The organism is Paenibacillus sp. ALJ109b, from assembly GCF_010747435.1.
GTDB lineage: Bacteria > Bacillota > Bacilli > Paenibacillales > Paenibacillaceae > Paenibacillus > Paenibacillus taichungensis.
On the sequence record NZ_JAAIFP010000014.1, the window covers coordinates 1 to 57,671 of the forward strand.

53 protein-coding genes and 1 riboswitch (1 of these 54 running past the window's edge) are annotated in these 57,671 nt (G+C 44.6%); of the genes, 41 read left to right on the forward strand and 12 right to left on the reverse strand.

Annotated features, from left to right (window positions below; all coding sequences use genetic code 11):
* Window positions 1-655 precede the first annotated feature (655 nt).
* The 3 genes from G3352_RS15820 to G3352_RS15830 all read left to right on the forward strand — a co-directional run bounded on the left by G3352_RS15820 (window position 656) and on the right by G3352_RS15830 (window position 5,390).
* Window positions 656-2,143 (forward strand): glutamate synthase subunit beta, encoded by a 1,488-nt coding sequence (locus G3352_RS15820; protein ID WP_024633996.1) that lies wholly within the window; start codon window positions 656-658, stop codon window positions 2,141-2,143.
* A gap of 281 nt (window positions 2,144-2,424) precedes the next feature.
* A complete protein-coding gene (gene fur / locus G3352_RS15825; RefSeq protein ID WP_205524893.1) occupies window positions 2,425-2,916 on the forward strand; it encodes a ferric iron uptake transcriptional regulator in 492 nt (163 codons plus the stop codon).
* A 125-nt stretch (window positions 2,917-3,041) separates the two neighbouring features.
* On the forward strand, window positions 3,042-5,390 hold the full coding sequence (locus G3352_RS15830; RefSeq protein WP_163757883.1) for a type IA DNA topoisomerase: 2,349 nt from the start codon (window positions 3,042-3,044) through the stop codon (window positions 5,388-5,390).
* Window positions 5,391-5,478: 88 nt separating this feature from the next.
* On the opposite strand, the gene G3352_RS15835 is transcribed toward G3352_RS15830, so the two are convergent.
* Window positions 5,479-6,243 (reverse strand): HAD family hydrolase, encoded by a 765-nt coding sequence (locus tag G3352_RS15835; protein ID WP_163757885.1) that lies wholly within the window; start codon window positions 6,241-6,243, stop codon window positions 5,479-5,481.
* A gap of 42 nt (window positions 6,244-6,285) precedes the next feature.
* Window positions 6,286-7,206, reverse strand: a complete 921-nt coding sequence (locus G3352_RS15840) for an ArsR/SmtB family transcription factor (RefSeq protein WP_163757887.1) — start codon at window positions 7,204-7,206, stop codon at window positions 6,286-6,288.
* Between the two features lie 201 nt (window positions 7,207-7,407).
* Between G3352_RS15840 and G3352_RS15845 the strand changes: the two genes are divergently transcribed.
* From G3352_RS15845 to G3352_RS15865, 5 genes are all read left to right on the forward strand, one after another.
* The gene (locus G3352_RS15845; RefSeq protein WP_163757889.1) at window positions 7,408-8,607 is read left to right on the forward strand and encodes an MFS transporter; all 1,200 of its coding nucleotides are present in this window, start codon (window positions 7,408-7,410) and stop codon (window positions 8,605-8,607) included.
* Between the two features lie 83 nt (window positions 8,608-8,690).
* Complete coding sequence (locus G3352_RS15850; RefSeq protein WP_024634002.1) at window positions 8,691-9,416, forward strand: phosphonate ABC transporter ATP-binding protein; 726 nt, start codon at window positions 8,691-8,693, stop codon at window positions 9,414-9,416.
* Window positions 9,417-9,543: 127 nt separating this feature from the next.
* The gene (locus tag G3352_RS15855) at window positions 9,544-10,758 is read left to right on the forward strand and encodes a hypothetical protein (protein WP_205524894.1); all 1,215 of its coding nucleotides are present in this window, start codon (window positions 9,544-9,546) and stop codon (window positions 10,756-10,758) included.
* Window positions 10,751-11,449, forward strand: coding sequence for a response regulator transcription factor (locus G3352_RS15860; RefSeq protein WP_063562821.1), 699 nt, complete (start codon window positions 10,751-10,753; stop codon window positions 11,447-11,449). The genes G3352_RS15855 and G3352_RS15860 overlap by 8 nt, the downstream gene beginning before the upstream one ends.
* Entirely contained in the window at window positions 11,446-12,945 is a 1,500-nt protein-coding gene (locus G3352_RS15865) for a sensor histidine kinase (protein ID WP_163757893.1), read from the forward strand. Before G3352_RS15860 ends, G3352_RS15865 begins: the two co-directional genes overlap by 4 nt.
* 66 nt (window positions 12,946-13,011) lie before the next feature.
* Here G3352_RS15865 and G3352_RS15870 read toward each other — a convergent pair whose 3' ends face one another.
* The gene (locus G3352_RS15870; protein ID WP_163757895.1) at window positions 13,012-14,238 is read right to left on the reverse strand and encodes a glucose-1-phosphate adenylyltransferase; all 1,227 of its coding nucleotides are present in this window, start codon (window positions 14,236-14,238) and stop codon (window positions 13,012-13,014) included.
* A 159-nt stretch (window positions 14,239-14,397) separates the two neighbouring features.
* Here G3352_RS15870 and glgB point away from each other — a divergent pair, with 159 nt between their 5' ends.
* The 4 genes from glgB (at window position 14,398) to G3352_RS15890 (ending at window position 19,678) form a co-directional block, all read left to right on the forward strand.
* A complete protein-coding gene (glgB, locus tag G3352_RS15875; RefSeq protein WP_275898432.1) occupies window positions 14,398-16,455 on the forward strand; it encodes a 1,4-alpha-glucan branching protein GlgB in 2,058 nt (685 codons plus the stop codon).
* Window positions 16,452-17,894, forward strand: a complete 1,443-nt coding sequence (gene glgA / locus G3352_RS15880; protein ID WP_163757897.1) for a glycogen synthase GlgA — start codon at window positions 16,452-16,454, stop codon at window positions 17,892-17,894. Before glgB ends, glgA begins: the two co-directional genes overlap by 4 nt.
* Before the next feature lie 73 nt (window positions 17,895-17,967).
* A complete protein-coding gene (locus G3352_RS15885) occupies window positions 17,968-18,993 on the forward strand; it encodes a right-handed parallel beta-helix repeat-containing protein (protein ID WP_163757899.1) in 1,026 nt (341 codons plus the stop codon).
* Window positions 18,994-18,997: 4 nt separating this feature from the next.
* Window positions 18,998-19,678: a NosD domain-containing protein gene (locus tag G3352_RS15890; RefSeq protein ID WP_163757901.1), complete on the forward strand. Its 681-nt coding sequence runs from the start codon at window positions 18,998-19,000 to the stop codon at window positions 19,676-19,678.
* A 92-nt stretch (window positions 19,679-19,770) separates the two neighbouring features.
* Here the strand turns inward: G3352_RS15890 and G3352_RS15895 are convergent, their stop codons facing one another.
* Window positions 19,771-21,522 carry an alpha-glycosidase gene (locus G3352_RS15895; protein WP_163757967.1) on the reverse strand — a complete coding sequence of 584 codons (1,752 nt, stop codon included), beginning with the start codon at window positions 21,520-21,522 and terminating at the stop codon, window positions 19,771-19,773.
* A 246-nt stretch (window positions 21,523-21,768) separates the two neighbouring features.
* Window positions 21,769-22,944, reverse strand: coding sequence for a M20 family metallopeptidase (locus G3352_RS15900; protein WP_163757903.1), 1,176 nt, complete (start codon window positions 22,942-22,944; stop codon window positions 21,769-21,771).
* A 182-nt stretch (window positions 22,945-23,126) separates the two neighbouring features.
* Here G3352_RS15900 and G3352_RS15905 point away from each other — a divergent pair, with 182 nt between their 5' ends.
* The 3 genes from G3352_RS15905 (at window position 23,127) to G3352_RS15915 (ending at window position 26,446) form a co-directional block, all read left to right on the forward strand.
* Window positions 23,127-24,584 (forward strand): ABC transporter substrate-binding protein/permease, encoded by a 1,458-nt coding sequence (locus G3352_RS15905; RefSeq protein ID WP_163757905.1) that lies wholly within the window; start codon window positions 23,127-23,129, stop codon window positions 24,582-24,584.
* Entirely contained in the window at window positions 24,571-25,293 is a 723-nt protein-coding gene (locus G3352_RS15910; protein WP_099856261.1) for an amino acid ABC transporter ATP-binding protein, read from the forward strand. The genes G3352_RS15905 and G3352_RS15910 overlap by 14 nt, the downstream gene beginning before the upstream one ends.
* Window positions 25,294-25,577: 284 nt before the next feature.
* Window positions 25,578-25,775, forward strand: a riboswitch (cyclic di-AMP (ydaO/yuaA leader).
* A gap of 2 nt (window positions 25,776-25,777) precedes the next feature.
* Entirely contained in the window at window positions 25,778-26,446 is a 669-nt protein-coding gene (locus G3352_RS15915; protein ID WP_063562812.1) for a 3D domain-containing protein, read from the forward strand.
* A 131-nt stretch (window positions 26,447-26,577) separates the two neighbouring features.
* Here G3352_RS15915 and G3352_RS15920 read toward each other — a convergent pair whose 3' ends face one another.
* A complete protein-coding gene (locus tag G3352_RS15920) occupies window positions 26,578-27,366 on the reverse strand; it encodes a polysaccharide deacetylase family protein (protein ID WP_163757907.1) in 789 nt (262 codons plus the stop codon).
* A 153-nt stretch (window positions 27,367-27,519) separates the two neighbouring features.
* Here G3352_RS15920 and lpdD point away from each other — a divergent pair, with 153 nt between their 5' ends.
* From lpdD to G3352_RS15945, 5 genes are all read left to right on the forward strand, one after another.
* Window positions 27,520-27,864, forward strand: coding sequence for a prenylated flavin chaperone LpdD (gene lpdD, locus G3352_RS15925; RefSeq protein WP_163757909.1), 345 nt, complete (start codon window positions 27,520-27,522; stop codon window positions 27,862-27,864).
* Window positions 27,865-27,993: 129 nt separating this feature from the next.
* A complete protein-coding gene (locus G3352_RS15930; protein ID WP_090899779.1) occupies window positions 27,994-28,665 on the forward strand; it encodes a PspA/IM30 family protein in 672 nt (223 codons plus the stop codon).
* Between the two features lie 96 nt (window positions 28,666-28,761).
* Window positions 28,762-29,163, forward strand: a complete 402-nt coding sequence (locus G3352_RS15935) for a DUF350 domain-containing protein (protein WP_063562809.1) — start codon at window positions 28,762-28,764, stop codon at window positions 29,161-29,163.
* Window positions 29,164-29,186: 23 nt separating this feature from the next.
* The gene (locus G3352_RS15940; protein ID WP_163757911.1) at window positions 29,187-29,693 is read left to right on the forward strand and encodes a DUF4178 domain-containing protein; all 507 of its coding nucleotides are present in this window, start codon (window positions 29,187-29,189) and stop codon (window positions 29,691-29,693) included.
* An 11-nt stretch (window positions 29,694-29,704) separates the two neighbouring features.
* Window positions 29,705-30,451, forward strand: coding sequence for a DUF4247 domain-containing protein (locus G3352_RS15945; RefSeq protein ID WP_163757913.1), 747 nt, complete (start codon window positions 29,705-29,707; stop codon window positions 30,449-30,451).
* A gap of 113 nt (window positions 30,452-30,564) precedes the next feature.
* Here the strand turns inward: G3352_RS15945 and G3352_RS15950 are convergent, their stop codons facing one another.
* Window positions 30,565-30,855 carry a restriction endonuclease gene (locus tag G3352_RS15950; protein WP_076289148.1) on the reverse strand — a complete coding sequence of 97 codons (291 nt, stop codon included), beginning with the start codon at window positions 30,853-30,855 and terminating at the stop codon, window positions 30,565-30,567.
* Between the two features lie 173 nt (window positions 30,856-31,028).
* On the opposite strand from G3352_RS15950, the gene G3352_RS15955 reads away from it, so the two are divergent.
* Together G3352_RS15955 and mobB are read left to right on the forward strand one after the other, a co-directional pair.
* A complete protein-coding gene (locus tag G3352_RS15955; protein WP_163757969.1) occupies window positions 31,029-32,297 on the forward strand; it encodes a molybdopterin molybdotransferase MoeA in 1,269 nt (422 codons plus the stop codon).
* 7 nt (window positions 32,298-32,304) lie between these two features.
* Entirely contained in the window at window positions 32,305-32,856 is a 552-nt protein-coding gene (gene mobB / locus G3352_RS15960) for a molybdopterin-guanine dinucleotide biosynthesis protein B (RefSeq protein WP_163757915.1), read from the forward strand.
* A 196-nt stretch (window positions 32,857-33,052) separates the two neighbouring features.
* Here mobB and xerS read toward each other — a convergent pair whose 3' ends face one another.
* Window positions 33,053-34,144, reverse strand: a complete 1,092-nt coding sequence (xerS, locus tag G3352_RS15965; RefSeq protein ID WP_257018525.1) for a tyrosine recombinase XerS — start codon at window positions 34,142-34,144, stop codon at window positions 33,053-33,055.
* Between the two features lie 175 nt (window positions 34,145-34,319).
* Here xerS and G3352_RS15970 point away from each other — a divergent pair, with 175 nt between their 5' ends.
* Window positions 34,320-34,808: a GNAT family N-acetyltransferase gene (locus G3352_RS15970; RefSeq protein ID WP_163757917.1), complete on the forward strand. Its 489-nt coding sequence runs from the start codon at window positions 34,320-34,322 to the stop codon at window positions 34,806-34,808.
* A gap of 153 nt (window positions 34,809-34,961) precedes the next feature.
* Entirely contained in the window at window positions 34,962-35,855 is an 894-nt protein-coding gene (locus tag G3352_RS15975) for an aldo/keto reductase (RefSeq protein ID WP_163757919.1), read from the forward strand.
* 503 nt (window positions 35,856-36,358) lie between these two features.
* Here G3352_RS15975 and G3352_RS15980 read toward each other — a convergent pair.
* Window positions 36,359-37,237 (reverse strand): aminoglycoside phosphotransferase family protein, encoded by an 879-nt coding sequence (locus G3352_RS15980; RefSeq protein WP_163757921.1) that lies wholly within the window; start codon window positions 37,235-37,237, stop codon window positions 36,359-36,361.
* Window positions 37,238-37,585: 348 nt separating this feature from the next.
* Between G3352_RS15980 and G3352_RS15985 the strand changes: the two genes are divergently transcribed.
* The 8 genes from G3352_RS15985 (at window position 37,586) to G3352_RS16020 (ending at window position 45,289) form a co-directional block, all read left to right on the forward strand.
* Window positions 37,586-37,861: an acyl carrier protein gene (locus G3352_RS15985; protein ID WP_064637210.1), complete on the forward strand. Its 276-nt coding sequence runs from the start codon at window positions 37,586-37,588 to the stop codon at window positions 37,859-37,861.
* On the forward strand, window positions 37,848-39,239 hold the full coding sequence (locus tag G3352_RS15990; RefSeq protein ID WP_163757923.1) for a hypothetical protein: 1,392 nt from the start codon (window positions 37,848-37,850) through the stop codon (window positions 39,237-39,239). The genes G3352_RS15985 and G3352_RS15990 overlap by 14 nt, the downstream gene beginning before the upstream one ends.
* Before the next feature lie 22 nt (window positions 39,240-39,261).
* Window positions 39,262-40,368, forward strand: coding sequence for a glycosyltransferase family protein (locus tag G3352_RS15995; protein WP_163757925.1), 1,107 nt, complete (start codon window positions 39,262-39,264; stop codon window positions 40,366-40,368).
* Window positions 40,340-41,515: a radical SAM protein gene (locus G3352_RS16000; protein WP_163757928.1), complete on the forward strand. Its 1,176-nt coding sequence runs from the start codon at window positions 40,340-40,342 to the stop codon at window positions 41,513-41,515. Before G3352_RS15995 ends, G3352_RS16000 begins: the two co-directional genes overlap by 29 nt.
* A gap of 59 nt (window positions 41,516-41,574) precedes the next feature.
* Window positions 41,575-42,558: an ABC transporter ATP-binding protein gene (locus G3352_RS16005; RefSeq protein ID WP_163757930.1), complete on the forward strand. Its 984-nt coding sequence runs from the start codon at window positions 41,575-41,577 to the stop codon at window positions 42,556-42,558.
* Window positions 42,555-43,364 (forward strand): ABC transporter permease, encoded by an 810-nt coding sequence (locus tag G3352_RS16010; RefSeq protein ID WP_163757932.1) that lies wholly within the window; start codon window positions 42,555-42,557, stop codon window positions 43,362-43,364. Before G3352_RS16005 ends, G3352_RS16010 begins: the two co-directional genes overlap by 4 nt.
* Window positions 43,365-43,466: 102 nt before the next feature.
* Window positions 43,467-44,180, forward strand: coding sequence for an ABC transporter permease (locus tag G3352_RS16015; protein WP_240343100.1), 714 nt, complete (start codon window positions 43,467-43,469; stop codon window positions 44,178-44,180).
* 65 nt (window positions 44,181-44,245) lie between these two features.
* Window positions 44,246-45,289 (forward strand): hypothetical protein, encoded by a 1,044-nt coding sequence (locus G3352_RS16020; protein ID WP_163757936.1) that lies wholly within the window; start codon window positions 44,246-44,248, stop codon window positions 45,287-45,289.
* Between the two features lie 88 nt (window positions 45,290-45,377).
* Here G3352_RS16020 and nrdF read toward each other — a convergent pair whose 3' ends face one another.
* From nrdF to nrdI, 3 genes are read right to left on the reverse strand one after another with little or no spacing between them, the layout of a single operon-like run.
* Window positions 45,378-46,340, reverse strand: coding sequence for a class 1b ribonucleoside-diphosphate reductase subunit beta (gene nrdF, locus G3352_RS16025; RefSeq protein ID WP_163757938.1), 963 nt, complete (start codon window positions 46,338-46,340; stop codon window positions 45,378-45,380).
* A gap of 42 nt (window positions 46,341-46,382) precedes the next feature.
* Window positions 46,383-48,467, reverse strand: a complete 2,085-nt coding sequence (gene nrdE, locus G3352_RS16030) for a class 1b ribonucleoside-diphosphate reductase subunit alpha (RefSeq protein ID WP_163757940.1) — start codon at window positions 48,465-48,467, stop codon at window positions 46,383-46,385.
* Window positions 48,454-48,813, reverse strand: coding sequence for a class Ib ribonucleoside-diphosphate reductase assembly flavoprotein NrdI (nrdI, locus tag G3352_RS16035; RefSeq protein WP_076289163.1), 360 nt, complete (start codon window positions 48,811-48,813; stop codon window positions 48,454-48,456). The genes nrdE and nrdI overlap by 14 nt, the downstream gene beginning before the upstream one ends.
* Before the next feature lie 437 nt (window positions 48,814-49,250).
* Between nrdI and G3352_RS16040 the strand changes: the two genes are divergently transcribed.
* The 9 genes from G3352_RS16040 to G3352_RS16080 form a co-directional block, all read left to right on the forward strand.
* The gene (locus G3352_RS16040; RefSeq protein WP_163757942.1) at window positions 49,251-49,979 is read left to right on the forward strand and encodes a response regulator transcription factor; all 729 of its coding nucleotides are present in this window, start codon (window positions 49,251-49,253) and stop codon (window positions 49,977-49,979) included.
* A gap of 28 nt (window positions 49,980-50,007) precedes the next feature.
* Window positions 50,008-50,853 (forward strand): sensor histidine kinase, encoded by an 846-nt coding sequence (locus G3352_RS16045; protein ID WP_163757944.1) that lies wholly within the window; start codon window positions 50,008-50,010, stop codon window positions 50,851-50,853.
* Window positions 50,850-51,503 (forward strand): response regulator, encoded by a 654-nt coding sequence (locus G3352_RS16050; RefSeq protein ID WP_076289167.1) that lies wholly within the window; start codon window positions 50,850-50,852, stop codon window positions 51,501-51,503. The genes G3352_RS16045 and G3352_RS16050 overlap by 4 nt, the downstream gene beginning before the upstream one ends.
* A gap of 189 nt (window positions 51,504-51,692) precedes the next feature.
* Window positions 51,693-53,051 carry a right-handed parallel beta-helix repeat-containing protein gene (locus G3352_RS16055; protein ID WP_163757971.1) on the forward strand — a complete coding sequence of 453 codons (1,359 nt, stop codon included), beginning with the start codon at window positions 51,693-51,695 and terminating at the stop codon, window positions 53,049-53,051.
* Window positions 53,048-53,623 carry a nitrous oxide reductase accessory protein NosL gene (locus tag G3352_RS16060; RefSeq protein ID WP_163757946.1) on the forward strand — a complete coding sequence of 192 codons (576 nt, stop codon included), beginning with the start codon at window positions 53,048-53,050 and terminating at the stop codon, window positions 53,621-53,623. Before G3352_RS16055 ends, G3352_RS16060 begins: the two co-directional genes overlap by 4 nt.
* Window positions 53,624-53,649: 26 nt before the next feature.
* The gene (locus G3352_RS16065) at window positions 53,650-54,471 is read left to right on the forward strand and encodes an ABC transporter permease (RefSeq protein ID WP_163757948.1); all 822 of its coding nucleotides are present in this window, start codon (window positions 53,650-53,652) and stop codon (window positions 54,469-54,471) included.
* Window positions 54,464-55,177, forward strand: coding sequence for a heme ABC exporter ATP-binding protein CcmA (ccmA, locus tag G3352_RS16070; protein WP_163757950.1), 714 nt, complete (start codon window positions 54,464-54,466; stop codon window positions 55,175-55,177). Before G3352_RS16065 ends, ccmA begins: the two co-directional genes overlap by 8 nt.
* Before the next feature lie 32 nt (window positions 55,178-55,209).
* The gene (locus G3352_RS16075) at window positions 55,210-55,755 is read left to right on the forward strand and encodes a TlpA family protein disulfide reductase (RefSeq protein WP_163757952.1); all 546 of its coding nucleotides are present in this window, start codon (window positions 55,210-55,212) and stop codon (window positions 55,753-55,755) included.
* A gap of 605 nt (window positions 55,756-56,360) precedes the next feature.
* A protein-coding gene (locus tag G3352_RS16080) for a cytochrome ubiquinol oxidase subunit I (protein WP_163757954.1) crosses the window boundary here: on the forward strand, window positions 56,361-57,671 show its 5' portion. Its footprint extends 54 nt past the window's final position; the window shows 1,311 of its 1,365 coding nt (coding positions 1-1,311); its start codon is at window positions 56,361-56,363; its stop codon lies off the right edge, out of view.

Here is a 57,671-nt window from a genome sequence, read left to right on the forward strand (position 1 = left end):
CGTTTGAGTTCTACGAACGAAAACGGTAAGAGGGACATAAGATGAAGTAGAAGAGCCCAAACTTACGCTATAAACGAAATATAAGGGCGCTGATTTACGAAATATTCGTGAACAGCGTCTTTTCTTTTAAAAATAAAATGAAATAAATACGAAATCGCATATATATGACATAAATATAACGTTTAATTAACGAAGAAAATGATTGTAATACATAGCCTCTAATCTCTCTTTAGTAAAAAAAGTATAAAAATTGTGGGGTTTCACCGTTGTAAAGCCCTAAAATCAGATATTGTTCGGATTTGGTAGCCTCAAACAACAAAAAATGTTGTTTCTAATGATAAATTACCTTACATTTAAATTACGTTACTGTCGTTTTTTCATTAATTAAACGCCTGGTTTCCTATCGTCAGACATTAAGAATAACCATTTTAAGGGTATTGACCATGGGTAGACTTGGACGATATGATGTATAAAATACAAATAATTATTCGGATAATCCATTTAATATTCAGCATGCAAAGTGCTACTATAATTGAAATATCTTCGAGAAGATTTTGTGATACAATATACAAAAACTCAAACATGAGTAATCCATTTCATATAGAACCATGCAGATGAAGGGATTAAGACAAGAACGGATGGGGGAAAACGTAAGATGTCTACACCTACTGGATTTATGGAATACAAACGGCAGCTACCTGCGGACCGCCAACCAGCGGAGCGGGTTAAGGATTGGGAAGAGTTTCATAAACATATGGCTGAAGAAGAGCTCAGAACACAAGGTGCACGATGCATGGATTGTGGTACCCCGTATTGCCATACAGGTATAGATATGACTGGCGGAACGTCGGGCTGTCCTGTGCATAACCTGATTCCAGAATGGAATAATCTGGTGTATCGTGGTTTGTGGAGAGAAGCACTTGATCGTCTGCACAAAACGAATAATTTCCCTGAGTTTACAGGTCGTGTCTGTCCTGCTCCTTGTGAAGGATCATGTACAGTGGGACTGATTGGTGAACCTGTAACCATCAAAACGATTGAAGAAGCGATTATTGAAAAGGGTTTTGAAGAAGGATGGGTGGTTCCCCAACCTCCGGAGAAACGTACGGGTAAACGTGTAGCAGTTGTAGGTTCAGGTCCAGCAGGACTGGCTACGGCAGCTCAGTTGAACAAAGCAGGTCACTCGGTAACGGTATATGAGCGCTCCGACCGTGTCGGCGGTTTGCTGATGTATGGTATCCCTACGATGAAATTGGACAAAAACGTTGTTCAGCGCCGTGTTGATTTGTTGGAAGCAGAAGGCATTCAATTTGTAACTAACACGGAGATCGGCAAAGATATTGCTGCACAGCAACTGGTGGATGATTATGATGCTGTTGTCCTGTGCGGCGGCGCCACCAAACCACGTGAGTTCAACATTGAAGGCAGTGACTTGAAAGGCGTACATTACGCCATGGATTTCCTGAATGGCAGCATCAAAAGTTACCTGGACTCCAATCTGGAGGATGGTAATTACCTGTCAGCACAGGACAAGGATGTTATCGTCATCGGTGGCGGGGATACAGGTTCCGACTGTGTAGCTACATCACTTCGTCATGGTTGTCGGAGCATTACACAATTTGGTACACATACTCAGGCTCCTATGGAACGGGATCGTATTAACAACCCTTGGCCGCAATTCCCGAACGTATATACTCTTGATTATGCACAGGAAGAAGCGAAAGCATTGTTCGGTGACGACCCGCGTGAGTTCTCCATCATGACGACCAAATTTGTGGGTGACGATGAGGGGAATCTCAAAGAACTTCACACCGTTCAAATCGAGCGTATTGTAGATGAGACGGGACGTAAGATCTATCAGCCGATTCCGGGTACAGAGCGTGTCTTCCCAGCTCAAATGGCCATGATTGCTATCGGTTTTGACGGACCGGAACAGACTTTGGTGGAACAACTGGGACTTGCAACAGACCGTCGTACCAATGTTAAGGCGCGTTACGGCAAATACAATACCAATGTGGATAAAGTATTTGCAGCAGGTGACATGCGTCGTGGTCAAAGTCTGGTTGTATGGGCAATTAATGAAGGCCGTGAAGCTGCCCGTGAAGTGGACAAATACTTGATGGGTGCTACAGTTCTCGTATAACGAGTTAATGAGCCGCATATGGATATGGATTTGCAATTTTTGAATAAAATATATAACTGATACAACAAAACTCTCGCAATTTAGCGGGGGTTTTTTGTTGTTTTTATGATAACAAGAGACGTTCAGCTACAATTATTTTAGACAACTGTGAGGTATAGCATTGCTTTTTATCTCATAAAGATTTATTATTACATTATAATGATTATAAATAAGAAATGTAATGACACTTAATTGAAAACTACACGAATTGTGAAATTATAATATCCGGAGGTGCAATCTTTATGGCAAGTAACCGGGACAAATCCATTTCAGAACAGATTGATGACATTAAAAAACAGTTGGTTGCAAAAGGTTATAAGCTGACACAACAACGAGAAGTTACAGTACGTGTATTACTTGAACATGAGAAGGATCATTTTAGCGCAGAGGAAGTATTTCTGCTGGTCAAGGAACAATTCCCGGAGATTGGCTTGGCTACCGTATATCGTACGCTTGAACTGCTTAGTGATCTTCAGGTCGTAGAAAAGATTAACTTTGGTGACGGTGCTGCGCGCTTCGACCTGCGAAGTACGGATGGCTCACATCACCATCATCATTTGATTTGCACAGAGTGTGGCACTGTAGAAGAGATCATGGAGGATGGTTTGCTTCGTTTGGAACAACAAATCGAGCGTCAATACGGCTTTGCCGTTACAGACCATCGGCTTGATTTTCAGGGCGTATGCAAAGAGTGCAGAGTGAAGCAGGCTTTGAATGAACAGGCAGCAGGGTAAATCCAATGGGGAGGATGCTCCCGCAACCAAAATCTGATATAATAAGTTTCAGAAGCAAGGGGCTTCCGTGGGCGGAAGGCCCCTTTTTGCCGTCATCTGGACGGTGAAGGAGGAGAGATGGACGGATGAAGACACTGGTTATTGCGGAAAAGCCCGACATGGGCCGAACCATTGCCGCCGTCATAGAACCAAGAGCCAAGAACAATCGCAATTATTTGGAAGGTGAGCATTACATTATCACCTGGGCGATTGGTCATCTATTGGGACTTGCTGAACCGGATGCCTATGATTCAAAGTACAAGCGCTGGAATATCGGCGACCTGCCGATCATTCCGGATCAGTTTAAGATCGTACCCAACCCCAGAACGAAAGATCAACTGAAAATGATCGGAGAACTTGCGAAAAGGGCGTCAGCCATCGTTAATGCTTGTGATGCAGGGCGAGAGGGACAGTATATTTTTGCCTTAATTCAACAACAGTTGAAGCTGCGTCAGCCTGTCAAACGGCTGTGGATATCGGATCTGACCGCTGAGAGTATTAAACGTGGTTTTGACGGTTTGAAAGATGCCTCAGAATTTGAGAATTTGACCCATGCTGCCAGAGCTCGTAGTGAAGCGGATTGGCTGATTGGCATGAATGCATCTCGGGCTTTCACTACCCGACACAATGCCTTGCTCTCTGTAGGCCGGGTGCAGACTCCGGTACTGGCCCTGATCTATGATCGGGAAATCGAGATTGAAGCGTTCCAGTCCCAGACCTTTTATGAAGTAGCTGCATGGTTTCGTCAAGAAGGAGTGGAGTACAGGGGATTACGTCAAGGGGACAAGCTGACCGACCCCGCCGTTGCTGAATCGATTGCGACCAGTGTGAAGGGGAAGACGGGACAGATTACCAAGTACGAAGCAAAACAGACCAAGGAGTATCCATACCGGTTGTATGATCTGACCCTTTTGCAGCGTGAAGCAAATGCGAAGTATGGATATGGGGCGAAGAAAACGTTGGATATTGCACAGGCACTTTATGAGAAACATAAAGTGATTTCTTATCCACGGACCAATTCAAACTATGTTACGGAACAGAATATTGAAGGTATGCACAAAACGCTGAATCTGCTTAAAAATGGACCCTATAGTGAACTGGCGCAAGGAGCGAAACCTGAACTTGTTCATAAAGGTAACAAGGGTGTATGTAACCCGTCCAGAGTTGAGGATCACCATGCGATTTTGCCTACATTGAAACGACCGGGTACGTTATCTAAGGATGAACAGAATATCTATGATCTGATCGTAAGACGTTTCTTATCTCATTTCTATCCACCAGCAGAGTATAAGCAGCATACCGTGCTCACTGACGTTGAGAAGCACCAGTTCAAGACATCTGTGAAAGAACTGCTGTCACTGGGGTGGAAGGTGGTACTGGGGTCTTCAGATCAGGAGCAGACAGGCAAGAAAAAGACAAAGAAAAACAGCAACGAAGAAGAGGAAGCAGAGGAATGGACAGACAAGGCATTTGCTGTTCAACCTGAATTGCCTGTTCAATGTACCAAGAGTGAATTCAAGGAGAAGGCGACACAGCCTCCCAAGAGTTATACTGAGGGAACGTTGCTAAAAGCAATGGAGAGTGCAGGGAAACAGATTGAGAATGAAGAGCTACGTGATGCAATGAAAGACAGTGGACTAGGTACACCTGCGACACGTGCGGCAACGATCGAACGACTCAAAAACGTGGGTTACATTACAATGCAGGGTAAAAAGATGCAACTGACGTTGAAGGGCCGGACAGCCATCGAGTTGATCCGCAAGGCAGGCGTAGATCTGTTAACCTCGCCTGAAATGACGGGCCAGTGGGAAAGACGATTGTACCAAATTTCCAAAGGTGAAGCGGGCCAGGACAAATTTATGGAGAACGTCAAAAAATTTACGATGTCCATTATTGATAAAGTACGTGTGCAGGCACCGGCACCAGCGGATGCTTTTGGGGAAGATACACGTGGGGGCCGGGGTAAAGGCAAGGGAGCCAAAACCCAGAAAACCAGCACCAGGACAACTTCTGCCAAGACATCAGGTACGGGCTCGGGGACCAGAGCAGGTTCGAAGACTTCACGTCAAACGTCGGGAGCTTCATCCAGAACTGGCAGTGTCGCGAACGCGACGGCACAAATTCGATCTTCGACTTCCAGTCAACCGGGCGTTCGTGAAACGCTGGCATCCTGTCCATCACCGGGTTGTACCGGTCAGATTATTGAAGGTAAGAAAGGTTATGGCTGTACACGTTTCAAGGAAGGCTGCGGGTTTGTCATATGGAAAGAGTACGTCGGCAAGAAAATCACCAGTACGATGTTGAAAGCGTTGATTGAAAAGGGGAGTACTCAAGTACTGGCTTTTAAACGAAAAGACGGAAGTACGGTGAAAGCTCGTATTATTTTGCAAGATAAGGTAACCGGCAAACTATCTGCGGAAAAGCAGGATGCATAAGGCTTTGGATGTAAAAGCAGAAAGAAGAACGTGCAGCCTGATATACCAGCGCCAAATTAAATATCATTAAACAATAAGAAAAGGACCCTTATCCAAGGGTCCTTTTTTGTTGCTGCTGTTGTATGTTTTCATGGATGACCTTCGGTACCTCTTCCAGGGCAGTGATGGTATACATCGATGTCTCGGGATTAGGTTGAAGCTCCACCATGTTATATTGCCATTCGCTCGGCTGTTTGATATATATGCTATGGATGCCGGCCGTCACTGCTGGCATGATGTCTGTACGTAGTGAGTTTCCAATCATCCAAGTTACACGACGCTCAAACGGTCCAGTAGAGAGAATACCTTCAAGCGCTTCAATGTTCTTATGTTGCCGAATATAGATCCGGTCATCGAAATAAGCCGAGAGCTTCATCTGGTCAATCTTCCGCTGCTGAATTACGGTTTCTCCACCTGTGTACAGGTAGAGGGCATGTCCAGCCGATTTAAGATTCTCAAGCGTTTCGACCATATGAGGATAAGGCTCAACCTCTTGGTCATATACACTCATTCCCAATTTGGTGAGGTAAGACTCTTCTTGATGAGAGGTGGGTTTTGAGAACTTCTGGGAGAAGTAACGGTAGGTATCAATAAGGGATTGAGGGAAATGGTGACTTGCAAATCCCAGTTTGTTGACCCCGGTTACATCAATCTCCAGCTGTTTCTCCCTAATTTGTTGAACTGTTAGTGCATGTCCGTCAAACCACTCCTGCATGTTCTCGAAGAATTCACCAAGCACTAGGTTGAAATATTTATTGCAATACACGAGTGTATCATCTAGATCAAACAAAATATGTTGTTTTATTATTTTCATATCCAATTCACTCCTTGCAGCAGCAGCACAGTTGTTCATATTTTATATGCGAATATAAGATTCCAGGAACATGTTCAATTCAGATACGCCATCTGGTCGAATACTGTATTTCTCTTTGCGATTACTGCCGAGCAGATGGGTTCGTAATAGTCCGGCGATGCGTAATGCCATAACTTGATCTTTAACCATATCCTCGTCTTTGCCCAGTTCCTCACACATCTCAGCGAGCGACTTTGGTTCACCTGAAACGTATCGGAGAAGACGGAGTCTTTCCGGATCAGCCAGGGCATGTGTGAAACGAAGCAGACAGGTTGGTGGTTGGTCTTCATCCTCTTCGGGTGCGTCTACAGGATACTGCATGATCATCATGCCCTCATAGAAGCAGTACATATTAATAGGACGGTTGTGGACGGTTGGAAACAGGATAACTTCATCCAGTCCAGGCATCGGTTCAACCAGAACACCCGCAGTAGCGTATTCAATAAGGAGTTCAGGCCCCATTTTATCAAGCAGTACGCGTTTCTCTTCAGCGTCTTCCTCGAGCCAGGTACGATAATCATCACTCATATTCTGGCAGTAATGCTGATCCCAGAGTCGTAAAAGTGGAACATAGCTATCCCGAATACGTGTAGATTCTTCTATTGTAAGATGGGGAAGCAGAACAGATACGCGTGCGAACAGCTCTTCGGCTGTTAGTCCAGCAAGCATATCCAGAAAATCAATATTCTCATTAGAAGTGTTCCGATAGGCCGCCCATGCAAATAATACATCAAAGTCATCAAAAGGCCAGGTGGCAGCAGGTGCGAGCGCTGCTCGAACATTGGAACTTAGTTTGCCTTCCACCTCAATGATCCATTCGGGGCCAACATCCAGATGTTGAATCCACTTTTTCGTTACATAGACCAAAAAGCTGTTGAGCATTTCATATATCGGTGAAACATCGATTTTAACATGATAAGCCATATGATGCAGAATCCTCCCGTCACATCTAAATGTACGCAGCGACTTAAGTACTATTATGGCTTGTTTTGCAGGGCGTTGTCCACTATAATGTTCAAGTCCAGGGCAAACCCCCTGGCGTAACCATACATGATCAATAGAATAGATATAACATCTGAAAGGTCGTCAGTGATGGCGATTTTTCTTTGTTTGCTTGCAGGAGGAATGATTTTTGTGTCATCTATAACCACCCCCAAATTATCACATTCTACATCAAACTATCTCATTCTGATTACCGTTATTGTTGTGGCGGGGATTAGCCAGGGCCTTTTGTTACCGGTGCTCTCGATTTTTTTGGAGCAAAAAGGAGTCTCACCCGGTTTAAATGGATTGAATGCAGCCGCACTGTACGTTGGCTCTTTTGCCATGACACTGGTGGCGGAACGGTTACTGGGAGCTGTTGGTTTCAAAAAGCTGATTATCGGCGGACTGTTATTTGTCATGATTCCCCTGATTCTGTTTCCTTATTTTCCGGATATCAAAATTTGGTTCATATTGCGTCTCGTCGTCGGAATCGGGGATAGTGCACTCCATTATTCTGCCCAATTATGGGTGCTACTGGTGACCGCACCCGAAAAACGCGGACGTTACATCTCTTTATATGGCATGTCCTATGGTTTAGGATTCAGTATTGGCCCATTGGGAATAAAGCTGCTTGGGTTTGGGGATGCCGTTCCATTCTGGGTATTATTCGTATGTATGGCTGCGGTACTTATCCTTGTATTAATGAAGCTTCCCGATACGAAGCCTGAAAAGGCTGAACATGGACAACTGCCTGAACGACGTTTCCGTCGCAGCCTGGCCTGGGCATGGTATGCGCTGTTGCCTGCGTTGTTGTACGGGTACATGGAAGCCGGGATGAACAGCAATTTTCCGGTATACGGACTGCGTATTGGTTTGGATGCCAATCAGATATCGTCATTACTGCCTTTTGTCGGAATCGGTGGTCTGTTCCTGCAATTACCTCTAGGCATGTTGAGTGACCGTTATGGTCGAAAGCAAACGTTAATGTTTGCCGGCATTACTGGCGGTATCATCTTCATGCTGGTTCCTGTGGCAGGCATACATTTCTGGTGGACACTTGTGCTGTTGACCATAGCAGGAGGGCTTGTAGGTTCATTTTTTTCGCTTGGCCTGGCTTATGCCGCAGATATTTTGCCAAAAGCGCTCCTGCCTGCAGCGAACGTGGTGGCCTCATTTCATTTTACAATCGGAAGCATCATTGGACCTAATCTGGGTGGCCAAGTAATCAACTGGATTTCACCAGGAAGCATGTTTATTTTGCTTGGATTCATGTATCTTCTTTTTGGTGCAGCAGGTGTATTATTTCGTCGTAAACCTATGCTCGAATCTGTGGTAAAATAGAAGCTGGTGTTCGCATGGAAATTGATGTCCATTTCCGAGTACACTAGTAGTAGGGAAAAACATGGACAAGAGGAGACATCGCGATGATCAGAGTTGAGGGTTTAAGCAAATCCGTTGGAGCGGACCGTGTTCCGGTTCTGCGGGATATACGATTCGATATGCAACAGGGAGAAATGATTGGTGTAGTAGGCTCGAGTGGCAGCGGGAAAAGCATGCTGCTTAAATGCCTTGCTATGATGGAAAAATGGGATAGTGGTCGATTTACGGTGGACGGAGCCGAGATTATAAAAGAAGGTTGGTCCGGAAAACGGAAAATTAAACGGGAATGGGCTTACTTGGAACAGAATCCGCAATTGTATCCGAGACGTACAGCTTTGAAAAATGTATTGATCGGTCGGTCTGGTCAAACGCCTTTGTGGAGAATGGTAACAGGTATGGTTCGTTCTGATGATTATATGGGTGCGATGGATTATCTGGAAGGGCTCGGATTGCTGGATAAAGCACACCAGACGGCAGAGAAGCTCAGTGGTGGCGAGAAGCAGCGTGTTGCCATTGCCAGAGCGCTTGCGCATGGCGCCAAAGTTGTTTTGGCGGATGAGCCTGTCATCGGACTTGATCCTCATACAGCAGATACGGTGCTGGAAACACTGCGCAAATTGTGCGAAGAGGAACGGGCTACCGTGATTGCAGTATTGCCGATTGAAATGGCAGAGAAACATGCTACCCGCATCTGGGGTCTTGCGGAAGGCAAGATTGCTTTTGATATACGTGGACGGCGGTTGACACAGCAAGAAAAAAATATGATTTAAACTATTGAAAAGAGTGATGAATTTGCTTAATTCACGGTGGGGGCGCCTGTTAGCGGGGGGAGCAGTGAGTATCTTGCTCGGTTCAGTCCTTAGCGGATGTACTGTCATAAGCGATCCTAAGGGTTTGATGAGAAAACCAATGATGTCTACAGACAAAGAAAAATTACTAAATGTGGTTCAGCGGGAACAGCCACCCGAAAGCAAATTAATTCGCCCCAAAGACATGAATAATACCAGTATGATTCGTGTAGAAGACCTAAACGGAGATGGTACTCGGGAAGCCATCGTTTTCTATGAGACTCCGAATGAGAACGTGCGAATTCATGGCATGTTATTGGAGGAGCAAGGGGATTCATGGGTTAAGAAGTTGACATTTGATGTTCCGGGAAATGAACTGCAATCGTTCAAAGTATTGGACATTACCAATGATGGGAATCCAGATATTATCCTGGGCGTAAGTTTACAAGAACAGAAAGCGTTAACCGCCTATTCTTATAAAGCTGGAGCACTGGAACAAGTGTTGGGTGGTGTTCCGTATAATCAATATATTATAGATGATGTTCAAGGGAACACCCTCGATCTAAACGGGGACAAGAAAAATGATTTCGCAATCGTATCCCTGAACAATAGTGGATTTGCATCTATTGCGTTGTATCAGTACGACGAAGGAAGTTTCAAGGAAGTTGACAGAATGCAGACGGACTACACCGTGAAAGAGATATACAATGCTCTCGGTGGTCAGATTGCCAAAGATAAAGTGGGTATTGTACTGGATTCAGAGCTGGATGACCGAAGTACATTTTCACAGATCATATACGTAAAAGATAACAAGTTAGTGAATGCTTTTAAATCGCCTGATCAAACTTACAGAGATGACAAAATTTTAAGCGGTGATGTCGACAATGATGGTATTATTGAGTTTGGCTTGAAGGAAACGCCTAAAGGCTGGGAGCATTACGTATTTGATTCCCGGATGTGGTTCTATACCTTTTATCAATGGGATGGCAAGGATGATAAGAAATTTGTCTCATTCCAATATCGGGATGATGCTGACTTATTCCACTTGAATCTGAAGGCGGAGTGGTATGGGAAGATTACCATTGATACCAAATCGGAAAAAGAAAAATACATTCGTTTTAAAATGATTGATACCGATGAAACCGTAGGTGAAATAAAATATTTCACGCTTTCGCAGTGGGAACAGGAAAAAGGCAAAAGTTGGAAAGAGATTACCCGGACAAATGATCGGGTCATTGCTTCCCGCGGTGCACAACTGGATGCCGATGGTGGATTGCTTGACAATATACCGCAACTGAATAGAAAGGAAGAACTTAATGAGTAAAGTACTTATTCTAGAGGATGAAGAATCCATCCGCAGTTTTATTGTTATTAATTTGAAGAGAAACGGGTTCGAAGTGCTCGAAGCGGGAGATGGACACGAGGCGCTTCGCATTCTGCAATCCGTGCCAGATATCGACTTGGCTTTGCTAGATGTTATGGTTCCTGGAATTGACGGATTCGAAGTGTGTCGTCGTATTCGTGAGACGAATGAACGTTTGGGAATTATTTTCCTCACAGCCAAAGTACAGGAGCAGGACAAGGTATATGCGCTATCAGTTGGAGCGGACGATCACGTAAGTAAGCCGTTCAGTCCAACCGAGCTCATTGCACGTATCCAGTCTTTGCTTCGCCGGGTGAACGTTCACCGGGAGACCGCTGCCAAGGTTACATTCCAATCTGGTCCATTTTCTTTGGATCTGATTTCCAAGCAATTCAAGAAACAAAATGAATTAATTGAGTTAACACCAACTGAATTTTCCTTAATTCAATTTTTCTTGGAAAAAGAAAATACTCCTCTTAGTCGAGATGTGCTGCTGGATCATGTATGGGGCAAAGAGTATATGGGTGATCCTAAAATCGTGGACGTAAACATTCGCCGCTTGCGCCAGAAAATTGAGAATAATCCTTCCGAACCTGAATACCTGCAGACTGTATGGGGTCACGGTTACAAATGGAAGGGCCGGGATCAATGATCAAAAAAGGCATCACACGGCAGATTGTACTACATTACTTCATTGTAGTTTTTCTGGCTCTGCTGTTGGTGGAATTTGTATTTATGCTGGCGGTGCAACGATATTATTATGAGAGCATCTACAATACAATCAGTACCCATATCTCCAATTCGAAGGATTTTTTTGAGCCTCTAGCTCGTGAGAGTAATTCGGAAGATGGAAATAATCTGTCCAGACTACTTGTTAATTTGGAATTATCTAATACAGAACTTGAGATTCTGGATCTGAACGGTCATGTGCTAGCGAGTTCGACTGCTTTTGAATCTGACCGTGCCGTGCTGCAAACGAGTGATATCCAACAGGCGTTAAATGGCAGTATGGGACGTTGGGTAGGCAGACAACCAGGCACAGGAGAACAGGTCATGGCCGTTTCTCACAAGTTTGATCTAGGCGGCGAAAATACGTATGTTATTCGATACCTAACATCGCTCGAAAATGTCAATTCCAAGTTATTGTTCATGGGGATGCTTGCGATTGCAGTTGGGGTGGGCGTACTCGCAATTGTTTTGATCATTAGTATTGGTATGGCCAATTCCATTGTACGTCCAATTAATAATATTACGGCAGTGTCCGCTCAGATGGCACGAGGACGTCTAGATGTCAGAGTTAAGGGCAACTACAAACATGAATTAGGTGAACTGGCATCTACTCTGAATTTTATGGCACATGAAATTGTGCGCAGCAATCAGATCAAAGACGATTTTATTTCTTCCATTTCTCATGAATTGCGAACGCCCCTGACCAGTATTAAAGGATGGAGTGAGACGCTGGATTCCGGTGGATACGATCCGGATGAAACAAGAATTGGAATGAGTATTATCTCTAAAGAAACGGAGCGTCTGATCGGACTTGTAGAAGAGATGCTCGATTTCTCCAAATTGCAGCAAAATCAGATGAAGTTGGTGAAAGGAACCGTCAGCATTCGTGAGATTGTTCAGGAAACCATGTTGAATGTTTGGGCAAAAGCTGAGCAAAAACAGATACATCTCAAGTTGGAAAGCGATGAAAATCGTGCTTTCAATGTTTTTGGGGATGGTAACAGACTAAAACAAGTCTTTCTGAACATTGTAGACAATGCGATTAAATTCTCCCATGAGAATTCCTGGATCTTTTTATCGGTCAAAGAAGAAGACGGACAGATTATAGCTGCTGTGCAGGATACGGGTATTGGTATCAGTGAAGAACATTTAATCAAGGTACGTGATCGCTTCTTCCAGGTCGATCACCAGAACGGTGGAACAGGGCTCGGACTTGCTATTACGCAGGAACTGGTAGAACTGCATGAGGGAACAATTATCATGCAAAGTGAACTCGGAACCGGAACAACAGTTACGGTGTCGTTACCAGCTTTACCGGAGGAAGAGACGGTGGAGGAAACCATACAGCAGAATGATGAAGCCGAAGTGACTCTCGATACGAAGTTAACTCAAGCAGAATCTGATTCGAAAAAAAATTGATTTCTGCATAAAGTTTGTTTTCGCATCAAAAAGGCGAGCCATATATGGCTCGCCTTTTCTTTATGCTTATGAAGAAAGTTCACCAGCGCGCAGACGCCCGCTTTTTTCATAAACATCTTTCAGCATGCGTACAGGTTGTGTGCGCACAGCCGGTTTGGCGGAGACAATCTCATTCGGTCCGACAACCACGATTTCATCCGCCGTGCCTTTGACAATGGCACCGTCTTTGATAATGGCACCTTCACCAATTATGGCGCGTTCGATGTGAACACCGCGACCTACCCGTGCATTTGGCATAATCACGCTATCTTTAACCTCAGAACCTTTACCAACTTCGGCTCCGCAGAAAATAACAGAACGTTCAGCCCGGCCATCAATGGCGCAGGATTCATGGATCATGGAGTGCAGGAGCTCAGCACGTGTCTGACGTGCTTTGTATGCACTTGGTTTAGTTCTCCAGTCGCGAGTAAACATCGGCCAGTCTTCTTTTTGCAGGCTCCAGTCTTCATCGTTATGAAGCAGATCCATATGAGCATCCCATAAACTCTTCACAGTACCCACGTCTTTCCAATAACCATTAAAGTTATATACGAAGAGAGGGGTATTCTCATTCAACATTTGAGGAATCACATCTTTACCGAAGTCATGGCTGGATTCCGGATTAGCGGCATCTTCAAGCAGGTGACGCTTCAGGTATTCCCATTTAAACATGTAAATGCCCATGGAAGCCAGATTACTTTTCGGTTCGGACGGTTTCTCAGCAAACTCGGTAACTCTCAGATTCTCATCCGCTGCCATAATGCCGAAGCGATGGGCTTCTTCCCATGGAACCTCCATAACGGAGATCGTCGCTACCGCTTCATTAGCGGTATGAGCTTCCAGCATTTCACGATAATTCATATGATAGATATGGTCACCCGACAAAATTAGAACATTTTCGGGGTTTTGTTGGTCAATATAGTCAATATTTTTATAAATAGCATCCGCGGTTCCCAAGTATTCGTCATTTCCTGTATGATAAGATGGAAGTAAGGAAATTCCTGCCTCACTTGAAGTACCATGTCCCCAAGGTTCTCCACCACCAATGTGATCATGCAATGAATCAGCTTGGTATTGCGTCAAAACACCTACAGTATCGATTCCTGAGTTAACGCAATTGCTGAGGGGAAAATCGATAATCCGGTAGTGCCCGCCAAACGGTACAGCGGGTTTTGCGATACTTGAGGTTAAAGGGGCTAATCTTTTCCCTTCTCCTCCCGCCAACAGCATAGCGATGCAATCTTTATTAAACATAATCGTTTCCCTCCCAAGATATTTGTCCAGTGTAGTACATACATAAACGCAATGCGGAGCTATTGAAACGATGTATACTGTAAAAATCCTGAAAAATTACAACATTTTTTTACACACCGCATTTTTCTTTTCAACTTGGCTAGAATGGGGTAATGGTTAATGTTATATCTATTTTCTGGAGAAGAAGGTGATCTCTTGGCCATTCAACCGTTAACAAACCCGGAAATTTCACCGGAGCACATTTATTTGTTTCATGAAGGAAACCTTCATCACAGTTATCGAATAATGGGCGCACAGCCTGCGATCGAAGATCATCGTCAGGGGTATCGTTTTACTGTGTGGGCTCCGAATGCTACAGAAGTCGGACTGGCTTTAGACCGTAATGGTTGGAAAGGTGAACAGGAACCTTTATATAAGATACCCGATTCTGGATTTTGGAGTCGTTTTATTCCGGAAATCAGTGAAGGAACTTTATACAAATTCCGTATATTAACGGAAGATGGAACCGAATTGCTCAAAGCGGACCCTTATGCTTTCCAGGCGGAAGTTCGTCCGCGTACGGCATCAGTCACAAGCTCCATTGAAGGTTACAAATGGAATGATGGCGCATGGAGACGTAAACAACGAGGCGTGTATAACAAACCTCTACATATTTATGAAATGCACGCTGGAACCTGGAAACGGAAAGAAGACGGAACTCTCTACAGTTATCGTGAACTTGCGGAATTGCTTGTTCCTTATTTATTGGAGATGAAATATACCCATGTTGAGATGATGCCCCTGAGTGAACATCCTTACGACCTTTCGTGGGGATATCAGAACACTGGATTTTATGCGCCAACCAGCCGTTACGGGCATCCTAAAGATCTGATGTATCTGATTGATACTCTACATCAGGCAGGAATAGGCGTATTACTCGATTGGGTCCCTGCACATTTTGCCAAAGATGCGCATGGCTTGCGTTTGTTTGATGGAACGCCTTTGTATGAATATGCAGATCCACTGTTAGCAGAGAGACCAGGCTGGGGCACCCTCAGCTTTGACTACTCTAAACCTGAAATTCGTTCGTTTTTGATCTCTAATGCGTTGTACTGGATGGAAATGTACCACTTCGACGGACTTCGAGTCGATGCCGTAACCAGTATGCTTAAGTTGGATTTCGAAAAGCAACCAGGACAATACCGAACAAATAACGAAGGTGGCCTGGAAAACAAGGAAGCTGTTGCTTTTTTGCAGCAGTTGAATGAAACAGTCTTCAAGTACTTTCCCTATGCACTAATGATGGCAGAAGAATCCAGTGCATGGCCAATGGTTACTTCGCCAGTAGATCAGGGTGGACTAGGTTTCAACTACAAATGGAACATGGGTTGGATGAACGATACACTTGATTACATCGAATCCGATTTTCACGAACGCCCTTCCAAACATCATTTGCTGACATTCCCGGTCGTATACTCCTTTGCTGAAAATTACGTGCTTCCTCTGTCTCATGACGAGGTCGTTCATGGCAAAAAGTCGCTCCTAGACAAGATGCCAGGAACATACGAGCAGAAGTTTGCCGGCATGCGTGCCTTCATGGGGTACTTTATGACATTCCCAGGCAAAAAACTGCTGTTTATGGGTGGAGAATTCGGCCAGTTTATCGAATGGAAAGATGAAGATCAACTGGACTGGTTTTTGCTGAACTACGACAGTCACCGTAAACTCCACAAGTTTGAACGGGATCTGTCCGAGCTATACTTGGGCGAAAAAGCTTTGTGGGAGCTTGATCATTCCTTTGACGGTTATGAATGGATCACTCCAGATGATCAGGACCAAAGTGTCATTTCATATGTGCGCAAAGGAAAAAAACCTGCGGATACACTCCTTGTGCTCATTAACTTTCAGCCAGTCAAGCGGGAGCGTTACCGGATTGGTGTCATGCGTCCCGGTATGTATACCGAAGTTCTGAACAGTGATCATTCCGATTACGGCGGATCAGGCATTATCAATGATATGCAGCTTACTACTGAAAAGATTCCTTTTCATGGGCAACCACATAGTTTGGAAGTTGTTTTGCCACCGCTAAGCGTAGTTATTTTAAAAAAGAACACACGTCGGAAAACGGATGCATTGCCCCTTGAAGTTCAATCCGTCAGAGCAAAAGCCAGTACCACTAAAACCAGTAAAACCACAGACAGCACTACAGTTAAACCCAAAAGGAGGACGAAGGCATGAATATTCTATTTGCTGCTGCTGAAGTACATCCATTTATCAAAACAGGAGGCCTTGCTGACGTCATCGGCGCATTACCACAGGCATTAAAGAAGAGTGGGGCAGATGTTCGAGTCATTTTACCCAAATATAAGGGCATTCCGGATGAGTATAAAGAGGCAATGGAGCCTGTCATCACGACAGATGTTCCTCTTGGTTGGCGTAGACCGTATTGTGGAGTAGAGATGCTGGTCCATGACGGGATTCCTGTCTACTTTGTGGACAATGAATACTATTTTGGACGGGATGGCGTGTATGGGTATATGGATGACGGGGAGCGTTTTGCCTTCTTCAATCGCGCTGTTCTTGAGGTGTTGCCGCAAATTGAGTTTAAGCCGGATGTGCTGCACAGTCACGATTGGCACGCGGGGATGATTCCTTTACTACTGGAAGCTCACTATGCTCATGATCCTTTTTACAGTGAAATGAGAACGGTTTTTACGATACATAACCTGTTATATCAAGGTGTGTTTCCACATGATTTATTCAGTGATCTGCTTGAGCTGGATGATCGGTATTTCACGGTGGATGGGGCAGAATATTATGGCAATGTCAATTTCCTGAAAGCAGGAATCGTTTTTGCGGATCATGTAACGACCGTCAGCCCTACCTACGCCAAGGAAGTACAAACCTCCTACTATGGCTATGGTCTGGATGGATTGCTCAGTTCATTGGGTGATCGTTTCAGTGGGATTGTTAACGGTATTGATACCAAGAGTTACAACCCCGCAGCGGACAATAAAATTGCGGTTAAATACAGAACCAGCCTGTCCAAGAAAATCGAGAATAAGATCGAGCTGCAAAAGGAATTAGGATTGCCTGTACGTCCGGATGCTCCACTTATGGTGATGGTTACAAGGCTTGTGGATTCCAAAGGTTTGGATTTGGTATGTCGTGTATTGGATGAATTATTATACTATGATGACATTCAATTTGCAGTATTGGGTACCGGGGATCCGGCTTATGAGCACTGGTTCCGTGAGGCAGCTAATCGTTATCCGCTGAAAATGTCTGCTCAGATTACATTCAATGATGGATTATCCCGCCGTTTTTATGCCGGCAGTGATCTGTTCTTGATGCCATCGAGGTTCGAGCCATGTGGCATTAGCCAGTTGCTTGCACTTCGTTATGGCAGTGTACCACTTGTCCGGGAAACAGGGGGTCTGAACGATACGGTGCAGGCATACAATGAATTCAGCGGTGAGGGGAATGGATTCTCTTTTACCAGCTTTAATGCCCATGATATGATGAACACCATTCGCCGTGCTGAGGAGTTTTACCGTCAGCCCGAGCACTGGAAAAAGATCGTGAAAAATGCAATGAGCGGAGACTACAGCTGGAACGTCTCAGCTGAGGAGTATATGGATATTTATCGCCGCATAACGCTTGAATCTGTGAAATAGTTTTGCACAAATGAGCCGCAGTATATTTGTACTGTGGCTTTTTTGTACGATCATAAGAGGAGGCGAATTTAAAATGAACAACTACATTAATTTTACCTCTAATTACAATCCTAATTTGCAGGCTCTAAGCAGTGCCGATGGATATAATGCCGTTAAAATGAATGAAATGTTTGGCCAGATCATGGGAAATTTTGCCGCTATGCAATCCACGCTGACAGGCAGTTTTATTAATGTGAGGAGTTTTGCTCCCGGAGATGGAAGCGATCAGACTGCCCAGATCAAAGCTTTTTTTGACTCAGCACAGGAAGGTGATGTTTTATTATTTACGCCAGGGCACTATAACGTTGTCAAGACGGGCTGGTTCTATACGTTTAGTGGAAGGTCTGTCATCATCAAAGCGTTGCCAGGCGCAATATTGGAGGTCTCGGATCAGGGAATCAGAATCGAAGGAAGCAATCATGTAGAGATAAGTGGCTTGACCTTGGTTCGTACGACTCAAGCAGCTTGGAGTAAAAGCAAGACAGGTTTATACATCGAGAATTCGAGCAATGTACTGTTGCAGCATAACGATATTAGTAAATTTACCGATGGGATTGGGGTCAATGGTTCCAGCAGTCAAGACAATCCCGCCAGAAATGTCGTCATAAGAAACAATAAGCTTCATCACTTGGGAGAAGAACCGATTGCGGTTCGGAGTCATTTGGTTTTTGTGGTGATTCGTGAGAATGACTGTTATCGCTATCTTGGGGATGGCATCCTGGTCAAGGGAACATGGCATGTTGCGATTACCGATAACTTTCTGCACACTCCTATATTATCCAGTGATCAAGATTATGCTGTTTTTTCAGGTGGACAACAAGTGAATAATATGCCTACAGTCGGTGGTGGGATTACCTGTAACAATGAAGGAGGCGAGACTGGAGCCAAATACCTGCATATACATGGTAATAGCCTGATTGGAACAGCTTTTGGTGTGGGGCTTATCGGTTTCGAAGGCGCATTTGTAACCTCTAATGTATTTAAGGATATCAAAATCACTTCTGTCATTTCAGTTTCTTTCTTTCTTTCCCTCCCGATACAATCCCAACAGTCGAAGTAACCATTTGTTTGTAATCCAAGGCAACCTGATCGACACCATCTCTAGGCCAAGTGCTACTGCTGCCATTGAAGCGAAAACGAGTACAGGTGCAGAAGGCATGGACATTGGAATTATATCAGACAACATCATTATCCCAAGAGGAAAACACTGGGGAATTGTCGCGGATGGTCATATAATCGTGAAAGGCAATTACATTGCCCAAGCGGGCATAGCCATGGATATTTCCAATGGAGTGATTGCATCGAGCAACATCATTGAGCCTGGCTTTGAGACGACCAATCCTGACCGAATGGTCAGTTTGCATAATGATTGTACCTTTTCTCACAATTCAGTTGTAGGAAAAGGCACATGTATTCAATTACGTGGCTCCAACAATATCGTTACTGGAAATCGCTTGAAATATGAAGGATCATGGTGGGCAGTGCATCTGGACATGGTTAATAACACGGTGGAGGGAAACATCATAAGAGATAACATGCTGATGGTTGCGGCAAGTGCGACGGGACGTTATCTCTTTGGTGCAAGTCCCTTTACAAATGGGAAAAACATATTCGTTGATCTGGTTAAAGACAATAATGGAACGTTATATCAATTAGTAAATGAAATAGTCATGCTTGGTCCAAATTCTACGCGGTGGAAAATAACCATAGATGCAAAAGGGGATTTGAAAACGACGAAGTTATAGCCTAAACTTCAGCTCTTCGTCAGAAAACTCCTGAAGCATCCGATGATCATTAAAGGGTCATTCAATTTTTCAGGAGTTTTTCTGGCAAGTAGTTAGCTCGGTTCCAATTGTCTATACAAAATACGGTATCCGTAAGGATCAAGTTTAATATTCATCATTCCATTGGTGGGAACAACAGCATCTTCGGTTAGAGCATCTTTCCAGTCCTTGGTTTCCATCGGATGTGACAGGGTACGTTCTTGTGGAGTATTGTTCATCCATACCGTAAAGTGTAGGGTGTCGTCCATACGTTCATAAATGATGCATGGATCATTGCGATCGGCCTTCAAAAAACGGAAGCGACCTTTGCGCAGAGCTTCATTACTTTTACGTAAATCAATCATCAAACGGTAGAAGTCATAAAGCTCCTGATCTTGCTTGGCAGGATCCCATTGCATGCATTTACGGCAATCCGGATCACCTTCTCCGCGTATACCAACCTCATCTCCATAGAATATACAAGGCGTACCAATATAAGTGAAAAGAAACACAACCGATAATTTTAATCTGCGTTTGTCTTCTCCAGCTCGAGTAAGCAGACGTGGGGTGTCATGACTGCACAGCATGTTGAAGATAACTTCATTTGTCTGTTGCGGGTAACGCATAATGAGTGATCCCATCTCGTTAGCAAAGTTATAACCATCCATAGAGCCACAGAAGAATTCAAGCACCTTGTCAGCAAAAGGGTAGTTCATCACGGAATCAAATTGATCTCCCATAAGCCATGTCAGAGAATCACTCCAAACTTCGCCTACAATATAGGCTTCCGGATTGGCGGTTTTGACTACTTTGCGGAAATCGCGCCAGAAATGGTTATCCACTTCATTCGCAACATCGAGTCGCCAACCGTCTAGTTTAATCTCCTTGATCCAGTATTCAGCCACATCTAGCAAATAGTCTTTTACTTCGGGATTGGCGGTATTGAACTTGGGCATATTGCCATAAAATCCAAAGGTATCGTAGGTTGGTATACCATCCTTGATCTGCACCGGATATTCATTAATATGAAACCAGTCTGCATATTTGGAGTTTTTGCCGTTCTTCAGGACATCCTGAAAAGGAGGGAAGTCTTCGCTGCAATGGTTAAACACCGCATCTAGCATGACACGGATTCCACGGCGATGACATTGTTCTGCTACTTTTTTGAGCATTTCATTGTCCCCGAATTGAGGGTCTACTTTTTTATAATCAACGGTATCGTATTTATGGTAGGAGTTTGCTTGGAACAGAGGGGTAAAGTAAATGGCATTAACACCGAGTTTAGTCAGATCATCCAGATGATTGAGAACACCTTGCAGGTCTCCGCCAAAGTAGTTATCCAGTTCAGGTCGGCCGCCCCATTCCTGCGTTCCTTCCGGGTTCAGGTCCGGATTTCCATTAGCAAACCTTTCGGTCATGATTTGGTAGAACACAGCTTCTTTAGCCCATTCGGGAACCTTAAATACATCGATTTCATGAATGTAGGAAAATTCATAATATCCTCCTGTAGGGTAAGGGGGAGCAAAATGAATTCCGTTATCAGCCAGATATATATTTTCGGTACCAGCGGTAATACGGAAGATGTAAGTCAGACGTTTGAATTTGGGCTTAGCTGCAGTTTCCCAATAATCAAACATACTGTCTGAAGCCGCTTTTTCCAATTGAATTTCCTTATAGGTTCCATTCCAATCGTATTTATCACCAGTCAGTGCGGTCACATATTGTACATCGTCTCTCTTCGTTCGTACACGCAGGTGAATCGTCGAGGGATTATAAGCATAAGCCCATTTATCGCGGGGAACGTGATACATCGCTTCGAGCAGCATGACAACACCTCCTGAGCTCAAGATAAAGTTATAGCTATAAATAACCAAGTTAGACAGCATGTGAACCATTAAAGCAGCCGCTAAATGTAAGTATTTCAACATTTTTCAACGTTTTCTTTTCACAGCATTTCCAGCTTGTGTCCGTATATACGTATTTATGATAAAACAAAAAGGGTGCTCCTTAAGACCTGAAATGCAGGTCCTGCAGAACACCCTAATGTTAATGCGCAGCATTTTGCGAAAAACTTAGCGGCTTGCTTGCTTAAACTCTGTTTGAATGGTTTGCAGCAGCTCAGGCTGTGTAAGAACATCATAAGCAGTTGCAGCAATTGCCTTGGCTCCAAGGATCATACCGTCTAGGGCCCGTTCCTGTAACGCCAGATCCCGGAATTCAATGGAATGAAGCGTATGAACTTCGTCCACAACACGGATATAAGGATGGATCGCAGGACAACGCAAGGATACGTTACCAATATCCATGGAACCATGGTCGTTACCACTAACGATCTCCTCTTGAGAAATGCCGAGTTCAAGCAGATTAGCACTAAAAGCAGCAGATAACGATTCATTCGTGACCATCTCATCATAGGAAGTCTCATAATTAGATGTAACAAGCCGGCATCCCGTTTGCAGAGCAGAACCTTCCGCGATCTGAATTACGCGTTGGGTTAGAATATTCAATTCTTTTCTGGTCGAGGCACGTACATAGAACTGGGCAGAAGCGTAATCAGGTATAATGTTGGCTGCCTGTCCTCCGCTATTGATAACCCCATGAATACGAACCGTGCTTTTCACTTGTTGACGGAACGCATTAATACCATTAAAAGTCTGGATTACTGCATCTAGGGCGTTAATGCCTTCATGTGGACTTGCAGCAGCATGTGAAGATTTCCCATGGAATTCAAATTGTACAGCATCAATAGCCAGGGAGCTGCCAGATTTCTCATAGGCGTAATAAGGGTGCGCCATTAGTGCGACATCACAGTCATCGAACAATCCCGCTTCAGCCATAGGCACTTTGGCCCCACGCGTTTCTTCCGCTGGTGTACCGAACACTTTTAATGTTCCGCCGACTTCATCCAGTATAGACTTCAGACCTACCGCTGCTCCGAGGCTCATCATACAGATTAGATGGTGCCCACAAGCATGACCGATTTCCGGAAGTGCGTCGTATTCACATAACAGGGCAATAGTCGGACCTGGTTTGGAAGCAGCATACGTACCGATAAATGCGGTGTCCAAGCCAAGGACAGGAGCCTCTACGGAAAAACCATGGTAGGCAAGTTCTTCTTTTAACCGAGCAGAGGCAAGGTATTCTTCGTTACCAAGTTCGGGATTGGCACCAATGTATGATGAAATCTCCTTAAAACGGGAAGCATATTGATCAATAACAGTTAGAATTTGTGTTTTGGTATGTGTCATGGTGGACTCCTTAAGCAAAAATGAAAATAATTCAATAATTATATCATAGTTGCGGTTATTTTTCAGAAACGGGCTGTAATCGAATCCTGTCGAAATGCATTGCATAATCATGCATTCTACTTTATAATGACTCAGGCATCAACAACAGAAAGCATACAAAGTATTATAAGGGGAGAACAGGGTTGAAATTGATTAGTCGTTACACCATGATGCTGCTAGCTTTTGTGGTCTTGCTAACTACGGTTGCACCTGTTGCGTTGGCAACGGGAACTACAAGCAATTCAGGCAGTAAAAAGCTGGTGCTAGGTACAAGTGCCGATTTTGCACCATATGAATTCCATAAAGTTATTGATGGTAAAGACCAAATTGTCGGATTTGATATTTCGATTGCTAAAGAAATTGCTGCCGATCTTGGCGCAGAACTTGTAATAGAGGACATGGGTTTTGACGGACTTCTTCCTGCGTTGCAGAGTGGTCGGGTGGATATGGTCATCTCGGGAATGACGCCAACGGATGATCGTAGACAAAGCATTGACTTCTCCGATACCTATTATAAATCAAAGCAAGTCATCATGATTCGCAATGCGGATAAAGATAAATATCCAACCATGGCTGATCTGGAAAATGAAAAAATTGGTGTCCAAAAAGGATCCATTCAGGAAACGATTGGCCAGGGGATCCCAGGCGCAAAACTGACAGCACTTGATAAAATATCTGATATCGTACTGCAATTGCAGACCAATCGTGTAAATGCTGCAATCGTTGAGGATACGGTAGCTGCCGGTTACCTGGATGATGTAATTGGATTAGCTCCAGCTATTCCGGATGAAGAGCAGGCCGAAGCGGCAATCGGGATTCGTAAGGGCAATACGGAATTGCTGAATGCAGTGAACGGAACGCTCGAACGTCTGAAAAGCGAAAATAAAATCGATCAGATGGTTACTGAAGCAAGCAAGTTGATGGCAGAGAAGAGTAAACAAAACATTTTCGAAGTATTCTGGCAGTACAAAAGCTTTTATGCAACAGGTGTGGGCTACACCCTCTTACTGTCTGCACTCGGTGTAATCTTCGGGGTAATTATCGGTTTGATCATCTGTCTGTTCCGTTTGCATGACATCGCCATTTTGCGCTGGATCGGAACAGCTTATGTTGAGGTCATTCGTGGGACGCCAATGCTGGTACAATTGATGATTATCTATTACGGCGTTTCATTGACCTTTGGGATTAATTTCTCGGCTCTTCAGGCGGGGATTATCACACTATCCATTAATAGTGGTGCCTATCTTGCCGAGATTTTTCGTGCTGGTATACAGGGTGTGGATCGTGGCCAGTTGGAAGCAGCTCGTTCCCTGGGAATGGGCAGAGGTGCGGCAATGCGCTTCATTGTGCTTCCACAAGCATTCAAAGCGGTGTTGCCGGCGATCGGTAATGAGTTCGTGACCATTATCAAGGAATCTTCCATCATCTCGGTTATTGGTATGGTGGACATTATGTACCAAGCAAGTGTAGTCAAAAACATTACGTACCAAGGAATGAATCCATTCCTGATTGCAGCGGCCATTTACTTTGTGCTGACGTTCATTTTGTCCAAGCTGCTGGGTCGACTGGAAAGGAAGTTGAGTGCAAGTGATAGACGTTAGACAATTACACAAATCATATGGAAATAACGATGTGCTCAAGGGCATTAACGTAACAATTGGCAAAGGCGAGGTTGTCGTGGTCATCGGTCCGTCCGGATCGGGGAAAAGTACCTTTTTGCGCTGCCTGAACCTGCTGGAGCAGCCAACTTCCGGCGAAATTAATTTTGAAGGTGTGTCGATCACTGACCCCAAACATAACATTAATGCAACTCGTGAAAAAATGGGGATGGTATTCCAGCATTTCAATCTGTTTCCGCACAAAACGGTGCAGCAGAATATTACGATTGCTCCCATTAAAGTGAAAAAACAATCTGCACAAGAAGCGGAACAAATCTGCGCAGATTTGCTCAAGACGGTTGGCCTGTCTGACAAAAAAGACGCCTATCCGAATCAGCTGTCCGGTGGACAGAAACAACGGATCGCTATTGCAAGAGCGCTTGCGATGCAGCCGCATGTCATGCTCTTTGACGAGCCAACGTCTGCACTGGACCCTGAAATGGTCGGTGAAGTACTGGATGTCATGAAGCGGCTTGCAGAGGGCGGCATGACCATGGTTATTGTAACGCATGAGATGGGCTTCGCACGCGAAGTAGGAGACCGTATCCTGTTCATGGATGGCGGGGTTATTGTAGAAGAAGGAACGCCTGCTGAAGTGTTTGGCGAGCCCAAGCATGCACGTACACGTGACTTCCTCGCTAAAGTGCTCTAATCCATCCAATTAATAAGGATGAAGATCAAGATGAAAAGGCAAAATCTATACTTTGGATGAGAATTTCATCCCCTCATACATCCCTGTCGACGAACCGTCGGCAGGGATTGTTTTGTTATGTAAGGATACGCACGGAATTACATAAAAAGTAACGTTTCTGTCATAAACGATAATAGCTTAAACAGACATTTTTTTGAAAAAGTCGCTTGAATTCAGCAAAAATGTTGAAGTGAATTAGCCAGATGGTAACATTTACTACGACTCCTGGTTACAAAATTGTGATATATTTGTTCCTGCCGAAACTTCCGGAGTTGGGAGTGTGGGGGATGTAATGATGCAGAGTGTGCTAGGGGAAGAATTATTTGCACACGGCTTGGGGTGAATTAGGGCTACATAAATTCTTAAATGTAATTGAACCTATAGGGTGGTTTCCTCCATCCGAATCCGACAACTAACTTCGCAGGCATAATGAGGGAGGAAGACCATGATTAACAAGAAACGTATAGCCAAAACAGCAACAGCTTTGCTGACAGCAGCAATGCTCATTCAGGCCGTTCCGGCTCATGCTGATTCAGTTCATGTGGCCAAAGAGGGGGATACCTTCTACACCTTATCCAAACAATATGGAGTTGGACTTAACGCTCTTATTAAAGCTAATAATGACATTTCAGCTTACAACATTTATGGTGGTTTGAAAATTACGATCCCTGGTAAAACAACGAACACAGCCTCTGCTGCAGCAGCTAAAACGGAGGCCAAAACGGTAACTGCCGCAAGCCTTGACGTTAATGCAGATAGTAAAGTTGTACAAGCCTGGGGAAAAACGTTTGATTACAGCAAAGCTGTCGACGTCAAAGCAACAGCATACTCCGCCGATGCTTCCGAAAATGGAGGATGGGGTGCTGTGGATTACTTCGGTAATCCGCTTGAATTGGGTACCATTGCAGTAGACCCAAGTATCATTCCATTGGGTACAAAGGTACTGGTTACAGGTCATACACATCCAGGACTGCCAAAACAGGCATTTGTCGCTACGGCTCGTGATGTGGGCAGTGCCATTAAAGGTCACAAGATCGATATCTTTATTCCTGGCAGCAAGCAATCCGTGAGCACATTTGGTATTCAGGATGTTGAACTTTACATTTTGAAATAAAATCAAAGCGAGCTGCACATCATCATATGTGACTCCAACTTAATCTAAATTAAACAATAAAGGGTGTTCTCCAATCACAATAATGTGATTGAAGGACACCCTTTTGAATATCCGTTTTCAGGAATCTTGATCTATTTACCCTTTGGCAGTTCTAGCATTTCGTCCAAAGTCACCAGCTCGTACCCGCGGTTTCGCAACTCCTCGATGACTTCAGGCAACGCCTCAATGGTACCACTCAGCTTCGATCCTACACCGCCTCCTGCATGCTGCAGAACAATTGAACCCGGTTTGACGGCGGACAGGATGTTTTGTTTGACTTCCTCTTTGGAGAGGCCCTTCCAGTCTAGAGAATCGACATTCCAGTTCACAATGCTGTAATGTTGTTTGGCTGCCCATTGTAGCTGTTGCTCGTTAATGTCACCATAGGGTGGACGAATCATTTTGGGTGTATAACCCGCCAGATTTCGAATAATATCCCCGGTATGTAAGATTTGTTTGCGAAATGCATTCATGGATAGCTTACTGAATTCCGGGTGATTGTAGCTGTGATTTCCCACAATATGCCCTTCTTTTATCATACGTTTCACCAGATCCGGATGTTTCTCAGCGCGATTTCCTACAATGAAAAACGTAGCCCGCACCTTGTATTTTTTTAGTATATCCAGTACCTGTGGTGTGAACCTTGGATCAGGTACATCATCAAAAGTCAGAGCGACCTTTTTTGTTGAGGGGCCATTGGTTTTGAACGTATCCGCATATTTCTGTCTGAGTTGTCCCAGAGTCAACTGTTCTTCTTCAGGAGAATCAGACTTCGAAGTAGGTTCGGTATGCGGGCTTGAAGAAGCCCATAACTGAGCAGGAGAATAACTTCCTCCCAGAAGAATGACCATGATGGATAACATTATGAGGCGTATACGCATGTTCGTGCCTCCTTTTCCCAAATTGCGTTCTCTTTGGTATGCCCGGGGCCATCCGTATTTATGCATGATGTGAGATGTTTCACTGCTGATTCATTAAATCGGAGCCATAATTCCACCATACATATACATATTGAAAAGGACAGGTGGAGCAGAATGAGTACATACGATTTAAACTCCGTTCGTTTACAGGTGATCGAGGCAGGGGAAGACAAAGTGTTTATGGTAACTGGAGGAAGATCACATATTGGAGCAGTAGCCACATTTTATCCAGACCGTGAACGGGTGAATGGGGCTACGGTGCATATTCCAGGGCATAAAGAACAAGAGTTGTGTGAGAGACTGGCACGTAAGGCTGCCCTTCATTTAAAGGTAACCGTTACCGTAATAATGGGGATTCACTTTGATGCAATTACGCGCATGCAGATTGATGAGATTGTGCAGACTGCAGAGAAGCTGCTTGATGAAGAGCTGTGCCAAACGGGTCGATTGATTCAATAGTTCCATATAGGCTAAGCAGGCCAAAATCGTTTTTTAGGATTTTTTTTGTTAAAATTGAAACGAGTAGAACATTGCCACGTATGTATGATTATATACAAGGATGAACTATCGACTAGGAGGAATACCATAATGTCCATTTTCAAACGATTGCGCGATTTAACGATGTCTAACATTAACTCTATTATCGACAAGGCAGAAGATCCGATCAAAATGACGGATCAATATATCCGGGATATGCAGGAAGATCTGGAAGATGCGGAGAAAGCTGTTGCTGCACAGATCGCCATTGAGAAGAAATTCAAGCAGCTGTTTGAAGAACAGGAAGCTCTCGTGAAGAAACGTGAGGAGCAAGCACATACAGCAGCGCGTGCACAGAATATGGATTTGGCTCGTCGGGCACTGGAAGAGAAGAAGGTCGCTGAAGAGAAGATGGCCGAATACAAAACAAGCTATGATCAAAACAAGGCTTCTGCCGATAACCTTCGTGGCAAGCTGGACGAAATGCGCAAACAATTGACGCAAATGAAAAACAAGCGTGAAACATTGGTTGCGCGCTACAACGCTGCAAAAGCTCAAACCGAAATCAATAAGGCGCTGAACGGATTTAGCTCCGACACTGCAAGTGCCGGCATGAAGCGTATGGAAGAAAAAATGATGCAGATGGAAGCTCAGGCCGAAGCCAGCAATGAGATGTCGTCCAAAGGAAAATCGCTGGATGATGAGTTCGAGAAGCTGGGCAAAGATCAGGCTGTTGAGGATGAACTGGCAGCACTGATGAAGCAATACGAAAATAAGAACTAAAACCTTGTAAGCAAGCAGGGGCACCAGCGGAGGAGAGACCAGCGTTTCTCCTTCGCTTTTAATTGCGGTTCATGTTGAGATGTGGGGGCTATGTAAATGGATTTGAACATTTTGGCAATGCTGGTCTGGACGTTATCGGGTTCGGTTTTGCTGTTTGTCTTAATGTATGTGGATTCTTTGTTCACGAAGTATAAGGATTTTGCTGAAGTGAAGGCGGGCAATATGGCCGTTACAACACGTATGGTTATGAAGCTGTTTGCTCAGGGATATGTACTCGCCACCTCCATTTCGACAGCGGGTCATCTTGGAGAAGCGTTGTTGGTATCCGTTGTTTCATTTATCATTTTGCTGATTCTGGAGAGTGTGGTTCACTTTATGATTCGGAGATGGGCCAACCTGGATCTGGATACGGGAATACAGCAGGGCAAGACAGGTTATGGTTTGTTCTCGGGTGCACTACATATCGTGGGCGCATTAATTATTGCAGCTTGTTTATAAGATAAAGAACAGGAGTAATGGGTATGAGTGTGTGGAAACGGATTAAAGGGATATTAGCCAAACCTGAACCGCCCCAGGCAGAGAAAACAATGCTTCAGCTGGCACCTGGTGATATCTGTGAGGTTTCGCTGGTCACCTATGAAGTTGTTGGGCGGGTACATCATCGAGCGCGAAATGCAGCTGTCCTCACGTTGCAGGATGGTACGGCAATCCGACATTTGCATATTGAAGAACGGGAAATGACCCGATATGCCCTCTATACACCCATTGATGGCCGTCTCGATGCACCAGACGAGGTGCCTACGTTGCTGGATCTGGATGGACGTGCGTATCATTTGGAGGAAGAATACGGAGGAATGGTAACCACTGCAGGCAGGACACCCTATGGTCAGGCTGGGGAACAATTAGTATGGCAATATCAGTCTGATGATAACATGCTTTTGCGTGTGGAGTGGCAAGACAGAAGATTTACGCTGTATGAGGGTGAGTCCATTCTTCCTGCGGATATCAAAGTGATTCGTTCGAGCTAGGAGAGGTTCCAATGAAAAAGCGCTTGGCACATGGATTAAAATTAATGCTGGTCCTCAGCCTTGTGATGTCGCTGCTGTCCGCGTGCGGAGCACCTTCCGTTCAGGACACATATCCGCTTGAATCGGTCAGCGGCAGTGGTAATACAACATCCTATGTGTACCGAGCTGCCGATCGTACCGTTCCAGAGGTTGCTCAGGATTTATCTGAACAGCGGAAGCCGGATCAGATCTCGGCGGAAAATACAGAGCGGATGTTCCTGGTGTATCAGGACCAGTATTATCATTTGCAGCAAGACCCGAATAAAGCGGAAGACACCTTGGTTGAGGTGGATTCAAAGGAATATGTTCGGCAAAATTATGATTCGTCCTTTTTGCAAGGTTACTTAACCGCAACATTAATCGGTAATTTGTTTGATTCGTTCGGGGGTAGAGGGTCCGGTACGTATCGGGGTTATACGAACAAGGACACGTACAAACCAAGAGAAGGTTCCTATCGGACACCGACGAGCAGCGATAAAAAGATTGCTCCGCCGATTACCGTTGACCGGAAAGGGTCGATTACCCGTCGTGGCAGCGATAAGGATTCAAGCGTAGGCTCCGGTGGAGGATTATTCAGCCGGAATAAGGAACAAAGCAAAGGCACAATTGATCGTAATAAAAGTAGTGGCGGCCTTGGAGGATTATTTGATTCACCGAAGAGTTCCTATAAAAAACCCAAAACGAGGGTTGGCGGCGGCCGAATCATGAGGCGTAGGTAGCACTTCACATGAATGGGACCCGCAATATTAAAGCATTAGCAGAAGAACAGTGAAAAGGTAAGGTGGAGCGAGCTATGCCACTGAACATGACCTTGGACGCTGTTCTTTTTGTTTTACGATTTGCGGACATGATGGGACTTTCGAACACGAGGAATGGTTGTGGCAGGTTGTTTGCGAATCCAGCGGATATAAGGAGCGATGCGCTCATCTTTCCTTAGTGCCTGAATCTCAGTTAAACCTAAGGTGATAATATCGCGATTGGTATACAGAGAATGAATCTGTTTGTGGCAAGGGATACAAAGATCGGCAGTAGGCATATGCGTTCCGCCCATTTCTTTCGGTGTCAGGTGATGGACTGTTGTCTCGACAGGCTCCCTTCCACATAATTCGCATCGTTGGTTCATAAAGGTCAGCTCCTTTTCTCTTACATATTATGGTCTGTCCATTCGTCTTTCATGTGAATGATATACTTGGAGAGTACTTGTCATGACCTAGCTTTCGGGCTACACTTTTTAATATGAACAAATGACCCAGGGAGGTTCTATCACCATTGAAAATAAATTCACATTCAACGGATATGACGACTGCGAAATTTATCCGTAAAGCTATACAAGTACCGGATGCGCAGGCGAAAATTGCTGCTCATGTCAGTTCGGGTTCAATAGAAAAAGTAACACTTGAGCAAGCACATGGTCGAACGCTTGCTGAGACGATTCATGCTCCCCATCCTTACCCATTCTTTCGTCGTTCCGGAATGGATGGGTTCGCGATTCTAAGTTCAGATACGATTGATGCATCCAGCGAGCAGCAGATTTGGCTCCGTATCATTGATGAAATTCCATGCGGGTATACATCGGATCTTACGGTTACATCGGGTACAGCTGCTCGGATCATGACAGGAGCTCAGGTACCGGAAGGTGCAGATGCTGTTGTCATGATGGAGATGACTGAAAGTAAAGAAGAGCATGGGGAACAATGGATTTCTCTGAAGCGCCATATTCAGCCTGATGCTAACATTACCCCGATTGGATTGGAAGTTCATGAGGGCCAATCACTGCTGGAAGCAGGAACGATTATTCAGGCAGGTGAACAATCCGTGCTGGCGACATTCGGCGTAGGTCAAGTGCCTGTATACAAACGCCCCAAGGTAGCCATTTTTGCAACAGGTACAGAGTTGTTGGAAGTGGACGAGCCATTGCAACCTGGGCGTATTCGGAACAGTAACAGCTATATGCTTCGTTCTCTGGTTGTTGAAGCGGGGGGTGAGCCGGTTATGTATGGTTCAATTGCTGATGATGTAGATACGGCACGTACGAAGCTTACAGAAGCGCTGGAACATAATGATATGGTGGTCACAACAGGTGGAGTATCAGTTGGGGATTATGACATTATGGGGGACCTGGTTCGGGAAGGGAATATGGAGATGCTGTTCAACAAAGTGACCATGCGTCCCGGCAGTGTTACGACGGCTGCAGTGGTTAATGACAAGCTGCTATTTGCACTTTCGGGCAATCCGGGGGCTTGTTTTGTCGGCTTTGAGTTGTTTGTTCGGCCAACGATTCGTTCGATGCAGGCTGATGCTCATCCATATTTGGAAGAATGGACAGCCATATTGGATGATGACTATACAAAGGTCAACAATTTCACGCGCTTTGTACGCGGACGGACAGAGATACGTAACGGCATGGTGTATGCTAAACCTTCAGCCGCGCGTGTGGATGAATCCAGTGTCATGATTACCATTAAAGATAGCGATTGCCTGATCGTGGTTCCGCCAGAGAAAAAAGGCATTCCTGCTGGTGAACAGGTTCGAATTCTCAGACTTCCCACGGGTCATGTCAGGTAGGTCATACATGTCTGAAATAAGCAGCACTTCACCACATATCATACAGATTGTTGGATATAAAAACTCAGGCAAAAGCACTTTAATTGCTGCGCTTACCCGGTACCTTACCTCTGCTGGACGAAGAGTGGCTGTAATAAAACATGATGGACATGATCATTTTGAAATGGATCACGAAGGAACCGATTCCTACAGCTTTGCTCAAGCAGGGGCCGATGCAGTCGTTGTTATGTCGGAGAAACGTACCGCACTCATTGAAAGACAAGCGACGCCGTTGGAAGACATGATAAAATATCTGTCTGCCTACGACTGGATTCTCATTGAGGGATACAAACAAGCGCTATATCCCAAATTGGTCATGGTCCGTGAAGAGAAAGATCTTTCTCTAATAGAGACGTTACAGGATGTAATCGGGATTGTTTCATGGCTGGATCTGGAGCATGACAAGAGAGAATGTATGGAGGATAGTGAGGGCCTCGTTTGGCATTCTGTTCATGAGGCAGAGGTTATAGCAAGATGGCTGTTTGCGCTTGAATGTCATGAAGAGAAAAGAAGATTATGACGAAATAATTATTATGTAAACTGAATGATATGAAATGTAAGGAAAAGAGTATGTTTTCATTAATTTTGCGAAGCAATAAATATGAAGAAGCGATCCTTGCAGGACATTCTCCTGAAAGAATCGCTTTTTTAAGTTAAATTGTAATGAATCTAATGAATCGAATGAATCGAATCTTTGCTGAGACTGCATAAATAGGCTACATCCCATCGTCAGTGCGACGTTCAATTGCTTCAGACATCGTTTTATCCGTGAGATGCGCGTAAATTTCGGTTGTTTCCGTAGAAGCGTGTCCAAGCTGTTCTTTTGTTTTATAGATATCATTTTGCAGATAATAGTCGGTCGCAAAAGAATGGCGCAATTTATGCACAGTCAGATACGGCTTGCCGAATTGTTTAGCGTACTTCATGATCATGGCCTGTATGGCCCGTTTGGTCATCCGACTTCCTTCGGAATCTCCATTGCGAAGAGCGATAAACAACCCTTTTTCCCGTTTGGGTGTGCGGTAACGTGACTGGCGCAGATTGATATAAGTTGCGAGTTCATCCTTGGCTTGTTCTCTAAAATACACGGGCGTCTTAAACGTCTCATCATTATTACCTTTGCGATATACATACAGCAGCTTATTGTTGAGATCCAGATCATCCACGTTCAGGTTCACCACTTCAGATACACGCAAACCCGAATTCAGAATAAGGCTGGCGATACAGGCATCCCGTTCTTTGTTTAGCTCGTGTGAGTAAATCGCCTGTTTGTTCTTTTCCATATCCACGGCATATCCTTCAAGGATGTATCCGATAAACTCCAGTAACTCTTCTTCTTCCAGAAGTTTACCCTTTAGTTTGGCTGCTGTATCTTTGGGTTTATGGGTACGTTTGATCTCAATCTTCGCCATAATGTTTCGTTTCAGCAGTGGGTAGAAATCTTCGTCTTCCGCAATCTGACTTAAATAATGAAAGAGCGAACGCAGAGAAGAAAGTTTGCGGGAAACCGTGATTCTGGAGTTGGCTCCTTCACGCTTGGTGGCCAAAAATAATCGATATGATGTCACTGATTCCATTCGAAGGACTTCCAGTTCAAGCAATGTAACTTCCTTATTGGAGCTTGCCTCGGATAATCCTTCTGCACGTAACCAGCCAAAGAAGGCTTCATAATCCCTTAAATATTCAAGCAAAGTAGAAGGAGATAAATCGGGTAATTTATAATCAATGAATTGCTGAACGAACCAAGGCATGGAAGGCAGTTTGTCATCCAGCTTGCGTCGGTCAATCTCTTTTTGCACATTGGTCAAGTTCGGCACCCCCATGTTAAAATAATTTCTAAAATATGCTATATCCTATTTTACCATATTTAGATCGTCACAGCCTGTTCACGGAACCGGAATAACACACATCTATGCTTCCTTGCCCTTGGCGGTGTAAAGCTTTAAAGTATGAGTTATATGTTGAGCAGAGGAGGTGAACCGGATGAATATAAAAATAGAGCTGGTTCCCCGGGAACGAAATCAGGTGATTCGGCACTTAATGCAATTTTATCTGTATGATTTTACTAAATATTTAAATATTGATGTGGATAGTAACGGTATTTTCCCGGAGTATCCCGGATTGGACGCTTTTTGGTCAGAGGAAGACCGTAAGTTTCCTTTTTTGATTACGAGTGATGAGGCACCAGCAGGGTTTGCATTAGTAGAGCGTTGTGAACCAGGCAGCAAAGATAATGACTACTACTTGACCGAGTTTTTTGTAATGCAAAAATATCGGCGTAGTGGAGTGGGTACCCGGGCAGCTTATGAGCTGTTTGAACGTTTTCCGGGAAGGTGGAAAGTAACCCAGGTACGCAACAATGTCATTGCTCAGGCGTTCTGGCGAAAAATCATAGGGGAATACACGGGAGGCCGCTTTCGTGAGAAATTTCATCCTGAACTGGGGAACCCGAGTCAGTTCTTCGTAACCTGATTCAACGGATCTATCCGTGTTGGAGGAAATAAAGTAAGATGAGCAAGTGGGTGTAATACCCAACATAAGGGTAATACATACCGAAGACTAATTTGTACTACATGTACTTTCATTATCTGTAACCAAATTCACGAAGCTTGGAGGAAATGATCCATGGAACTGCGTAATTACGGAAACACTGGCATGAAAGTAAGTACACTTGGGTTTGGTGGAGCGGAGATCGGCAAGAACGTATCCAAAGCAGATGTAGAAACATTGCTTAACAGTGCGTTGGATGCAGGGTTAAACGTCATTGACACGGCTGAATGTTACGGGGATAGTGAAGAGTTAATTGGAGATGTGCTATCACATCGCAGAGACGATTATTATTTGTTTACCAAATGTGGACATGCCGCTGGAGTAGATGGCCCAGATTGGGACGCCAAAGTATTAGAGCAGACGATTGACCGTAGTCTTAGAAGACTAAAAACGGAATACGTTGATGTAATCCATCTTCATAGTTGCTCAGAAGAAGTACTTCGGCAAGGAGCGGTCATTGAAGTGCTGCAACGAGCCAAGGAAGCTGGGAAAACAAGATTTATTGGATATAGTGGCGATACGACGGATGCACTATATGCGATTCAGACAGGTGTGTTCGACAGCTTGGAAACCTCGCTGAACATTGCCGATCAGGAAGCCATCGATCTAACGTTGCCAGAAGCGAGAAAGAGAAATATGGGGGTTATTGCCAAACGCCCCATTGCCAATGCGGCATGGACGTATGACTCACTTCCGGAAGATGCATATCCCTTTGTATACTGGAAGCGCTTGAATGAACTTGGTTATGGATTTCTGGGAAAAGATGCACAAGCAGCCGTTGAAACGGCATTACGTTTTACGCTCAGTACAGAAGGGGTAGACACGGCGATTGTGGGTACAGCCAAACCTAACCGCTGGCAGCAAAATGCCGATCTTGTCGCCAAAGGAGCGCTGAGTAAGGAATTATATGACGAAATTAGAGAACGTTGGAAAGAAATAGCGGGAGCTGACTGGACTGGACGAACTTGATTCTTTCAGCTTTCAGCTATAAAAATAGCATGATAATCACAAAGTCGCCTTAAAAGCGGCTTTTTTATTGGCAACAACCTTATATTTTCACTATATGAAAAATTCACAAAAGAAAAGAGTACTGGCTATGTCCATAGGGAGGGTATGTTTCCGCCAGATTTTCACCAAAATAAGGGAGAATTTAATCGTTTAGCTTTAACTTATAACTTATCTGCACCTATCTTTGAACACTATATTATAATTTCAATATATGAAAAATTCACAATAGAAAGATCAATTTAGGCTCCCCAGTTCATACCTGCATGTGCATTACATCATCTCACCAGCTCGTTATAACGAACTGCTTTATCCTAAGCTCAATGTCAACACTGATTTGTGATTAAGCAAGATTTAGAGGTTAAATGGGATGGCTAAAAAAACGGAAAACAAATCTTCGGATAAGCAGAAAGAAATCCCTACGCGGGGCTGCGCGCCCCGTGTAGGGATTTGGTAGGCTCATATGCTTAGAGCGATTTATAGTCACGAATAATGACATCTACGACACGCTTTCCCCAATTCGAGGCTTCCGAGCCTGGTTCATTCCAATCGTAGGAGATGAGTGCTTTCCACAAAGCCCAGCCACGGGCACGATCAACCGTATCTTGGTCAACATTCATGCAGCTTAGAAAAATTTCGCGACTTACATCATCAAAAAAGTTCCAGGCTATCACAAGATCACTAGAAGGATCGCCCACACCCATAGTTCCAAAATCAATAACCCCGCATAATCGTCCATCTTGCACGAGCAGATTACCTACTGCAACATCACCATGGATCCATAACGGTGCAGCTTGATATTTCGTTGCCAGGGCAAGCTCCCATATTTCAGTCATGAGCTTTGGATCGTATTGGCCGGATACCTTTTCAATGACGGTCCTAGTATCTGTATCGTAAACCGCTAAGTCCCCGCCGCGATGAAAATTTTGAATGCCTGCGGGTATTCCTTGACTAGCATCAATGGCTTCGAGTTCCCTCAGAAATTTAGCGAGGTCTCCGGCAAAAACGCTTAGGTCGAGTACGTTGGTATGTGTGACGGTCTCGCCTGCAATCCATTGGTTGATCGACCAGGGAAGGGGATAGTCGTCCGAAGGTTCACCTTTTGCAATGGGAGCTGGAATGGGCCAGGATAGTTGAGGCTTGAAAACTGGAAGCCACTTCAGTTCTTTTTCTACAGCAGAGGCGTAACGTTCGTGACTCGGTAAACGAATCGTCATTTCGTCACCCAATCGATATGTGCGGTTATCGTGCCCGCTTTTTTCTACGGGTGTTATCGTTAAACCTTTCCACTTCGGAAATTGACTATCGATTAATTGACGAACCAGTTCAATCGTAATTTCAATCATGTTCACGCCTCATTTTCTATTAAATGGGTGGGTTTTAACGTTAGTATATAAATTTTAACAATTTGTCTTGATCTTATCAAAGGGAGAAAATCGTCCAAGACAAAATGAGGAGGGTCGCCCTGGGATGCCGCCAAAATAGCGATTTTTTAGTGGCTAGAAGCCTTGTTGGTGAGTGCGAAATCACAGGTTTTTATCCCTTGACATAAAATGTCATTATAAAGATAATAATTGTAACTTTGGAAGAGGAAGGAGAAATCAAAACCAAAATTAGGTTTGATTTGAATGCATATGTAAGCGTAATAATTTCGGTTGTCCCTCACACAATTATCACTTTAAAGGAGTGTAGTCATGTACGATAAAATCGTAGATATTTTGTGCGCTATTAAAGAAGACCAACCGGAACTACGCCAATCCTTGTCCCCAGCAACGGAACTGAATAACGATATTGGTCTCGATTCCCTGCAAATGATTCAGTTTATGCTCAAAGTCGAGGATCAGTTAAACGTAATCATTGACTATGACGAATTCGATTATGAACATCTCCAATCGATCGACACATTTATAACCTTTCTGAAAAGCTGCCAGTCTCAAGAGCAATCATTGTACGAAGATGTCCAGAAGTGAGGCCAGGGTAATTCCAACGATCGTTATGGGGACATTTGATCCAGAAACGCGATGGAGGGATCCGGACTTAGCCAAGCTACCTGCTTTACCTGATAAGGACAGGGAATCCATTGTCCTATGTATGGACGAGCTGTTATTTCCATTTTGCGGGCCTGACGATATCCTCTACACCCGCTGCAAAATCGATCCAATGCTGTACGAGTATCTGAACGGGTTAGGTTTCTCCTTTCATAACCGTTATCATTTTGATTTGAACGATGAAAAGAGGTCCTTACCCGAACCGGACATTTTCAAGCAGTGCATATTCAGTCTTGCTTCAGATAATCAACAGCGTGAAGAGATCTTGACCCAGAACGTAAAATATCTCTCACCTTATGCCATTACGGCTGATACGGAGGACTACCTGCATGCCGAAGGATCGTTGGGTTCTTTGCCCAACCTTGAGACGGTTAAGCATGTAAATTCCAAATTTTACTCCAACCGACTCCTGACCAGGATCGGAGAGAAGTGTAATGGCACGGAAGTGAACAGTGTAGGAGAAGTGCAGGCTGTCGGAAATACGCTGCTGAAGCGAGGGGCGTATTTGCTGAAAGATCCATTCGGTGTTTCTGGCAAGGGCAACATGCTCATTGAAAATGAAGCCATGCAGCGAAGGATAGCTGAGCACCTGGATAAGCAGGAGAGAAGAGGATTGCGCTCGCAATTCCTGCTGGAACCACTGCTGAGGAAAAAGATTGATTTCAGTTCACATTGGTTCATTCATAAGAGCGGTGAGAGGGATTTCCTTTCGGTTCAGCGTATGCTGAATCAGCAGCAGAATTACGGCGGATCTATTAGAGCAGATGAGGCTTTGCTCCTTCTGCTGGAGAACGCAGGTTATTTTGATACGATGGAAAAGGCACTTCGGGTATTATTCGAGGACGGATACCATGGCTTCGTGTGCTTCGACTCCATGATTCTGGAGGACGGCAATGTCGTACCTATTGTAGAAATTAACGCGCGCAAGTCCATGGGTCTCATTAATGCTTATCTTGATAAAGGCTGGGAAGCGAACGGCCATAGCGGCCTGCTTACCTTTCTGTCTCTCGGTCTACCTGAAGGCTTCACGTTCAGAAGGTTGCTCGACGCTTTGCATGTATCCGGTATTCTATTCAAAGGGCAAGATGAGTACGGAATTATGCCTATTTCATCTAACACCGTAATGGTGAATGAAATTCTGACCTCTCGACGTATTTCCGAGGGAATCCAGAGTCATCGGGGTATGCCGAAGGGACGATTGTATATCTCGGTGGTGGGCCGTGATGACGAACATCGCAGTGAACTGATCGTGAGTCTGAGGCAGGTACTCGCTGACTTGTCCATTAAGGTGTACAACTAATTCTGGAATGCGGAGGCTGCGCATGAATTCATCTTCGGTTACCCTGCTTGCGTCAGGCAATTCGCTTGGTGCATACATTCCGGCTATGCATCTGAACACGTACCTGCAAGATAGAGGTGTAAGAACGGAAGTTTACGTTCTGGAGAACCTGTATCATGAAGAAATCAGGTGCAAGATTAATTCCACCAAAAAAGCATTTCATGCCGATTTCTCTGTTGCCCTTATGGGGCATAAACTGGCCAAGCCTGTAGTCTCTTCCCTGAACGAAGTGGAAGTCAAGTTGCTGTTGGACGCATGGATACGTGATGGGGTATCTCATTTTGCTGTGTTTACCGGTTTTTGGCTCCCGATCCTGGAGAGGTACAAAGCCATTGCGCACTTACCTCTGGATATTCAACTGATTCGCTTGGATGTGTGCGATACGCCATCGTTTAAAGTACACAAGTCCGTGTATCCAGACTACGATAACGTTTGGCTTTACGAGCCTTCAAGGTTGTCTCCAGATAGCTATATTGCCTCAGATGAAACGGAACTCCTGCCATATGCACAGCGTGATGGGCGCATTCTGATCCATGGCGGCGGCTGGGGGATAGGAACATACGCGTCAACGATTGCAGACCTTCGTCAATTTGGTTACTTGCTGGATGTGATCGTCTACGATCCTTCCGAGGTCGAGGAGGACGATGGGAGCACACGCTACTTTGGAACAGAGGCTTCATGGAATCCGTGGAGTAGGGATGCCCAGGGGCGGTATTCGTTTCCGCCAATGAACCGATATGTGCGTGAAGAAGGTATTCTTCGGGCAATTAGGCTCGGTAATTACTCTGATTACACGGATCTGATGCGTAATTGCGCTGCTATTATCAGCAAGCCCGGAGGAGCGACACTGAACGAATCGTTGTCCTACGGAATACCTTTTGTCATGTTAGAGCCGTTTGGTGACCATGAGCTTCAGAATTCAAACTATTGGGAATCCTGTGGTTTCGGTATCCGATTCGCGGAATGGAAAGCCCTGGATTACTCTGGACAACGTCTCGAAGAAATGTATAGTCGGTTGCTGGAGCAGCGATCAAAAATCAATCATTTGGGGAGGAAAACGCATGCAGCCGAAAACAGCAGTTACGTTTGATAAGCTGACATTCCAAAATATGAAAAGAACCCTCGTTCCGCTCGCGGAAACGGGAAGGAAACGCCGAGAGGACCCGACGTATGCCGCACCCGTGCCTTATGAGATCGGAATCAAGCTTAATAACGGCTGTAACCTGCGCTGCAAGCATTGCTTTGAATGGAATCCAGATGGCTTCCATCATGGCTTTGCCAGTGAAGTGAAAAGAGACGAAATCGAGATTCCCGTCGTGGAGAAACTGTTGGCCGAAACGAGAGAACGCAAATCACGTGTGTTCCTATGGGGCGGAGAACCGCTATTTTACTCCAAGTTCGATGAACTGGCAGAACTGCTGGCTAAGGAAGACCGGCATACGACTATTTGTACAAACGCGATTCTCATTGAACAAAAGCTGGATTCCATTTTGAAAATGTCTAAGAATTTAGTCATGCTGGTCAGCCTGGAAGGATTTGAGAAAGAGAATGACGCGATTCGGGGCAAAGGCACGTTCAAAAAAGTGATTCACGCCATACAGCTGCTGTTGGATCTGCAAAAGCAGGGCTTGTACAAAGGTAAAGTGTCCGTAGCTCTGACTGTAAATGACCAGATGGTAGATCAGCTGTATAGCTTGATGGAATTCTTTGAAGAACTGGGTGTTGATTCCGTGTACTTCTGCTTCCCTTGGTACATCCCTTCCGATACGGCAGAAAAAATGGACACCTACTTTGATGCGCACTTTCCGCACCTTGCCTCCCGCTTTGCGAGCGACCACAAGAATAGCTGGCACTCTTTCACGTTTCACATCTCACCGGATCGTTTCGACACGCTAATTGAGGAATTTAAACGAGTCAATTCGCGAGTGTGGAATGTACGTATCCGCTATCAGCCTGCGCTGGAGCCTGAAGAGGTAGAAGGTTTTATTCGAGGTAGCGAAAAGCCGGCCATGAATCGGACCAAGTGTTTCTCGATCTCGAACCGGATGGATGTGATGCCAGATGGTAAGGTCAATCCATGCAAATTTTTTCCCGAATTCAGTGTCGGTAATTTATACGAAGAAAGTGTGGCCGATATTTTCCACGGTGAGGATCTGCGAAAACAACGCGAGATTCTGGCCTGCGGCCTAACACCGATTTGCTCCAAATCCGTGCTTCTGTATAACAACGGAGTTTAATCGCTTTAACTTTAAGCCGCCAATAAGGGAAAACATGCAATTATTCAGGAGGAGCGGGGATGGACTTTATCCGTGTACGGGAACTGCACAAATCATTCGTATATTACCGGAAAGAAGCAGGACTCAAACATTCACTGAAAAACTTATTTGCTCGTAAATCACTTGTGAAGGAAGCGGTTAAATCCGTTTCTTTTGATATCGGCCCCGGGGAGTGCGTTGGATTTCTGGGTCCGAACGGAGCAGGTAAAACCACGACGCTCAAAATGTTGTCGGGCATTCTATATCCCACAAGCGGAGAAGCCGACGTACTTGGCTATGTGCCTTGGGAGCGAAAGAACGAATTCAAACGGCTGTTCTCCATTGTGATGGGTCAGAAAAATCAACTTTGGTGGGACCTTCCCGCCAGCGATTCGATTTATTTGAACAAATGTATATATGACGTCGAGGATGATATCTATCGTCGAAGTCTTGCCGAGCTATCGGAAATGCTTGATGTGCAAGACCTGCTGGATGTACAGGTTCGCAGGCTGTCCTTGGGCGAACGTATGAAAATGGAGCTAATCGCCGCTCTGATCCACCGACCAAAGCTGCTTTATCTTGACGAGCCAACGATCGGCCTGGATTTCCCTTCTCAGAAGAGGGTGCGGGAATTTCTGAAATACTATAATGAGCAGTTTGGCGCCACGATCCTGCTGACGAGCCACTACATGAAGGACGTGGAGGACCTGTGCAAGCGGACAATCATTATTAACGAAGGAAGTCTTCTGTATGACGGAGACCTTCATAAGATTAACGATCTGTTTGGCGAGCACAAAATTGTAAAGTTGCAGTTCTCGGAGCCGGTTGCCGAGCAGCGGCTGGCCAAATTCGGAAAAATGATCAGCGCAGACGACTACAGCGTTGTTCTGGAGCTGCCCAAACACCGTCTAAAAGAAGTGTCGCGTGCTATGCTCGATTTGTTTCCAATCGTTGATTGGACAATTGAGGATGTGCCAATCGAGGAGAGTATCTCCATGCTCTACCAAAAGGAATCCGTCGGATGAATGGACGCAAATTGTATACGGCTGTTTTTTCGATGGGTGTGCAGCAATCGATGGAATACCGATTTCACTTCTTTCTCGGTCTTCTCGGAGCCGCGTTTCCGATTCTTGTTCAGTATTTTATATGGACAGCGGTGTACCAGCATTCCGGCGAATCGGCGCTATTCTCGTATTCATATAATCAAATTATTTTGTATACGATCTTGGCGGGCTTGGTATCCAAACTAATCGCTACCCAGTTCGAGCACCAGATCGTCGACGATATCAAGAACGGTGGTCTCAACAAGTATTTGATCAAACCGGTTAGTTACTTCGGATATCGGCTAGTATCCTTTTTCGGACAGAAGGCGATCTATTACGGCGTTACAGCTGTGCTTCTTGTGGGGATTATCTGGATCTCATCTGCAGGTGGTGTGCTTGAGTTCCAGGTCATACGGCTGATCTTGTTCGTCGTTACGTTGTCGGGGGCGCTTTTGCTCAATTTCTTGATCTCCTACTGCATCTGTGCAAGTGCTTTTTATCTAAATGAAATCTCTTATTTTTTCGTCATTACGAGTCTGCTGGTGAATATTCTGAGCGGAGGTATGTTTCCGTTGGAGATTTTCGGGGATTCGATTGTGGAGGCACTTCAGTACACGCCGTTTCCGTATACCATTTATTTTCCGGTCAATGTGCTCAGCAACAAAACGGAAGTGGCGGCGATGTATCAAGGATTGCTCATCCAGTTGGGGTGGATACTTCTGTTCTTATGGCTATCCCGTCTAACGTGGCGCATATCCATGAAGAAATATTCAGCGGTTGGGGGGTAGCGGAAATTCCATATGTTTAGAGTCCTGAGAAAATACGCACATTTGTACGGCATGTTCATCAAAAATTGTCTCATTGCTCAGATGGAATTTCGAGGTAATTTCATGATGAGCCTGCTGGTGGAATCCGTCTACCTGCTCGCCAAATTGTTATATGTACTCGTTGTGTTCCGCACCGATCTTCACGTCGACGGCATACCGCCCGAAGGGCTGCTTCTATTTATAGGCATGCACACCGTGGTGACAGGAATGTATGTTGGGCTGTTTTTCACCAATTTTACGAAAATTCCGGAATATATTAAGGACGGCTCACTTGATCTAATGTTAACGAAACCGGTTTCTCTTCAATTTATGGCTTCTTTGCGTTATGTCGATCTGGCGCTGCCAATCCCTGATGTGTTGGTTGGTTTCGTCATGATTGGCATTGGCTGGCATGCGATGGATATACCTCTGACGTTTCTCCAGCTTACCGGGTTTATGCTGCTGTTATTCGTCTCCATTATCATCACATATTGTCTAATGATTATCCCTGCATTGCTGTCATTTCGGTTCGTTCAGACGGGTTCTGCATCGGAGATCGCCCATTCCGCCTGGGACGCCAACAATTTTCCAATGGCCATATACCCAACTTGGGTCCGGCGGATCGGTACCTTCGTCATTCCGCTGTTCCTGATTACCAATTTCGGACCGATGTTCCTGCTGGGACAGCTCAGCTGGCTCTATACAGGTCTGGCGCTGGTCGGTTCGCTTCTACTTTTCACAGTTATACGCGTGCTCTGGAAACAGGCTGTGAAGGGATATAGTAGTGCAAGCAGTTAAGTCGGATGCTCGGACGTAAGGTAAGTATCCAGGCAAAGACTCAGAAATCAGAAGGGGGAGAAAGGATGAATGCTGTTCAGCTTCCCGTGTTGAATCCGCCGCTTAAGGGGTTTTTGCGGTGGGCTTACACGCTTTCGATTACCAGTGCACATGAGGAAACGATTCCTTGGTATTACAGCAATTTCATTCAGTTGTCCTGCAAGAAAACCTTTCTGGAGGATGGAAGACAGTTTTATATCGATTTTTTCCGGGGCCAGCCCAACGAACTGAATTTCAATAATCCGTTTCTGCTCACATGCTCCGTCAATTATACGATTCTGGAGCATTTGGCACTGGATGCCTGGCCCCCATTTTTTGAAGATCAGATTCGAAGCGGCTATTATTGCATCGTATTTTTGGACGAGTCCAGATTATCGCCAGCTGCGGCCTACCAAAAAGAAGCGTTTCCTCATCACCTTTTTCTGTACGGTTTCGATGGGGACAAACGCATTTTTGATGCTTCCATGTTTGACCATACGGGAGTTTACCGCAATGTACAGATTCCGTACACAGAGTTTTTGGATGCTGTCCATTCCATGAGACATCTGCTGAGAGAGGGACTTACCTCGGATCATCACACTTATTTTTACAAATACGAGCCGCATTCTCCTTATCCTTTCGATAAAATCGTAGCACTCGACCAGCTGCATGACTATCTGAACGGAGAGACCCATCTGAATCGCATTAATTACAACCCTGACGACGAACAGGCTTTTGGAATTAACGTCTACGACTATCTGCAAATGTACTATGATGCGGTAGAGAGCAATGATCCTCGGCTTGGTGACCGTAACGATGTCAGGCATCTTCATGTGCTCTGGGAGCACAAAAAAATGATGCGGGAACGGATTGCCTACTTGGTCGATGAGGGGATGATCCCTTACGACGAAAAACTGGTGAATGGTTATCAGGATATAACCACCAGGGCAATGAAGCTGAGGGATCAATACATCCGTCATGAAATTCGTGAAGACAAAGCCGTGTTTGCGAAGGTAAGGCTCCGATTGGAGGAATTCCGCAAGGAAGAGCCTGTTCTGCTGCAAAGAATGATTTCGTTGCTCGAAAAGTAAATAAAGAAGGCTATTCCTCCTGGGAGGAACAGCCTTCTTTATTTATAATCATAGGCTACACATTAGCCTTATTATGATTCTTTATGACTTATTCAAACTTGAAATCATCATCCGTCAGAGGTTCTACATTCAGAGTACGAATATACCCATTGCCTTTTTTAGAGAAAAAGTCATGCTGTTTGGTATGTGTACTGATTCCATTTAATACAATCGGGTTGACTTCCTCGTCATCAAATAATGGCTCAAACCCGAGGTTCATCATGGCCTTATTAGCGTTATAACGAAGGAAGGTTTCCACTTCTTCGGTCAAATGAATAGGTGTATATAATTCCTCCGTATATTGCAACTCATTTTGATGAAGAAGCTGTACTAGATCAACCAAACATTGATACACATCGTTCCGCTGCGTTTCATCAAAGCTTGCGTATATTTCCTGAGCCAACACCCCCACATATACACCGTGAATACTTTCATCCCGTAGAATCAGATCAATGATCTCACCACTGCACGTGAGTTTGCCTTGTCCGGCTAAATAGAGTGGATAGAAAAATCCACTGTAAAACAAATAACTTTCCAAAAGAACGGATGCAGCCATTGCCATATACAGATCTTTTGAAGTTTCAATATTCATGTAATACTGACGTATAATCGTCGCTTTGGTTTGCAGATATGGATTTTCTTCCACCCATTTAAAAACACTGTCAATTTCTTCGGTTGATGCTAATGTGGTGAAAATACTACTGTATGATTTCGCATGAATTTGTTCCATCATTGCCATAAAACTAAGTACGGCTTTGCGTTGCAGTCCATCCACATGTTCCATAATCTGCGGCATACCTACACCGCCCTGGATTGTATCCAGAAGGGTTAAGCCTCCCAAGACTTTCATATAAGCGTCTTTTTCTATATCACTGAGCATGCCCCAGGTCATTTTATCATCGGATAAAGGAATCTCGTCATCGGTCCAAAATTGCATAATATTCTGATTCCAGAACATCAGTGTGAAATCATCATCCGCTCGATTCCAGTTCACAGCTTGAATTGCCGGCATGGTATATCAAACTCCAATCGTAATACCCTAAAGGGAAATTATTTATATTGAACAAGCAATGCATTCTTCCATCGTCAGCTTGTTAGTTCTTGTATAATACAGAGATTTCAACCCTTTATGAGCAGCATACAGGTAGCAGCGAGCCAACTCTCGCGTGGATACATCACTGTTTACATGCAGAATGGTTGAGATGCCTTGGTCCACATGCGGCTGAATCTCCGCAATCAAATCAATCACCTTGAATTGATCCATTTGATACGCTGATTTGTAATAGAAGACGTTATCCTTTTGCAAATAGGGCATTGGATAATACGTAGTTGAATTGGCATAGGTCCGTGTCTCAATCTGTTCTACGATCGGCATCACACTGGATGTTGCGTTTTGGATATAAGAGATGCTTGCCGTTGGAGCAATAGCCATCCGATAGGCATGATAGAGACCATTTTTCATCACTTTAGACTTAAGCTGGTTCCAATCCTCGGGAGACGGAACAGCAATGCCGTTAAACAATTCTTGAACTTTCGGTGTGGTGGGACGGTAATCCGTAGTCACATAACGATCAAAATATACGCCAGTCGCATAATCCGATTGCTCAAATCCATAGAACCGTTGACCCGTTTGCTCTGCAAACTCCATACTTTTCTCCAGAGAATGATAATTCATGGTCATAAAGAAGGTACGTACAAAATCTTTGGCCTCTGAGCTTTCATAAGCAATCCTGTTTTTGGCTAAGTAACCGTGCAGGTTCATGGCACCCAAGCCAACGGAATGCATTTCGGAATTGGCTTTTGCCACACCAGGAGCATTGGCAACATGCGTCATGTCGCTGACGGAGGTTAGTGCAATCATGCCCTCATGAACGGATTCCTTGATCTTGCCACTCTCCATAACATTAACAATATTGAGGGAGGCCAGGTTGCAGCTGATATCTTTGCGAATAATATCCGGTTGACCATAGTCTGTAATTTCAGAAGTCTCCTGGAGCTGGAAGATCTCTGTGCAGAGGTTCGACATTTTGACTTGTCCTACGTTTTTCAAAGCATGTGCTTGATTGGCATTGGTTTTATTAATGATGTAGGGATAGCCGGATTCAAGTTGAGTCATCGCTATTTTGGTCAGCATATCCCGTGCGCTGAGCGATTTTTTCTTCTTCACCCGGTCGTCAGCCAGCAAGGTATCATACATTACGTCCAGATCCATATCATCCAAATGTGTTCCATACGCCTTATAGACACTATATGGTGCGAAGAGGTACAGGGGCTCATTATCTTGAGCCAGCTTATAGAAACGATTAGGAACAATAAGTCCGATAGAGAGAGTTTTCAGCCGGATTTTCTCATCTGCATTAATCTTTTTGCTATCCAGTAGTTCCATGACGTCCCAACCAAAAATATTATAGTATGCTGCGCCGGAACCTTTACGTTGACCCATCTGATCGGCGTAGGTGAAGCCGTCTTCCATCAGCTTGAGAACAGGAGTAATTCCTTTAGCGGCACCTTCGACACCTTTAATGACTTCACCACGAGCACGCAACTTCGACAGATTGACAGCAACGCCACCACCGATTTTGGATAACTGCATACAAGTGTTTAGTACATAGTTTATAGAGTTCAGTGAATCATCCATTTCAAGCAGGAAGCAAGAAACCAGTTCTCCGCGCCGACTTTTTCCTGCATTTAGAAAAGTAGGGGTTGCGGGTTGAAGGCGCTGCTCCATCATAGAACGAGACAGCAAACAAGCCGTATCAAAGTGTCCTTGACCCAAGTGAAGAGCTACGGCTGCTACACGATCTGCATATTGTTCAAGGTATGTTTTGCGGTCATAAGTTCTCAATGCATAATCAGTATAGAACTTGGACGCTGCCATATAGGAAGGAAAGTTATATTGATAGCTACGCGTAATTTCAAATACGGTTCTAACTTGGTCAGCTGTATAGGAAGCATAGAAATCCTCGTAATAATCATGATCAATCATGAATTTGACTTGATCATCAATATTGGCAAACGCCATACTTTTATCTTTGATTTCTTTCATAAACTCCTCTACAGCCTCTTTATCCTTATGTAACTGGAAGAAGCCATCAGAGTCACGCTTTAGCAGCATGTTATTTAATTCAATATGTCGCAATGCGGCTCACCTCCTGTTCAAAATACTCCACGTCTTTCTTGGAACCTGATAATTCAAATTTACTGATAACCGGGACGTTATAAGATGCAGAGATCAAATCTGCACTTTTGGCAAAACGCTCACCCCAGTTGCGGTTACCGCTGGCGGCCACGCCAATCAGGTATTTAGAGTTTTTTTGCAAAAAAGAAGACACCTTATCAGGTATCTGTCCAAAACCTGTTGTATATGTCACAAGTACGTACGGTTCATCAATCGTCATTTGATTCTGAATCTGAACAGCCGGCAGTTGAAGCTTGGAAATAAACCTCTTAACATTCCCGGTTATCGAATCATACACAATTAGCACTATCATATCCTCCTTGACAAATGAAAGGTGATCAAAAACAAACACTATATATAGATTGTTTTCTTAATTTTATATCAATATATAGCTTTGTCAAATGCATATTGGTATCAATTTTGTGAAAAACCTGATGAATGGGCTCTATTACTAGGTTTAAAAAATTTGTGGCTTAGTAGATATCCATATTCGAATACACGATATTTGGTGCATGAGAGAATTATGATTGACAGCCGTCACCGGCAAGAAATAAGCCTGAACATAATCGTTCATACATTGTCTACAATTCAGAGATAGATTATTAAAGGCATGGCTCTATGGAGTCATGCCTTTTGAGTACGTTGAAGGTATGCTGATTACATCAAGTTCACTCACTGGCTTGAGGCTTTACAATGAGAAACTAAGAAAATGACCCGAATATTGCAAAAATTTGGAGGTAAGACATGAACGGGACCCTGCAGCAAAATAGAATATTGATTGTAGATGATGATAAACGGGTCCGTGGACTTCTTCGAATGTATTTGGAGAAAGAACAATTTATCGTTGAGGAGGCTTCGCTGGGCTGGCAAGCCTTAAGCAAGCTTCATCATGACTCGTATGCCATGATCATACTGGATTGGATTCTCCCCGATATTAAGGGGATTGAAATATGCCAATATCTACGGACCAACTTAAGCATACCCGTCATGTTTCTGACAGCCAAGTCAGAAGAGGTGAATCGGCTTGAAGCTTTCAAAGCCGGGGCGGATGACTTTGTCATGAAACCGTTCAGTCCGAGGGAAGTTGTGCTGCGCATCAAAACCATGATGGCTCGTTATAACGGATTAATCAAACCTACGCCAAAAGACCATTCAGCAAGCGAGGTGTTGATCTCCTCTATTTTAATCAATCCTACTTCCCGAAGAGTCACAGTAGAACATGAGGAGATTCATATGACTCCCAAAGAATTTGATTTGCTTTATCATCTGGCGACACACGCGGAAATCGCATTCTCCAGGCAGGATTTGCTTAGAATTGTTTGGAAAGTCGAGCATGAGGAAGATCTGGATTATCGAACCGTAGATACCCATGTGAAACGGTTGCGTGACAAACTATCCGAGCATGTGCCGAATCGGGAAGATCTAATTCAAACCCTATGGGGGTTCGGTTATATTCTTCGTTTGCCTCACTGATTCTTATCTTGCAGTTCAGGAGGGGAATATGTCTTATAAACAAATCAAGTGGATGATCTTGCTCATTCCCACCTTAACTGTTGGTCTCTGGGAATATGTACGACATCAGTTTCTGCTCCCCTATATATCAATGAATTTGGGCAACTGGCTTACGCCTGTCATTGTATATGTTGTGAGTATAACGTTGTTAACTCGGCTGTTTCTTATCCTGGAACGTATTCAAAAAGAACTGGAGCATGAGCGTGCTGCCAAAATCGCGCTTGAATCCCGTGAAAAGCTGGCCAAGGAACTTCATGATGGAATCGCCCAATCTCTTTTTTTGTTATCGGTGAAAGTGGGGCGTTTGGAGGAACAAGCCAAGCAGGATCAACAGCTGGACGATGTGTATTCGATCAAGAAAACGGTTCATGAAGTCAATCGTTATGTGCGTCAGGCCATTGCCGATTTACGTTATGATCCTAACGTTGACAATACCTTCACTATGAACGAATCGGTCACACTACTTGGCCAAATTCGAAGAATTGCCAAAGATGTCCCCGTCCAAATCGAACTGGATTGGAGCATCCCGGATGATGCATTTACTGATAAAGAGAAAGTAGAACTGCTCGCTTGTATTCGGGAAGCTCTTTTTAATATTCAAAAGCATGCATCTGCTTCACAAGGATGGATTCAGGGAAACGGGCACAAAAAGTGCTGGAATATCACGATTCGAGATAATGGAAAAGGATTTGAGATGAATCCCTTTGAACGAAAGGATCGATATGGACTGAAAATCATGAGAGAGCGGATGAATGAACTGAACTTTAACATGCAATTCCGAAGGGAGCAGCAGCTTACTGTTGTCGAATTTTCAAAGGATGGTGAGATGTTATGAGCCATACTCGTGTACTTGTTGTAGACGATCACGCTCATGCGAGAGAAGCCATATGTGAAATTTTATCCATGGATCCCGGCTTTGAAGTGATTGGCGTCGTATCGGACGGTCAACAAGCGGTTGATTATACAGAACAGTGGCTTCCCGATCTAATCCTCATGGACATTCAAATGCCCATTATGAACGGTCTTGAAGCAACACAGCGGATCAAATTGGCGTTTCCTTATGTGAAAATTGTTATGATTACCGTCTCGGATGATGTACTCCACCTACTGGAAGCGTTGAAGCGGGGAGCTCAGGGTTACTTGCTCAAAAATCTGGAACCGTCCATGTGGCTGGAATATCTTCATTCCATTGTTACAGAAGAGGCTCCATTGAGCCGCGAGGTGGCTTACCAAATCCTGAAGGATGTCTCACTCACGGAGAAAAAAGAACCTGACGTTCCACTAACGACAAGGGAAAAGGATATTCTGTATGGCGTGGCTGCAGGGTGGACCAACAAAGAAATCGCTGTAAATTATACAATTTCAGAGTATACGGTCAAGAATCATTTGAAAAACATTTTGCAAAAACTACAGGTTCAAAATCGTGTTCAACTGACACGTTATGCATTAGAGCAAGGGCTTATTACAGACCACAATCGTCTGTAATAAGCTTTTTTTACTATATCGGAGCGTTCTTTCTGTTTTTATGTATAAGTGGATGTCACTTTCTCTGCTTTTCACCACAATGAACTCACAAATTGGACACAAAAGGTCCAACTCTATAGCTAGCTTGAGCTATATGGTAAAAAATTGTTTTTATGTACACTATGAGCAGTGTGTTTCATGAAGGAGGTTATGATGTTTCGCGAACGGATTGTCCTGAGCATGTTGCTGCTTATAGGGATACTGGTGATCCCACTATCTTACCCGCTTGAAACTGCAAACGCTGCTCCTGAAACCAAAGATGCTATTCCACTCCAGCCAATCATTGATGTTGCTAAACCTGGAGAAGTGCTTGTGCTTGAGCCGGGTATTTATTCTGGTCCCGTAAGTATAGACAAGAATATATCCATTCGGGGGGACTCATCCGTAATGGTATTGAATACGGAAGCTGAATCCACGATCACCATTCGTTCAGATGGAGTGACTTTGCAGGGTTTCACGGTTCAACACTTAACAAACGAACCCACTGCTGCGATTCAGGTTGAAGGAGATCGAGTAGAGATCACTGGCCTGGATATTCAGAGTCAAAGTTTCGGAATCGTGCTGCGGGGTTCTGTCGATGGGCTCATACATAGCAATAAAATTTCATGGGCTGGTCCGGAGTCTGCTTCCAGTGGTCAAAAGGGGAATGGCATTGATCTGTACAATTCCCATCGTACCCACATCGAAGACAACAAAATTATGGGTATGCGGGACGGTATCTATCTGGAGAACAGTCGCAATCTTACGGTTAAGGCTAACACGCTGTTACACACCAGGTATGGCATTCATTGTATGTATATCGATGGCTCTTCTGTTGTGGACAATGTGGGAGTGAACAACAGTACCGGAGCCATGGTCATGGGCGTCAAGAATACGGTTGTATCGGGAAATTCCTTTCGCAAACAGAACGAAAATGTGCATTCACAAGGGATTTTGTTGTATGACGTGCAGCAATCCTCGGTTCATAACAATGTCGTGGAAGGTAATCGTGTTGGCATGAACATTGCTGAATCCTCAGGAAATGAAATTCGCGGCAATGCGGTGCTCCGGAATTTCATCGGAATTCAGCTTGTGCTTGCGGAGGGTAATCAGTTTACCAGAAACCAATTTATTTCGAATGTGATTGAAGCTTCAGCGATGGACAGCCGGAACAATGAGATGAAGGAAAACTACTGGGATTCCTTTCAAGGTCTTGACCTGAACGATGATGGAATTAGTGAACTGTCCTATGGGATTAATCCTTTTTATGAGCAAGTGGTCAACCGGAATTCGGCCTATCAGCTTTTCTTTCAATCTCCAGGCATGATCTTTATGAGCAACTTGTTTACGGAAGGCAAGGCAGAGTGGACAAGCGACAGATCGCCGTTAATGAACATGGAAGCGGAATCACTGACAACGAAGACAGGTACACAAGCGATCAAAGAGTCAACTGGGGTTTGGATCATCGGATGCATTCTGCTGGGCCTGGCCACTTTTATTATGATCAATATGGGGGTATTACGAAAATGAGAATGAAAACACATTGGAAAACAATCATGGTGCTTCTCTTTGGGGTGCTGTTATTAACAGCTTGCGGAAAAAAATACGAGGCATTGCCTATTAATGAAGACGTGGATATCTGTGCCATTTGCAAAATGCAGGTGAAAGATGATGCTTATGCCACGCAGCTTACCACGAAAGACGGTAAAAATTATAAATTTGATGACATTGGTTGTATGCACCAGTGGAAAGAAGAGAACGGAACAGATAACATCGGGATGGATTTTGTTCGTGATTATAATGACAAGGAATGGATTGAGTACAGCAAAGCCACGTATGTATATGACGCTTCACTGCGTACACCGATGGCTTACGGGATCCTCAATTTCAAGGATAAACCATCTGCCGAAGCATTTGTTGCCGAGCAGGGTGTAGGAACGATCATGACCGCTGAAGACCTCGCCTCCCACGACTGGAAACAAAACACAGAGTCGATGGATATGATGGGTGAGCATGGGCATTCCGAAGAGGGAATGAGTGAAGGCATGCATGAAGAAACACATGGGGAAAGTGAATCAACGGAAGATTCAGGCCATAAGTAAATGTCCAATGAAGATGGTGATGTATGATGGGAGATATGTTACAAGTCGTTCGACGAGAAATGAAAATGGGATTTCGCAACCCCTGGTCATATTCATTTTTGATTCTTTTCTGCATATTTAGTCTGAGTTTGCTAATCATTAATTCTCAGAATTTTGTAACAGGCTACTCTGGCACGACAGGTTCCATGTTAAATCTTATTCTTTATCTGTTGCCGCTGATGACCCTTTTTCTGGGCTCGTTCTCGTTGACTTCTGAAAAGGAAGAAGGCAGCTGGCAGCTGTTGTCCACATACCCCATCGGTACGATGTCTTTTATTGTTGGCAAATATCTGGGTCTATCGGTTGTATTAGTGACTATAGTTACATTTGGTTATGGCCTCATGGGACTTCTTAGCGGATGGGTGGGCAGCCCTTTGGATGTTATGACGTACTTATTGTTTCTGGTATTCTCCTGCGGACTGGTACTGCTATTTCTGACTATTGCACTGTTCATTGGTTCGTTATCCAAAAATCGCTGGCAAGCGTTAACGATATCCGTATCCGTTTGGTTTTTTGCTGTGATCGGATGGCCTACGCTACTAATCTCCGTGCTGGGACTCATGCCGTATCAGTGGATAAAACCCTTACTCACCGTTCTAACCTTCATCAATCCGGCTGAGCTGGTACGTTTGTTTGTTGTGATCAAACTTGGCGGGGGCTCGATACTGGGACCTGAATATTATCAGTGGGTGGATTGGGTACAGCCATCGAGCGGGAGCTGGATCTTTATGGGGATATGCCTGCTGTGGATTGCATGTTCGATCGTGGCAGTTTACGGGATCTGGGAAAGGGGGCGGTCCCATGGATAACATGGAAGCAGAGATTGTTGGACTGTGTAAATCCATAAAAAAACAACAGATCGTTGAAGATATATCCTTTCGCGTTTCTTCCGGTCATGTGCTTGCCTTATGTGGCGGAAATGGGGCTGGAAAAAGCACCGTTCTGCGTATGCTCGCAGGTATTCTTCAACCTACCTCCGGAGAAATCATTGTAAACAAGATGCGCTGGTCCAAAGAACGAAAGCGATATTCGGAACAGATCGGATATATGCCGGATGATTATCATTTCAACCATGGTCTGACGGCAGAGGAGGTGCTCCAGTTCTGGGCGGCGTTAAGGAAAGTGTCCAAAGAGAGAGTAACGGAAGTGCTAACCATGGTAGGTTTGGCCGATCAAAAAAAGAAACGGGTCACGACCTTTTCCAAAGGTATGCGGCAGCGTGTATTATTTGCCCAGGCTCTGCTGTCCAAGCCTCCGCTGCTGATCATGGATGAACCAACGAATGGGCTGGACCCCTTCTGGATGCAGGAGTTTGCAAATCTGATAAAACAGATCAAGGAGGAGGGACATATGGTCGTGTTCTCCACCCATCAGCTTGAGATTGCAGATGATGTTGCCGATCAGATTGTTTTTATGAACCAAGGACGCAATGTGGGGGATGGCTCTACTGAGGAGTTTCGTCAACAGTTTGGGTCGCTTCATGCTGCATTTCATCATAGTCTTGGCTTAAAGTGAAGGTGAATCGATTGGAAATAAAGAGTAAAAAAATGAGTTCGAAAATGAGACGTTTGCTTACTATCCTGATTGGAATGGGTGCTGTGCTGGCCGCTGTGTGGGCAATTTACCAGGGGACTTCATCATCCGAGCCCAAAAGAACCGGTGCCATTGAAGCCGGTGCAATTGCTCCTAAATTCACTGCGGTTAATTCAGCCGGAGAACAGGTGAAGCTCTCCGATTATCGGGGCAAAGTCGTCATGATTAACTTCTGGGCTTCATGGTGTACGCCCTGTGTGAGGGAAATGCCAATGATTAATCAGATCGCTCAGACGTATCAAAACGATGTAGAGACCCTGTTTGTCAACGTGGGGGAAGCGAAGGGCACCATTCGAGAATTTATGGAGAAACAGCAATTCGATTTCCCTGTTATCATTGATGTGACCGGAAAGGTCTCCGGCCTGTATCGTATCACCGGGTTGCCAGCGACCATGATCATAGATCAGGAAGGTATATTCAGTCACATTCTGCTCGGTGAGTTGACCAAGGATATTCCCTTGCAGCAATGGCTGGAGCAGACCGTACAGCAAAAGAATTGAAGCTTTGCTAGACTTAAGAGTTTAAGAACTTAAGAACTTAAGAACTTAAGAACTTAAGAAGTCGCTATAGGAGGCGGCTTCTTTTGTTTGTTTTTTTCGAACATCTTGCATGCATAGTAGAATTGAAAATTGCAATACCACGGTTGTGTCCAAAGAATCAATAGCTCCTTTGGGTACTTTTTACGCTTTTCACCGAGTTGTCAGAAAGAGTTGATCCTTTCTTGAACATTTAGGGACGAAGACGTGTCAGCGATTGAATTGCTAATTCACAAAGATATAATAATTTTAACTATTAGGTCCTGTTAAGTACTTTGGCCCTTCAGTATCAGGTAAAACACAGCTCGCCAACCCATGCTCAGTCCAGTAACTATGTGTAGCAATGCACAATGATGGTGTGGTAAAGCTTCCTTCGTCTCTTACTTTGTGAAAAAATTCTCTTTGTACATACAACGATGGAGGAACGCTTTATAGACAAACTCTAATCCTATCTAGTGGGGCTTCTATCAACCTGATAAAGAACGTAGTCCGAGGGCTGACTGACCTAATAATTAAAAGATTCAAATCAGTACGAAAATCGAACAGAGTTTGAAAGGAGGCAGTAAACAATGGCAATCGATACAGTGATGTGGAGCAAGCTGGTGACAGGCATGACGCTGGGCTTCCACGCTATTTTTGCGACGCTTGGCGTCGGTATACCTCTAATGATCGCAATTGCAGAGTTCATGGGGATTCGCAAGAAGGACCCCCATTACACACTTATGGCGAAGAGGTGGTCAAGAGGGTTTGTCATTTCTGTGGCGGTTGGTGTGGTGACCGGTACAGCGATTTCACTGCAACTGGCCCTGGTGTGGCCGAATTTTATGAAACTGGCAGGCAATGTCATTGCACTCCCACTATTCATGGAAGTGTTTGCGTTCTTTTTTGAAGCCATCTTCCTGGGCATTTATTTATATACGTGGGATCGATTCAAAAATCCGTACATCCACTGGCTGTTGACGATTCCAATCGTTACCGGTGCAGGTATGTCGGCTGTGTTTATTACGACGGTGAACGGCTTTATGAACCAGCCTGGAGGCTTTGTCATGGAAGCAGGCCAATTCACAGCGGTTAACCCAGTGGAGGCAATGCTGAATACGGCGACCTTCTCCAAGGTGTTTCATGTATTAAGCTCGGCCTATTTGACAGGAGCTGCCCTGTTAGCTGGAATTGCAGCCTTTGCAATGCTGAGAAAAGGGGCATCTGCATACCACAAAAAAGCCTTGAATCTCATGATGGCGGTGGTTCTTCTGTTCGGCTTACTGAACACATTAGCGGGAGATGTGTCCGCCAAATTTCTGGCCGAGCATCAGCCGGAGAAACTTGCAGCAGCAGAATGGCATTTTGAGACGGAGAGCGGCGCAGATTTGATTTTATTGGGATGGCTGAATGCAGAGCATGAAATTATAGGAGCCCTTCACCTGCCGAAACTGCTCAGCTTCCTGGCCTTTAGTGACTTTAATGCCGAGGTAACCGGACTGGAGGAGTTTCCGGAGGACGAATGGCCGCCGCTGCTCGTTCACTACCTGTTTGATTTAATGGCGGGAATCGGATTTACGCTGCTGGCTATCTCGGTTCTGTACTTCCTGTTTGTGTTCTGGAAAAAGCGCAATGAGCTGAACAAGTGGCTGCTTGGGATTATAGCACTAGGCGCACCCATGGCTTTTCTCGGAGTTGAGCTGGGCTGGTTCTATGCTGAACTGGGGCGACAGCCGTGGATTATCCGGGGATATATGCGAGTGGAGGAAGCCGCCACTTCATCACCCAACATAAGAATGATCTTTTTCTTCTTCCTGCTTCTCTACATCGTTCTGGGAGTCATGTGTGTTCTCGTACTAAGACGTTTGTTCAACAATAATCCGGCAGAAGTCGAGATGGAG

Bases quoted from the DNA above. Each gene is read 5' to 3' on its own strand.
- G3352_RS16065 (WP_163757948.1), top strand. From the start codon at position 53,650: ATGGGAGATATGTTACAAGTCGTTCGACGAGAAATGAAAATGGGATTT.
- G3352_RS15920 (WP_163757907.1), bottom strand. From the start codon at position 27,366: ATGCGTATACGCCTCATAATGTTATCCATCATGGTCATTCTTCTGGGA.
- G3352_RS16010 (WP_163757932.1), top strand. From the start codon at position 42,555: ATGAATGGACGCAAATTGTATACGGCTGTTTTTTCGATGGGTGTGCAG.
- G3352_RS15830 (WP_163757883.1), top strand. From the start codon at position 3,042: ATGAAGACACTGGTTATTGCGGAAAAGCCCGACATGGGCCGAACCATT.
- G3352_RS15865 (WP_163757893.1), top strand. From the start codon at position 11,446: ATGATCAAAAAAGGCATCACACGGCAGATTGTACTACATTACTTCATT.
- G3352_RS15845 (WP_163757889.1), top strand. From the start codon at position 7,408: ATGATTTTTGTGTCATCTATAACCACCCCCAAATTATCACATTCTACA.
- G3352_RS15840 (WP_163757887.1), bottom strand. From the start codon at position 7,206: ATGGCTTATCATGTTAAAATCGATGTTTCACCGATATATGAAATGCTC.
- ccmA (WP_163757950.1), top strand. From the start codon at position 54,464: ATGGATAACATGGAAGCAGAGATTGTTGGACTGTGTAAATCCATAAAA.
- G3352_RS15855 (WP_205524894.1), top strand. From the start codon at position 9,544: ATGAGAAAACCAATGATGTCTACAGACAAAGAAAAATTACTAAATGTG.
- G3352_RS15870 (WP_163757895.1), bottom strand. From the start codon at position 14,238: ATGTTTAATAAAGATTGCATCGCTATGCTGTTGGCGGGAGGAGAAGGG.
- G3352_RS15885 (WP_163757899.1), top strand. From the start codon at position 17,968: ATGAACAACTACATTAATTTTACCTCTAATTACAATCCTAATTTGCAG.
- G3352_RS15990 (WP_163757923.1), top strand. From the start codon at position 37,848: ATGTCCAGAAGTGAGGCCAGGGTAATTCCAACGATCGTTATGGGGACA.
- G3352_RS15820 (WP_024633996.1), top strand. From the start codon at position 656: ATGTCTACACCTACTGGATTTATGGAATACAAACGGCAGCTACCTGCG.
- G3352_RS16020 (WP_163757936.1), top strand. From the start codon at position 44,246: ATGAATGCTGTTCAGCTTCCCGTGTTGAATCCGCCGCTTAAGGGGTTT.
- G3352_RS16060 (WP_163757946.1), top strand. From the start codon at position 53,048: ATGAGAATGAAAACACATTGGAAAACAATCATGGTGCTTCTCTTTGGG.
- G3352_RS16005 (WP_163757930.1), top strand. From the start codon at position 41,575: ATGGACTTTATCCGTGTACGGGAACTGCACAAATCATTCGTATATTAC.
- G3352_RS15850 (WP_024634002.1), top strand. From the start codon at position 8,691: ATGATCAGAGTTGAGGGTTTAAGCAAATCCGTTGGAGCGGACCGTGTT.
- lpdD (WP_163757909.1), top strand. From the start codon at position 27,520: ATGAGTACATACGATTTAAACTCCGTTCGTTTACAGGTGATCGAGGCA.
- G3352_RS15895 (WP_163757967.1), bottom strand. From the start codon at position 21,522: ATGCTGCTCGAAGCGATGTATCACGTTCCCCGCGATAAATGGGCTTAT.
- fur (WP_205524893.1), top strand. From the start codon at position 2,425: ATGGCAAGTAACCGGGACAAATCCATTTCAGAACAGATTGATGACATT.
- G3352_RS15915 (WP_063562812.1), top strand. From the start codon at position 25,778: ATGATTAACAAGAAACGTATAGCCAAAACAGCAACAGCTTTGCTGACA.
- G3352_RS16015 (WP_240343100.1), top strand. From the start codon at position 43,467: ATGATGAGCCTGCTGGTGGAATCCGTCTACCTGCTCGCCAAATTGTTA.
- G3352_RS16075 (WP_163757952.1), top strand. From the start codon at position 55,210: ATGAGTTCGAAAATGAGACGTTTGCTTACTATCCTGATTGGAATGGGT.
- mobB (WP_163757915.1), top strand. From the start codon at position 32,305: ATGTCTGAAATAAGCAGCACTTCACCACATATCATACAGATTGTTGGA.
- G3352_RS15985 (WP_064637210.1), top strand. From the start codon at position 37,586: ATGTACGATAAAATCGTAGATATTTTGTGCGCTATTAAAGAAGACCAA.
- nrdF (WP_163757938.1), bottom strand. From the start codon at position 46,340: ATGCCGGCAATTCAAGCTGTGAACTGGAATCGAGCGGATGATGATTTC.
- G3352_RS15945 (WP_163757913.1), top strand. From the start codon at position 29,705: ATGAAAAAGCGCTTGGCACATGGATTAAAATTAATGCTGGTCCTCAGC.
- G3352_RS15980 (WP_163757921.1), bottom strand. From the start codon at position 37,237: ATGATTGAAATTACGATTGAACTGGTTCGTCAATTAATCGATAGTCAA.
- G3352_RS16000 (WP_163757928.1), top strand. From the start codon at position 40,340: ATGCAGCCGAAAACAGCAGTTACGTTTGATAAGCTGACATTCCAAAAT.
- G3352_RS15900 (WP_163757903.1), bottom strand. From the start codon at position 22,944: ATGACACATACCAAAACACAAATTCTAACTGTTATTGATCAATATGCT.
- G3352_RS15975 (WP_163757919.1), top strand. From the start codon at position 34,962: ATGGAACTGCGTAATTACGGAAACACTGGCATGAAAGTAAGTACACTT.
- glgA (WP_163757897.1), top strand. From the start codon at position 16,452: ATGAATATTCTATTTGCTGCTGCTGAAGTACATCCATTTATCAAAACA.
- glgB (WP_275898432.1), top strand. From the start codon at position 14,398: ATGTTATATCTATTTTCTGGAGAAGAAGGTGATCTCTTGGCCATTCAA.
- G3352_RS15935 (WP_063562809.1), top strand. From the start codon at position 28,762: ATGGATTTGAACATTTTGGCAATGCTGGTCTGGACGTTATCGGGTTCG.
- G3352_RS15860 (WP_063562821.1), top strand. From the start codon at position 10,751: ATGAGTAAAGTACTTATTCTAGAGGATGAAGAATCCATCCGCAGTTTT.
- G3352_RS16055 (WP_163757971.1), top strand. From the start codon at position 51,693: ATGATGTTTCGCGAACGGATTGTCCTGAGCATGTTGCTGCTTATAGGG.
- G3352_RS16045 (WP_163757944.1), top strand. From the start codon at position 50,008: ATGTCTTATAAACAAATCAAGTGGATGATCTTGCTCATTCCCACCTTA.
- G3352_RS15970 (WP_163757917.1), top strand. From the start codon at position 34,320: ATGAATATAAAAATAGAGCTGGTTCCCCGGGAACGAAATCAGGTGATT.
- G3352_RS15930 (WP_090899779.1), top strand. From the start codon at position 27,994: ATGTCCATTTTCAAACGATTGCGCGATTTAACGATGTCTAACATTAAC.
- G3352_RS15950 (WP_076289148.1), bottom strand. From the start codon at position 30,855: ATGAACCAACGATGCGAATTATGTGGAAGGGAGCCTGTCGAGACAACA.
- G3352_RS15835 (WP_163757885.1), bottom strand. From the start codon at position 6,243: ATGAAAATAATAAAACAACATATTTTGTTTGATCTAGATGATACACTC.
- G3352_RS15955 (WP_163757969.1), top strand. From the start codon at position 31,029: ATGACGACTGCGAAATTTATCCGTAAAGCTATACAAGTACCGGATGCG.
- G3352_RS16050 (WP_076289167.1), top strand. From the start codon at position 50,850: ATGAGCCATACTCGTGTACTTGTTGTAGACGATCACGCTCATGCGAGA.
- G3352_RS15940 (WP_163757911.1), top strand. From the start codon at position 29,187: ATGAGTGTGTGGAAACGGATTAAAGGGATATTAGCCAAACCTGAACCG.
- G3352_RS15995 (WP_163757925.1), top strand. From the start codon at position 39,262: ATGAATTCATCTTCGGTTACCCTGCTTGCGTCAGGCAATTCGCTTGGT.
- G3352_RS16040 (WP_163757942.1), top strand. From the start codon at position 49,251: ATGAACGGGACCCTGCAGCAAAATAGAATATTGATTGTAGATGATGAT.